Below are 57,671 nucleotides of genomic sequence, written 5' to 3'. Positions count from 1 at the left end.
TTCATTAAAACAAACCAAAGCATTGATGAAACATGATTTAAATCAAATTATTGAATGTATTGACCATGAAGCTGAAATCTTTATGCAACGCGTTCAATCTCCAGAAATGCTAGAAGCTGTACAAGCATTTATGCAGAAACGTAAACCAGATTTTTCGCAGTTTAATTAAAAATCAATTTCTATGATTTGAATAAACTCAAAGGCAGGCTCTTCATAAGGATGGCTTGCCTTTAATGCTTTTGCTACAGCCTTTGCATTTGCTTCAATTACAATTGTTTCAACGCGCCACTCATCAACTTGTTCAAGTTCACCCAGCTCTCCGATATAAGGATCTGCACCTTTGACTGGTTTAAATTGCCCTATTCCTTTCACTTGCCATGCGCAGTGTTCGTAATTACCGATACCCCCCGCACCAGCAGAAAAAATAGCTTGTTTAGTCGACTCAAGATGTGAATCTGGTACGTAATAAATCAGCTTTAACATAAGTAGAATGACTCAAAACTAGTGAACTTGCTTTAAATCATACCGTTAAAAAAGCTTCTAAATCAAAGTCAGCTCATCATTACCAAATAATTTGCTCCAATAAAGAGGATTTGAATGGCAAGCGCCAAGCCAAACAAGCGCCAGCCCTTATCTTTGGTATACATTGTTCTTATGTGATACTTATTTTTCATCATTTTGATCTCCGATTTTTATCGTTGTTACAGAGAAAGCAAAAATTGATCCAATTTTAAACAAACTATAAAGTGTTAAATAGCCGAATGTCTATAGGCTTATAATTTTTCTAAAATGCTTAAAAGAGCTACACTCATTTTTATGTAGCTCTTATTCTGAACAAAATTTTAAATTTCAGTGTGCTAGCTGCATCTTTATAATTTTAAGCATTCGATTTCTTTAAATATCTGTTCTCATATATTGTCATCATAAATGCTAAACCACATAAAATGACGAAGCCGCCAGTCATTGGTATTAATGTACCGTCATATAATTGCCCAATAATAGATGCAAGAATAAGTGACAAAACAGAAGAAGCTGCACCAATAATGGCCGATGCCATACCAGCAACATGTCCCATCGGTTCCATTGCAATTGCGTTTAAATTTCCAAATAAAGTTCCAAATAATAAAAATAAAATGCAGGCATAAAGCATAAACATCCAAAATGAAACAGCCACACCTAAAAGTTGAATTCCTAAGAAAACTAAAGAAATTAGGCACAAACCTAGAAAGCCGTAAATACAGATTGGACGCATACCAAACTTCATAACAATTTTAGAATTTGTAAATGAAGCGATTCCCATCACACCTGCAAGCACAGCAAAATAAGCACTAAACTCTTGCCCTGTTTTACCAAACTGCTGCATAAAAATTTGCTGAGAAGTACCTAAGTAACCAATGAATCCACCAAAGCAAAAACCTGCACATAGCAAATAACTCATGGTGGTTTTATTACTTACGACTTCTTTAAAGCCCTCTTGAAATGCTTGTAGGCGCATAGGTAAACGATTTTCGGGAAGCAACGTCTCTTCCAAACGTAAAGCCACCCATGCCCCCACAACTGTGGCATAGGCCATATATAAAACAAAGATCTCACGCCAACCAAAGAAATGGATAATGAGCTGTCCCAAACTTGGTGCAATTGCTGGGGCAACCATAAACACCATCATAATTAAAGACATGATGCGGGCCATTTGAGCCCCACTGTATTTATCCCTAACAATTGAAATAGAAGCCACGTAAGGACCTGATACGCCAACCCCTTGAATAAAACGTCCAACTAAAAACCATTCAAAACTTTGTGTGGTAAAACACAACAAACTTCCCAGAAAGTAAATAACAATTCCTGTGAATAAAATACGTTTACGGCCAATCGCATCGGATAGAGGGCCAGCAATCAGTTGACCAATCGTCATACCGGAAAAAATACCAATAATGACCCACTGTGACTGGTTATTATTTTTTAATTCAAAAATACGTCCAATCTCGCCTAAAGCAGGCAAAACTGCATCTATCGAAAAAGAAACAATCGACATGAGCAATGCCATGAGCAATGCAAATTCACGGAAATGGATTTTTGATTTCATTTTTCTTGTCCATTTTTAAATAGTATTTTTAAAAATTTCTCTTTCATTAATCTACTCTACAATAATCTGCCTGTAATATATTTTTTATCTTTCTCAAACGTTGAATCTCTTTCATAAAAACGAGCTTGTTTAGTTTCAGATGCAACCAACCATTTTAAGTACTCTAAGAGTGTACAACCGACATCTATAAAATCACGATCTGTTTTTCCATCATCAAATGCCCAAACATTATCATCCTGTCTAGCAGTCACCAAATAAGTAAAATAACATCCTTCATTTTCCATCGTTAAGGAAAAGAATTTATTTTGAATTGCATCAATCATACCCTTTGTCGGATCACTCAACTCATCCTCCATTATCTTTTCTTGTTGAAATTTATAGTCTTCAACCTTCCATGTATGGTGATACATTGAAACTGTATGTCCCCACAACAACCCGCCAGAACATCTTCCCATCTGTAATAAAAATTCTCTAAATTGTCCATGGATGTCTAAATTATAAATTTCTGCAATTTGATCTACCTCTTCTTCGGTATATCCCCTGATATGTTCAGGATAAAATGGAAGGTTAGTATCTTTATGCCGACAACTTGCTAACTCAAAAACAAAATCAATCATATTCACCTTTTAAATTAATTTATTTCATAAAAAATGCCACTCGAGAGTGGCATTTTCAATAATTTCAATTTTTCTATTAACCAATAAACTTACGTGCGTTACGGAACATACGTAACCATGCACCATCTTCAGTCCACTCTTCTGGACTCCAAGAGTGTTGAATTGCACGGAAAGTACGCTCTGGATGCGGCATCATAATCGTTGCACGACCATCTTTAGAAGTAACACCAGTAATCGCTTCAGGTGAGCCATTCGGGTTCAATGGATAATGTTGAGTCGGGTTACCGTGGCTATCAACATAACGCAATGCAATTTGGTTAGCTGCGTTCAAGCTTGCAATGTTAGCTTCACTTGCAACAGCACGACCTTCACCATGTGCTACAGCAATCGGTAAGATTGAACCTTCCATACCATCAAGTAATACAGAAACAGATTTTTCAACACGAACGTTTACGCTACGTGCTTCAAAGACTTCTGACATATTGCGGTGGAAACGTGGCCAGTGTTCAGCACCTGGAATAAGTGGCGCTAATTGTGACAACATTTGGCAACCATTACAGATACCTAAGCTAAACGTGTCTTCACGATGGAAGAACTGTTCAAACTGATCACGTAATTTCGCATTGAACAATACAGATTTTGCCCAACCACCGCCAGCACCCATTACGTCACCGTAAGAGAAACCGCCACAAGTCACTAAACCTTCAAAATCACTTAGGCTAACGCGACCAGCAAGTAAATCACTCATGTGCACGTCAACGGTATTGAAACCAACCTTATCAAAGGCTGCTGCCATCTCAATATGACCATTTACACCTTGCTCACGCAAGATCGCCATATTAGGACGACGTGTGTTAATGAACGGTGCTTCGATAGGTTCATTCAAGTCAAATGTTGGTTTAGCAATTAAACCTTGATGTGATTTATCAGTAATTAAAGCAAATTCTTGGTCAGCAGTTTCAACGTTATCACGTAAACGTTGGATCTGATGAGATACTTCAGACCAAGCTTGTTGCAATTCTGCACGCTCTAAAGTCAAACCATTTACAGATAATTGATCTGTGTTGTTTACACGACCAACTACAGCAATTGCATCATTTAAGCTAGATGCAGCAACTTCTGCTTGTAAAGCGTCCCAATCAGTTGCCTTAATTTGAAGAACTGCACCAATTTCTTCAGCAAATAAACTTGCTGGAGTTTGGTCTTCTAATGCAACACCTAAACGTGCAGCGAACATCATTTCAGCAACAGTTGCGAGTAAACCACCATCACCGATGTCATGGTAAGCTTGAATCAAGCCACGGTTGTTCCAATCTTGAATTAAAGCAAAGAACGCTTTGAAATCATCAAAACTATCAACGTCTGGAGTGATGGAACCGATTGCTTTATATACTTGCGCAAGAATCGAACCACCTAAACGGAACTGGCCTTTAGATAAATCAATACGTACAAGTACTGAATCTTCTAAATTCTTAAGTTCAGGTGTTAAAGTCTTACGAACATCAGCTACTGGAGCAAATGCAGTAATTACACCAGTCATTGGAGATGTTACAGCTTTATCTTCACCATTATCATTCCAAGTGGTACGCATTGAAAGCGAGTCTTTACCTACAGGAATCGCAATTCCTAAAGCAGGACACATTTCCATACCAATCGCTTTCACACCTTCAAACAATGCTTGGTCTTCACCTTTTTGACCAGCAGCAGCCATCCAGTTTGCAGAAAGTTTGATATCGCTAATTTGTTCAATGTTTGCACATGCAATATTAGTAATTGCTTCAGCAACTGCCAAGCGAGCAGACGCTGCTGGATTTAACAATGCAACTGGTGGACGTTCACCCATAGCCATTGCTTCACCAGTGAAGCCTTGTAAACTTGTCGTCGTCACTGCTGCATCTGCAACAGGAATCTGCCAACGACCAACCATTTGGTCACGTGCAACCATACCTGTAATTGAGCGGTCACCAATGGTGATCAAGAATGATTTAGAAGCAACAGTAGGATTTTTCAATACACGGAAAATCGCATCTTTCAAATCAACTTTTGAAGCGTCAAACTCGTTACCTTTACGCTCAATTGTTTCATAAGAACGTTGCATGCGCGGTGTACCACCAAGCATTACTTGCATTGGGATATCAACTGCATTGTTCTGGAACAATGGATCTTCAACAGTTAAATGACGAGCTTCAGTTGCTTCACCTAACACGGCAAATGGACAACGTTCACGAGCACAGATTGATTCGAACTGTTCTAAAGACTCTGGACGAATTGCAAGAACATAACGCTCTTGTGCTTCATTTGACCAGATTTCCATTGGGCTCATGCCCGGTTCTAATGAAGGAATCTTACGAAGGTTAAGAACTGCACCCAACTCATGGTCATTCACAAGTTCAGGCATAGCATTTGATAGACCACCCGCACCAACGTCATGTACAGAAACGATTGGGTTGAAGTCTTCTAAGCGCCAGCATGTATCGATTACTTCTTGGCAACGGCGTTCCATTTCTGGATTTTCACGTTGTACAGAAGCGAAATCAAGGCTTTCACCCATTGTACCGCTATCTACAGAAGATGCTGCACCACCACCAAGACCGATTAACATTGCAGGGCCACCCAATACAATGAGCAAGTCACCAGGTTGAATCGCATCTTTTTCTACATGGTCAGGACGAATGTTACCGTAACCACCAGCGATCATGATTGGCTTATGGAAGCCCTTCACTTCACCATTTACATTTTGTTCGAAAGTACGGAAATAACCATTTAATGCAGGACGACCGAATTCGTTGTTAAATGCCGCGCCACCTAATGGACCTTCAATCATGATTTGTAATGGCGATGCCATACGTGAAGGTTTACCGTAGTTTTCTTCCCAAGGTTGTTCAAAACCAGGAATATTTAAGTTAGAAACTGTAAAGCCTGTTAAACCAGCTTTTGGTTTACCACCACGACCAGTTGCACCTTCATCACGGATTTCACCGCCTGAACCAGTAGCAGCACCAGCAAATGGAGAAATTGCTGTTGGGTGGTTATGAGTTTCAACCTTCATTAAAATATGAGCTGCTTGGCTCTTATATTTATAAACAAAGTGACCATTTTCATCCGCTTTTGGATAAAAACGCATCGTGTCATAACCAACAATTACAGACGCGTTATCTTTATATGCAGATAAAACATCAGTTGGAGATTCTTTATAAGTGTTTTTAATCATCTGGAACAATGATAATGGTTGTTTTTCACCATCAATTGTCCATTCAGAACCGAAGATTTTATGACGACAGTGTTCAGAGTTCGCCTGTGCAAACATCATCAATTCGATATCATTTGGATTACGACCAAGCTTACCGAATGCTTCTGTTAAATAATCAATTTCTTGTTCAGATAACGCAAAACCGAACTCATTGTTAGCTTTAACCAAAGCTTCTTTGCCTTGGCCCAAGATATCAATTGAATTTAATGGTTTTGGAGCTGTTTCTGAAAATAATGCTTTTGCATCTTCAATTTGGGCAAAAACTGTTTCTGTCATACGGTCATGAAGTACTTGTTTAACTTCATTGGTAATTTCAGTAACGCCTTTTAACGTGAATAAAAGACCACGTTCTAGACGGTGTACTGGTGTATTACAGTTTTTGAAAATATCAGTTGCTTTAGAAGACCAAGGTGAAATAGTACCCACACGTGGTGTAACTAAAATCTGAATCTCATCACTTGCAGATTGACGAAGTTCAAAAGACTCACCGTCATTCAATAATTGCAAAGCAGATTGATGTTGCTGCTCGTTGAGCGCTTGATCAAACAAATAGACCCATTGGCTGTCAAAAGATTGAACAGAACTAATTGACGATAAACGTGTTAATAGTTGAGCTTTCTTAAAAGAAGAATGTGCTGCTGCACCGGCCACGATAAACATGTTGATTTTGGCTCCACGGGCAGGTCTTGTGAACCTTACCGCAATGTGACTTTAGAGAGAGCGCATATTCTACTGCTTCTTGGTAAAATCAGCTAGATGTAGAATCAGTATTCTGTAACCTAATTCTGCAAGAAGTGATTTGTTTTTTGTTCAAAATCATTTTTTTAGTCATTCTTGCTAAAAATAAATTGTTGCATGTTTATTCAATAACATAATAAAACCCGAACTAAGACAAACTATGTCGCACCAAGCTAGTGCTTTTAAGTTTTTTTTGGCATGATCAGGTTTTATAGTTTTGAATAATGATAAATGGAACAAATGCGTTGGTTAGAGCTGCTTTCCGCAGTTCGTTTAGGTAGCAAAAAAAGTAGTACAGAACTGGCTCGTAGCCCATTCCATAAAGATTATGACCGCATTATATTTTCTCAAAGTTTTCGTCAGTTAAACCGTAAGACGCAAGTTCACCCTTTGGCACAACACGATGGTATTCATACCCGCTTAACACACTCCCTTGAAGTTTCCTGCATTGGTCGCTCAATGGGTATGCTTGCCGCAGAAAAAATAAAAGATGAATTACCCGTTTGGATTTCACCTGCCGATGTCGGGGCAATTATTCAGGCAGCTTGTCTGGCCCACGATATTGGTAATCCCCCTTTCGGGCATGCGGGTGAATATGCAATTCGCGAATGGTTCGATGATGCCTCGCATGATGATTTTTTGAAAAAACTAAGCCCCGAAGAAGAAGCTGATGTTCGTCAGTTTGAAGGTAATGCTCAAGGATTACGTCTATTAAGTCGCATTGACTATCATCCAAATGATGGCGGTATGCGCTTAACTTATGCAACTTTAGGTGCTTATCTAAAATATCCATGGCTTTCAAAAACAATTGCTTCGCAGGGTGACCGCCCTTCGCATCAAAGAGCAAAGTTTGGTTGTTATCAATCTGAAAAAGAAATTTTAAAACAGATTGCGGAACAGCTCGGGCTGATTCAACTCGGGGAATATCATTATTGCCGTCATCCACTCACCTATTTGTTAGAAGCCGCTGATGACATTTGTTATGCCCTCATCGATTTAGAAGATGGCATTGTCTTAAATATGCTGAGTTACCAAGAAGTTGAACCGATATTCTTAAATCTTATTGCCGACTATGGTCAGCCTGAAGAGTTATCTCATCCAAATAGTACATGGCAACAAAAGATCTCAGCATTACGTGGCCGAGTCATGAAACGTCTTGTTGATGAAGTCACTACGGCTTTTGCCAAAAATCACTATGAAATCATTACAGGTCAGCTTAAAGGCAATCTTTTGCAATATTGTTCGCCAGATATTGCAATTGGTATCGAAACTGCCAAGAATCTGGCACGTGATAAAATTTTTGAGCACCCACAAAAATCTGGTTTAGAAATTATTGCACATCAAAGCTTACAAACGATTCTGGATGCATTTGTACCACTCACAACACCACATAAGTCTTTAAGCTTTAAAGAACAACGTTTAATGTCTATCCTTAATCTATATGGTGCTAGCTTTAGCAATAATCACTACAGCAATATCATGCAAGTCCTCGATATTATCAGTAAGTTCTCAGATCATCAGGCTTATAGCTTGGCGCAAGAGTTGCAAGGTAATAAAATTGGCTTGTTTTAAGCTGGCTTGATATAGAAAGAAATAAAACCAGTGTCGTTTTCAATTCATTTTAGAACGACCAGATTTACAGTTATGAATAAGTGAAATTACGCTATGATCGGATGTTTAATTGGCGAAGTGTTTGCCTTAGAAGCCCCTACTGTCTTACTGAATGTAAATGGTGTGGGCTATGAAATTGATACGCCACTTTCAACATTTTGCCAATTACAAAAGGGCCAGAAAGTTACGTTATGGACGCATTTAGTTGTTCGTGAAGATGCTCAACAACTCTACGGTTTTAGCGATGCTCAAGAAAAAACAATTTTCCGTACCTTATTAAAAGTAAACGGTGTTGGTCCGAAAATGGCATTGGGTATTTTATCGACACTAAGCGTTGAATTATTGGTTCACACCATTGAACATGATGATATAAATACGCTGGTCAAAGTTCCAGGGGTTGGCAAAAAAACAGCTGAACGTTTAATGATTGAACTCCGTGACCGTTTCAAAACATTGGCTCAAGGCACTTCAACTGTGGCGACCATGCCTCAAATTCAATTTGCTGCAAACTCTCCTGTTGCAGAGGCAGAAGCTGCTTTGCAATCTTTAGGTTATAAGCCACTTGAAGCACAAAAAGCTGTTGCTGCGGTTAAAGCCGATTACACAGAATCAGCCGATATTATTCGTGCTGCTCTTAAATCCATGATGAAGTAAAACACTTATGCAAGACCGTCTAATCAGTGGAACAGAAAAACCAGAGGATCATTTTGATCGGGCTATTCGACCAACTTCTCTTGCCGACTATATTGGACAACCAGTCGTACGCGAGCAAATGGAAATTTTCATTGGCGCTGCTCGTGGCCGTGGCGAAGCACTCGACCATACGCTGATTTTTGGTCCGCCGGGTTTAGGTAAAACCACACTTGCTAATATTATTGCCCGAGAAATGGGCGGTAACCTCAAATCTACTTCAGGGCCGGTATTAGAACGTGCGGGTGATTTAGCAGCAATGCTAACTAACCTTGAAGAAGGCGATGTTTTGTTTATTGATGAGATTCATCGTCTTTCTCCAGTGATTGAAGAAATTCTGTATCCGGCTATGGAAGATTACCAATTAGATATCATGATTGGTGAAGGCCCTGCTGCTCGTTCAATTAAACTCGATTTACCACCTTTTACACTTGTTGCTGCGACCACACGTGCGGGCTTACTGACCTCACCACTACGTGACCGCTTCGGTATTGTGCAACGTCTTGAGTTTTACTCTGTAGAAGACTTGACTCACATTGTGTCGCGCTCTGCAAACTTAATGGATGTACCCATTACAGTTGAAGGCGCAGAAGAAGTAGCTCGTCGATCACGTGGAACACCTCGTATCGCTAACCGTTTATTACGACGTGTTCGTGACTATGCTCAAGTGAAAGGCACAGGTGAAGTGACCCATGAAATGGCGCAGCGCGCACTAGATATGCTCAATGTTGATAAAGCTGGCCTAGATACCCTCGACAGACGTTATTTGAGCATGCTACTCGAGCGTTTTGATGGCGGTCCTGCTGGAGTTGAAGCGCTTGCAGCAGCGATGGCTGAAGACAGCGGTACGCTTGAAGATGTGATTGAACCTTATTTAATTCAACAAGGTTATGTCATGCGTACTGCACGAGGTCGGATTGCAACCAACCAATCTTATTTACAGTTTGGAATGACACCACCTGAGCCTAAAAACTAATCAAAGGAAGAGAATTTTCTCTTCCTTTTTTAATTTAATCTCTCTATCCAATAAAATAATAATTGTCTTATCAATAAATTAGACACTCCATACCTTTTAAGTCTATTTTTATACCTTATTGATTTTTTAATATTTTTAAAAACTGCATTATAAGAAATGTAGATATCAAATCTTATGAACAATAATATTTTTAGGATAAGGACATGTACAAAAAAGCCGCTTTAATTTTTCCACTTGCTCTAATGAGTCAGCTGAGCCTAGCAGATTGGGTAAAAGATGCTGCACAACAAAATGAAAATCAGGTGATTCAATTAAGACAACATATTCACGAGCATCCTGAACTCGGCAACATGGAATTTAAAACATCAGCACTGGTTCAAAAAGAATTGAAGTCTTATGGCATTCAAGTCAAAACAGGTTATGCAAAAACAGGGGTTATTGGCATTTTAAAAGGTAATAAACCCGGTCCTATTATCGCGCTTAGAGCAGATATGGATGCGCTACCTATGGAAGAAAAAAGCGGAGTTCCCTTTTCTAGTAAACAAAAAGCAATTTATCAAGGTAAAGAAACTTATGTGATGCATGCCTGTGGACATGATGCACACACAGCAATGCTATTAGGTGCAGCAAAAATTCTAGCTGCCAATAAAGATAAAATATCGGGTACCGTTGTCTTTGTTTTTCAACCCGCTGAAGAAGGTGGAGCAGATATAGACAACTTTAAGCAGGGTGATCAAATCGGCTCAAGAAAAATGATCACAGACGGTGCATTTAAAGATTATAAACCCGAAGCTATTTTTGGAATACATGTCATATCTGGTATGCAAAGTGGGCACCTTTATTATAAAGATGGTGCCATTTTAAATAGCGCAGATCACTTGCGTATTCAGGTTAACGGTAAGCAGGTTCACGGCTCGACCCCATGGTTAGGCAGAGATCCAATTTATGCATCTGCACAAATGATTAATAATTTACAGAGTCTTATTAGCCGAAGAACCGACCTCACCCAAGGCATGGGCGTAGTCACTATCGGTAATATTCAAGGTGGTACGGCAGGAAATGTAATTCCGGAACAAGTCAATATGATCGGAACCATTCGCTCTAACAACGAACAGATACGAGCAAATATCTTAAAAAGTTTACCCACCATGATAGAGCATAACGCTCAAGCCAACGACGTGACTGCCAAAGTTGAAATTGCTCCTTATGCTCCAGTAACCATGAACGACAAAGCGCTTACCCAATTGATTCAACCTACATTAGCCAAAGTTGTTGGAGATTCAAAACTCCATGTTTTAGATCATAATGCAAGCGCAAGTGAAGATTTTGCCTATTATGGCAAGTTAATGCCGTCATTCTTTGTTTTCTTGGGTGCAACACCAGAAAATCAAGACTTAACTCAGGCGGCACCAAATCATAGCCCTTATTTTATTGTAGATAACAAGGCTTTAAAAACTGGGACCGAGCTACATGTAAGATTCGTATTAGATTATCCGAATATATCAAAACAAGTTCAAACTTCATGGAAGCCCTCTTAACTTAAAAAGCTTGCTAGCCATAAGATGTAGCGTTTTTAGATTAGAAATACAGCAACCGCAATTGAAAGGTTGTGCCATAGGACTTAGTATGCAATCTGCTAAACTGCCCCGTATTTAAAAGCAGATGTATGGCTGTTGAATAGAGCTGATGTTTTATTCAAATCCATATTTTAAATATAAAGCTCTATAGTGAACTAAAAACGGAATACTCTCATGGCGAATCATTTTGAATTCAACATTCGTGTTTATATTGAAGATACGGACGCAGGTGGTATTGTTTACCATGCCAACCATATTCGCTATATGGAACGTACCCGTACTGAATGGCTCCGTGCTTCTGGCGTTGATCATTACTGGCATCAAAAAGACTACAACTTTGTCGTACACAAAATTGACGTAAAATACATGCGTCCTATTTTAATGGATGATTTAATTACTGTTACAGCACGTGTAGTTTCATGTAAAGCTGCGTCATTTGTGTTGCAACAAAATATTTATCGTGGTGAAATCTTGCTTGCTTCTGGCGAGGTTGAGTTGGCATGTTTAAGTAAAGAACTTGTAGCTCGTCGTCTTCCAGAAGAAATACGTGATCTTATTCGTAAAGAATTGGAACAAGACTAAAAAAACAACCGGCATATGTAACCTATGGCAACAAACATTGAATCAACCCTGCATATTTCTGACCTTATTTTACAAGCAAGTCCAGTCGTTCAGTTGGTCATGCTAATTTTATTGTTAGCATCGATCTTTAGTTGGTATCTGATTGCCAAGTTACATATGAGTTATAAAAAAGCACATCAAGACGATGAACATTTCCAAAAAATGTTCTGGTCTGGTGCCGAACTCAATACGCTTTATAACAATGCTCAACTCAACTCAAAGCGCTCTGGGCTTGAAGATATTTTTTATCAAGGGTTGAGCGAATTTTTTAAACTTAAAAAGCGTCAGGCTCCTGTTTCACAAACAATTGAAGGCACTGAACGTATTTTGCGTGTAGGTTTGAGTCGTGATCAGAGCCATTTAGAATACGGCTTAGGTACTTTAGCAAGTATCGGTTCTGTAGCACCGTACATCGGTCTATTCGGTACTGTTTGGGGTATTATGAATGCCTTTATCGGTTTAGCTGCGGTTGATCAGGTAACTCTAGCAACTGTTGCACCGGGTATTGCCGAAGCACTTATTGCAACTGCAATTGGTTTGTTTGCCGCAATTCCTGCTGTATTAGCTTTTAACCATTTCACTGCTAAAAGTGAAAGTGTTTATTCTGATCGCGCTTTATTTGCTGAAGAGATGATTGCTTTATTGCAACGTCAATCTGTGGGTTCATCACAGGAAGATGCATAATGGCAATTCAGCGTTCAGGGCGCTTTGAGCGCATAAAAAAACCATTAAAAAGTGATATGAACGTCGTACCTTATATTGACGTTATGCTCGTGCTTTTGGTTATTTTTATGGTAACTGCTCCTATGATTACCAGTGGTATCAAGGTAGATTTACCTCAAGCAAACAACCACCCAATCGAATCAAAAGATATGCCTGCCATGGTAACAATTGGCAAAGATGGCAATATTTATCTTCAATATGAAGATTACAAAGATAATGAACCATTATCTCGTGAAAAACTCGAAGCAGTTTTAAGCGATGCTCAAAAAAAAGCTGAACAAGAAAACAAACAACTCACAGTTTTAGTCAATGGTGATAAGTCTCGTCCTTATGGAGAAGTCGTATCATTGATGGCGAGTTTACAAGAAGCAGGTTTAACTCAAGTTGGCCTTCTGACAGAGCCTTTAAAATAAGCTATGAACAAAGATCAAAAGCCGCCCTTTAAACAAAATGCGATTGCATTAAGCTTTACACTCGGAGTTCATGCAATTGCCATTGTTGGCTTGCTTTTTTTAGGCTTGAGTAAACCACCTGAACAGCCAAAAAAGCTAACGACTATTTTAGTTAAGCCAGAAGATTTACCCCCTCCTTTAGCCAAAGAAATTGAACAAGAGACTACAGCTACGAATGAAGCAAAAGAGGTATTAGCCCCTATTGTGGATGAAAAATTACCTCAAAATCTTCCAGTTGTACCTCCTCCTCCAACAGCTCAACAACTTGCTGCTCAAAAGCAAAAGGCCGAACAGGCTCAGCAAGCCAAGTTAGCTGAGCAAAAGCGTAAAGCTGAAGAAGCTGCGAAAGCGAAACAAGCAGCAGAACAGCAACGCATAGAGGAAACTCAAAAACAGCAGGCTGAAGCTAAACGCCAAGCTGAAGCTAAAGCAAAATCAGAAGCTGAACAAAAACGTAAGGCTGAACAAAGTGCAAAAGCTGATGCTGAAGCTAAAGCCAGCCAAAAAGCTGCTGAAGACGCTAAACGTAAAGCTGAGGCTGATGCGAAATTAAAACGTGAAGCTCAAAAGGCCGAAAACGCTAAGCTTCAAGCACAACAAGAAGCTAAGCGAAAAGCCGAAGCTGATGCTAAGGCTAAGCAACAAAAAGCTGCCGATGACGCTAAACGAAAAGCTGAAGCTGCTGCTAAAGCTAAACAGCAAAAAGCTAATGACGATGCTAAACGTAAAGCTGAAGCAGATACTAAAGCTAAACAGCAAAAAGCTGATGATGCTAAACGCAAAGCTGAGGCCGATGCAAAAGCTAAGCAACAAAAAGCCAATGACGAGGCTAAACGTAAAGCTGATGCCGATGCAAAAGCTAAACAGCAAAAAGCTGACGACGCTAAACGTAAAGCAGAGGCCGATGCGAAAGCTAAGCAACAAAAAGCTGACGATGCTAAACGCAAAGCTGAGGCTGATGCTAAAGCCAAGCAAAAAGCTGCTGACGATGCTAAGCGTAAAGCTGAAGCAGAGGCCGAAGCCAAAGCTGCATCTGCTCAAAAAGCACAAGAAGAAGCAGCTCAAAAGAAAGCTGAAGCTAAAAAAGTTGCTTCTTCAGCTAGACGCGATTTTGAACAAAAAATTCGACGCTCTTGGGATGTTCCAACTGGTAGTAGCGGTAAAACAGTTGGTGTTCGCTTTACCCTCTCCGATTCGGGAAGCGTTAACTCTATTGTGATCACACGTTCAAGTGGTGATGATGCCTTAGACGCAAGTATTAAAGCTGCAATTCAAGCCGCAGCGCCCTATCCTATGCCATCAGATCCAGATGCAAGACGTGAAGCAAGAAGTGTTAGCTCTACATTTAGAGCGCAATAATTTTGAAAGAGTTACATGCTTTAAATAGTTTAAGGCATGTAACTATGCTACAAAATCAACAGTCACAAAAATACCTGCTATGACTTTAAACTTATGAATACGAGCCGCAAACACCTGCTATCTTTAGCACTGATCACAGCCTTAAGCCCTATTGCTTCTACCACTGCTTTTGCCCAGTTATATCTGGAAATTGCCAAAGCACCAGATCAGGCACCCAAAATTGCTATTGTCCCGTTTACCAATGACAATGGGCTCTATCCTATTGTTGAAACAGACTTAAACCGTTCTGGGCGCTTTACAAGCTCATCTAAAAATTTACCTGCCAATGCTGCTATCAATCAGATTCAAGCTTCTGACTGGCAAACTGCTGGTATTCCATATGTAGTTACTGGACAAATTAAACAAACAGCGACAGGTTTTGAAGTTCACTACCAACTTTATGATGTACAAAAGCAACAATACATTTTAAATGAACTTTTAAATGTACCTGCTTCACGCATACGTCAAGCTGGCCATATGGTAAGTGATGCTATTTATCAAGCCCTTACTGGCATTCCAGGTGACTTTAGCGGCCGTATTGCATATGTACTAAGAAACCCTGCAACACCTGCCGAGCGTTATACACTACAAATTGCAGATACGGATGGTGAACAACCAAAGACTGTTTTATCGTCTCGTGATCCAATTCTTTCTCCGGCATGGACACCGGATGCTAAAAAAATTGCTTATGTTTCTTTTGAAACTAAACGTCCAGCAATTTATTTACAGGATTTATCAACTGGAACACGTGAAGTTCTTACTAGTTTCAGAGGCCTAAACGGCGCACCAAGTTTCTCACCAGATGGCCAATCAATGCTGTTTACAGCATCTATGAATGGCAACCCTGAAATCTATCAAATGGATTTATCAACTCGCCAAGTCAAACGCATGACAAATGATTCGGCAATTGATACAGAAGCACGTTATACACCAGATGGAAAATCCTTTATTTTCACTTCTGACCGTGGTGGTTCTGCCCAAATTTATCGTTATACCTTTGCTGATGGCTCAGTAAAGCGTTTAACATTTAAAGGGTCATTTAATGCACGTGGAACTCTGAGTGCAGATGGCAAAAAGATTGCACTTGTTCATCGCCCAAGTGGCAGCAGTTATAAAGTTGCAATTCAAGACATTAATACTGGCATCACCAATATTCTTACCCCAACTAGTTTAGATGAATCACCAAGTTTCTCACCAAATGGGCAAATGGTGGTCTACGCAACTCGTGAAGGCAACCGTGGCTTGTTGTCTATTATGTCTACTGATGGACGTTTCCGTATGAATTTACCAAGCGAACAAGGTGAAGTACGTGAACCAGCCTGGGCACCAAAATAACTTTTAATTCCATTGACGGAGATGATCATGAAATCAATCAAATATTTAGCTCTACCCTTTCTTAGCGTAGCACTTGTGATGACGGGCTGTGCTAGCCGTAAACCTGCAGCGACTACCACGACTGGTACAAATCCAAGCACGGTAAACACTTCTGGTTTAAGTGAAGATGCTGCATTAAATGCTCAAAATTTGGCAGGTGCTTCATCTAAAGGGGTAACTGAAGCAAATAAAGCGGCTTTGGCTAAACGCGTTGTTCACTTTGATTATGACAGCAGCGATTTATCTACTGAAGACTACCAAACACTTCAAGCTCATGCTCAGTTCCTTATCGCAAATGCAAATTCAAAAGTTGCATTAACAGGCCATACAGATGAACGTGGTACACGTGAATACAACATGGCTTTAGGTGAGCGTCGTGCTAAAGCTGTACAAAGCTATTTAATTACCAATGGTGTAAACCCGCAGCAACTTGAAGCTGTAAGTTATGGTAAAGAAGCTCCTGTTAATGCGGGACATGATGAATCAGCGTGGAAAGAAAATCGCCGCGTTGAGATTAATTACGAAGCAGTCCCTCCTTTATTAAAATAAGGGATATGCATAAAAAAACGCTCATAATAATATGAGCGTTTTTTTATTACTTAAGAAGATTTCTTTTCTTCTTCAGGATGTTGCATGGACTCAATCAAATCATGCTTATTAAAATCTTTATATTCAGGTTTTGCCTCATAATCTTTCCAAGCTTCCTGAACATTTTCTTTCGAAATTTCATCTAGATTGATTGGTTCACCTGCCGTGGGGGTCGCATCAAACTTCTTTGTTGTCATTTCGATTCTCCTAAAAATATACAATCCTTTGTAATGCAATCAACATACCATTTTAATTGGGGCTTGTAAGCATAAATCCAACACAAATAAAGTAAGATAATTTTTATTTTGTGACATTCTCATCTAGAATATGCCACGTATTTATCTGACTCATTTTGATGCTTGAAGCACAGGAGCGTTTTTTTATGTCCAACCTCACTTTGTCCCAATTTTTACAACAACAAAAAGGGAATCTAACACCTGAGTTGGCTCAAGTCATCGATACTATTGCCACGACCTGTAAAACAATCGACCAAGCATTACAAAAAGGTGCTCTGGCTGGTATTTTAGGTAGTGCTGGCAATGAAAATGTTCAGGGTGAAACACAGAAAAAACTGGATGTGATTTCGAATGACTACTTAATTGATGCTTTAAAAGTACACCCGCACGTAGGCGGTCTCGCTTCTGAAGAGCTTGATGAGTTCACACCTGCACAAGAAAATGGTAAATACCTCGTTTTATTTGATCCATTAGATGGCTCAAGCAATATTGATATCAATATGTGTGTAGGTACGATTTTCTCTATTTTGCCTGCAAAAAATGCAGTAACACAAGCAAACGATTTCATGCAAGCTGGTACACAGCAAGTTGCTGCTGGTTATGTGCTTTATGGTCCATCAACTATGATGGCTTTAACTGTAGGTAATGGCGTAGCATTCTTTACTTTAGATCCAGAAACTCAAACCTTCTTGCTTACTAATGAGAATGTACAAGTTCCAGCAGATACTCAAGAATTCGCTATTAATGCATCTAACCAGCGTCATTGGGAACAACCAGTAAAACAATATATTGATGAATTACTCGCAGGCAAGACATCTGTTCGTGAAAAAGATTTCAATATGCGCTGGGTAGCATGTATGGTGGGTGATATTCACCGTATTTTATGTCGTAGTGGTATTTTCCTTTACCCATACGACTTAAAAGATCCGAAAAAAGCAGGTCGTTTACGTTTAATGTATGAAGCGAACCCAATGAGTATGCTCATTGAACAAGCAGGTGGTGCATCAACTACTGGCCGTGTACGCATTCTAGAGATTGAACCTACAGAACTTCACCAACGTGTACCTGTAATCATTGGTTCTAAAAATGAAGTTGAACGCGTAACAAGCTACCACTAATAATTTTAATTACTTAGGGCATCATAGTATGATGGTGCCCTTTTGTTGGATATTTTCTTATGGCGGTTATTTTTTTAGAATCAAAAGACAATGCAAAAATTAAACATTTGCGTGGATTAATCGAACTCAGTAACGCCCGAAAAAAGCACCAACAAACCGTTCTTGAAGGCACACATCTTTGTTTGGCGTGGTTACAACAGCAAAAGAAGATTTTTTCTTTATTCACGACAGAACAAGCATTAGAACACGAAGATTTAAAGAAAATAACAGAGCTACATCAAGGCCATATCTTTGTTATTAGTGAAGTTTTATATAGAGATTTGAGCACATTAGGTACAAGCTTACCTTGCTTAGCGATTATTGATTTACCTAAAACTGCATCAACTATCGACTACAATGTAGACACCTTAATTCTAGAAAATATTCAAGATCCGGGTAATGTAGGTACTTTGCTACGTTCAGCAGCAGCAGCAAATATTAAACAAATCATTTGCACACAAGGCTCTGCATCACTTTGGTCACCGCGAGTTTTAAGAGCAGGTATGGGCGCTCATTTTAGCTTACATTGTTTTGAAAACTTCCAGCTGACAGATATCCTTCCAAAATTCCAAATCCCGGTTTTTGTTACTAGCTCTCATCGCTCAACCAGTCTTTACTCAAAAGACCTTTCTAAACCGTGTGTGTGGATTTTAGGAAATGAAGGTCAAGGTGTAAGCGATTACGCGTTAGATTACGCACAATCAGTGACTATTCCTCAACCGGGTGGACAAGAGTCATTAAACGTGGCAATTGCAGGATCTATTTGTTTTTTTGAGATGGTTCGCCAACGCCAATAAAACGTTAATTTATTTTACATTGCACATATTTGTGAAAAAAATCAATTACACTAGTAAAAAATAACCGATTGTTGTCAACCTCCCACCTCTTTTCAACGTTATATAAGAGATATATTGAAGATAAGGTGGGTATGTCCAATGACAGGATTTTCCATCTCCATGGATTTAGCACCGAAAAAGTCTCGATCGGAAACATCTAGTGCTCATGCCAGCACGGCTGAGCAACGCCTGAAAGTTTTTATGCAAGATGTTACTGGTCGTGCTTTGGTGATGATGGAGAGTGCTACCCAAGGTCAACAAGGTATTGCGATGGATTTGGTACAAGAAGCATTTATTGCTTTACACAAATCTTATGCCGATAAAAGTACTGAAGAATGGTATCCCCTGTTTTACACTATTTTGAATAACAAACTTCAGGATTGGCGCCGCAAAGAAGCTCGTAGAGCAAACCCATTTTCATTCTTCAAAAAAGTTAGTCTGGATAATGACGACGACGAAGTTATCGATGTAGTTGATGAAAAAGCCATTAACCCTGCAGATTTTCTCGATCAAGCGGTAACGATAGAGGAAATTCGGGAAGCGATTGAAAAACTACCTGTTCGTCAACAACAGGCATTTATGTTACGTGCGTGGGAAGGGTTTGACACCCATACAACAGCTCAGATCATGAACTGTACCGAAGGTAGTGTGAAAACCCATTATCACCGAGCAATTCAGGGACTTAGAGAATACTTGGCACATTTAAATCCCTTGGGAGGTTCTGATGAATCATGATGATTTCACTAAAAAGGTGACATGCAAACTTGATAGTTTGGCAGATCACCATAAAAATAAAACAGTGGTCATGAATCATGTGCTTGACCATATTCAACAAAAACCAGCCTCTTATTATAGTGTCTGGAAAATGACTGGTTTCGCACTTGCCGCAGCAATTACAGGTTTTGTAATTCTGCCTAACTCAGTCGAGATTGTGGATAAGCCACAAAATCAAGTGATCGTAAATCCTAAATTATCTCCACAAATGGTGGAAGATTTAGAGATGTTAATGGTGTTGGGTGAGGATAAAGTACAACATGGCAGCTAAAAAATTAGCGCTTATCCTGTGTTCATTAAGTTTCTTGCAGACAAGTTTTGCAGGTTTTGAACGCTTTTGGATTTTTTCTAAAGATGCCAATGCACAAGTCGATGACACATGGGATGCCCTTTCCGAAGAAGAGCAACGTGCAGTCATTAAACGTTACCAGAGTTTAAAAGAGCTACCAGCAAATCAAAGCACCAACTTACAGCAACGTATGGACTGGTTTACTCAACTTCCTGAAGCTGAAAAACAAAAAATGCGTGAAGCATGGCAAAAAATGAGTACGCAAGAGCGTAATGATTTACGCCAGCGGATGCTTAAAGCGAATGGCGAAGAAAGAACAGCAATTCGTGAAGAATACATGAATAAGTATTTAGAACACTAACCTCTTATTCAGTTATCAAAGATAAGACATCTATTCACTTAATTATTTGATCTTATTTCTTATAAAAAAGCCTCCGATTGGAGGCCTTTTTATTCTTTAAGTTTATTTACGGTAGCGTCTATAAACTGCTAAACTAAGTAAAGAGGCTAAAGATAAAATCCCGAAGCTACCACCGCCGCCACCACGTGTATCATCTGTAGTCGTAGCAGTACTTACCAAATTAATAGTACCTTCATTTGATTTTTCACCATCAGCATCATATACGTAGTAAGTTAATCTATCGTTAAAAGTATTAAAAACATTTTTTGCTTGGATATAAACGTTACCACCATAGCATGTATTCTTACTATCATTTCCAGGGCATGGACCTTCACGATCTGCTTTCACTACTGTGAAAATACCATCTTCTGATACTTTGCTTGGTAAATAAATAGGTAAGTCTGCAAATTGAGGTTTAGTAGGCTTTGTAATAAGTGTATTAGTAGGCCCATCTCCATCGTCATTCGCATATTTAAGTAAATTTAAAGGAATTATTTCATTCGCCAAATACTTAAATGTTATTGTGCCGTTCCCTGAAACAGGGGCTATATTAATGAGTGAAGCTTTAACCATACCTGTTGCAGTAATACTTCTATTTGCTTTTAGAGTGAGTGTATATTGACAAAACTCGAAATCATCTCCGGAAGGAGCATCATCTGTACGATATAAAAGGATTTGTTGAAGAGATGAATTCCACTCACATTTTAAGCTTTTAATATTATCTTCTTTCGCTGTCTCAGGTGTTTGCCCCTTACCGATAACTTTAACATCAATATCATAATCATCAGGTTTAAACGGAACAAATACATGATTACTATTTTCATAAGGTATAATATTAATTTCTCTCAGATTACCATTTTTAAACGTAGAATAATAGTTTTTAAGGTTTATATAAATTCCTCTATACTTTAAATTAGCTTTAGTCTGATTAACTAAGTTTTCAAAAGTTGCCAAATCAATCTTTAAAGCAGCTTCCTTATATGACAAAATAGGATTTGCCAAATCTGCTTTTGTTTGATCTACATTATATTGATAAATAGCTAATAAATCGGTAAGTGAACTATTAACATAACCCGTATCAACTGCTGTAGTTTTTACTGCTAATCTTGCTTGCTCAACAGAACCAATATCACATTTATTATCAGAACTAAGAACCGTTTGATCACCAGTACTTGTAGTAGTAACTCTTTCTAATCCTCTTTGATCTAATGAAAGACAGCCTCCTTCATTTTTTAAATCTACGTCGACTAAATCATCAGATTGCTGATTATTTTTTGGATAATAAATGGGTAAGAAATCTGTAGTTTCATCACTAGGTTCTTTGGACGGCTCTAATAACTGGCTTAATATTTTTGAGGACACATCTATATTAGTATGACCAGCTGGTAAAGTTTCAGTTGGCATGTCACATTTTTCATTACTACCACTTAACTTTAACGCATTAAATTTTAATAAAATTCTAGCATCTTTTTGATCAGTAGCAGAACCTAATAAATAACGACATGCAAAAGAACCTGAATTAAAAGCTAGTACATTAAAACTTAAATCTTTTTTTCCTAACTTGTCATATAAAAAAATGGTATGAGCAGAGTTCTCAACAATTGTATTATTTATTAATGTCAAGCTACTTGTCGAACTGAGGTTTGTTGTTTGATTTTGAGTTGGAACTGCATCACCAGAAAATTTAAGAACGGTACCATTAGTCGGGCTAGCAATATTTTGAGTAATTGTGTTGTTATTAAATTTGATTGTTGGTGTACCACAAAACTCAAAGGCACTTAAAGAAGCAGTAGATCCATTTTTAATGATAGTGTTTGAGTCAAATGAAATAGTACGTATTGCATAAGAACCATTAAACATACAGCTCATTGCAACCACACTTCCTCTACTAGCGTTTGTTCCATTACCTTGAATCAATGAGTGAAATATTGATAAGCCAGCAACTCCTCCCCCTAAATAAATTGCACCACCCTGAGCTGCTTGTGAATTTAAAATCTGTGTATTTTGTAAAGCTACATCTGCACCAGCGTAAATTGCGCCTCCCACATCAGAAGCTTTACCATTCTCTAAAATAATATTATTTAATGCCAAAGGCTGTTTACTAACAGCTGTATTAAAAATACGAGATTTTCCTCCAGCATTTATACGAGTTTGTATAGCTGTGGGTGCTGGATAACTACCACTTAATAAACCTTTCTTGCTCCAATCAACCGGCTCAGGCCCTTGAATAGTCAGATTATTTTTAGGTACCAACTCTTCATCTAAATTATATGTCCCCTTTTCAAGCTGAATCACATATTTCGTATTAATTGCAGGTAAGATACAACCATGATATGAAGTACTTCTTTCAGCGGCAATAATAGCTTCTTTTAATGAACACAAATTATTATCGAGGTCTTCATCTACAAATGTATTAACTTTAATAATGGTATCGTTTTCTGCTGCCATTAAAGGAATCGCAGCAATAATAGTAATGATGCCTAATGCTTTTTGATATTTTTTCATAGTCGTCATCCTTGATTATGACTTGAGACGGCGTAATGCAATTAATCCCAATAACCCCAACAAAATCCCGCCTCCCACACTACCTCCACCACCTGCACTGACAGATTTATCTTCAATACCTGATAAAGGAGCTTGGGAAATTGTCGTTGGAATAGAGATATATTGAAAATCTACGCCTTCATTAAAACGAGTTACACTCGTCACAACCTGAATACTAAAAATATCTGCCCCATGCCAATTTCCATTTGGCGTGTAAATCACATTACCATTCTGATCCAGAGTTAAAGTACCTTTTGAAACTGGGGTATCTTTATTTTGCACAATTTTCAAGCACCCGGGTTGCCACTCTTTTCCATCTGGACGCTCACCAAACAAACGCTTACACGTAGCTGGAGTCACTAAATCGGCTTCACTGAGAGAACCCAAAATACTGAATTTTGCAACTTGACCATATCTAATATCCTGACCAACAGGTGCAATTTCACTATCTAAGATGTATTCAATTGCACCTAGATCACACAGCTCATCATAACCAGTACGTCTTTTTCCTCTTTGATCTAATCTCTCACAACTTGCTAAACCAATTGAGGAAGCATCACTGTATAAGCGGCCTTTATTAATAATCAGGGAATCTGCTAAAGTGGTGTAGCTCTCAAGCAATCGAGGCTTAAAAAAACCTAAGAAACTATCTTTAGGCGTGCTAAACGGACAAAACAATCCGTCTTTTGATGTCACATCACATATTCCCTCATCAGTATTACCTGCTATTAATCTTTCATTACTAGGGTAAAGAATATTAGGAAGTTTTGATGAGGCATTTCGATTACATTCTGCTGTCACCAAATTACTTTGTATAATTGTTTTATCAGTTGCACTAGCTTGACAATTGACTGCATTACCAACTAAAACACTATTTGAAATAGAAGCATTACCTTGCGGAGCATCAAGAAATAGGCCTTTATCATTTTTTATCATGGTGATGTTATTAACAAACATACCATCGTAAATATTGGCAATAAAACCAACTTTATTGTGAAAAATCGTACTATTACTTAATCCAATAGCTCGACGACTTAAATATTGCCCAGTACTTTCGTCATTAAATTTATTTGCACTGAAGAAAAGTGATCCGCTTGCTAAACTAACTTCATTATCACGTATTACTGATTGAGTAATAAAATACAAAGGCTGTTCACTATAAATCACCCCGCCCTGATTTGCTTTATTATTTTGAATAAGGCTATTTATAATACGAACTGATCCAGCAGTTTGATCTGTTTGAGTCAATAATCCCTGATTATAAATAGCTCCGCCTTCATTAGCATATCCATCAGTTAATCGAGAGTTTTGAATAGTTAAGCTTTCGTGATTTAGAATTAAACCGCCGATAGTAACATTTGATTTCGACCCAGCACCCTGTAAGTTAAGATCATTGAAATAAACGGAAAATGATGGCTTTTCTGTACTACCATCATCTATGTGAAATAGCCTGTTAGTGCTTGCTATTTTAATAGTAGCGTTATGGGAGCCTGGTTGATCAGTGTCTTCAAAAGGGGAATCATTTTCAGTTATTGAGATAGTAAGAGGCGCTGCAATCGTTATACTTGTATTTAATAAATATTCTTTATCACGTTGCAAAATAATATTTGATGAAGCGTCTTTATTACCACAACCATTGTAACCATTTGCATATTTTTCAACATCAGCAGCATTGGAAGAGGCTCGATAATTTAGAAATTTTACAGCCTCGCGTAATGAACAGACCGTGTTATCGACGTCTTCATCAGTTGTAGTTGTGACTTGAATATCGGCAGAATAAGCGTGTCCAGCAGCAGCCAATAAAGCAAAAGCAATGCTCCGTTTGAGCATACCCATCTCCTTACATCTTTTTTCATTTTTCTTTGTCAATATTGCAAAATTTCCGCTTTTGCAATCGCATCCTTTGTGCGTACTTTGTCACAGGAAGTAGAATTTCTCAAGACATTTTGGTCGGTCTGTAGAGTCATTTTTGAGCTAGATTACAAAAAGCTTCGTAGATCTAGAAAAGTTTTTTAAATACAAAAAAGTGGCGTATTAAAAAATTAAAAGAAAATTTAGAAGATATAAATATAACTATTCTGAAATAAAAAACTTATGTAGGGAAAGCCATTTTTTAATTGTATGAGTTTAATTTAAGCAAAACAGCAAACTTAAGTTAGAAAGTCTACTGTTGATATTCATCAATCAAAGCGTAAATTTGTCTTAAAGTCGCATTAGAAAGTTTTGTTTTTTCACCTTTGAGCAGTTTTTCTAACTGAGCAACAGTTTGCAGTAAAAGAGACGCTTGATGAGGACCATGTAATAATAAGTAGTCAACAATTTGTTGATCAAAGTGGATACCCCTTCTAGCCATTACAGATGTCACTAAGGCATAGCGATCTGCATATAAACTTCCACTTGGTACTTTTACACTAACAGCTTGTGTAAGTCGTGATTGTAAGTCTGGTAATTCCAGCTTTAATTCAATCGGTGCTACACGCGAAGAAAATACCAGTTGTCCTTCATGATTATTCATTAAATGAAAAACAGCTTTTTGCCAATGAGGCACACCACTAATCGATTCAATATCATCCAAAGCAACAAGATCATAATGTTCTAAAGAGGTAATTGCCTCAATAGGTGCATCAAGAAGTTCGAGCAAAGATACTTTAATAGCAGATTTGCCTATTTCTAAATAAGAATCACAAATTGCAGAAAGTAAATGACTCTTCCCCGTCCCCGCTCCACCGTAAATATAGAACCTACTCACCAGACCAGCATGTAGTTGACGCACGGCATCGACTACATGCCCCCAACCCGGTCCCGAAAAATCACTGATTCGAGCATCAAGTTGAGGTTCTATATCCAGTTGGAGTTGACGCATATATTGAATTAACCTTGAAATTATTTCTGGTTAGGAGATTTTAGTTCATCTGTATCTTGCTGTGTTTTAACTTCAAGATCAAGCTTAGTGCTTTCGGTTTGTACATGAATTTGCTCAATATCGCCATGTTGGATCACTAATGTAGATGGTGGAGCATAAAGTGAGCTTCTTTCGTAATTCTCTCTTAAATGCTTCAACAACACTACAATAACCGCAGCAACAGGCAATGCAATTAACATTCCCAAGAAGCCTGCAAGTTGTGCACCTGCCAATACTGCAAAAACAACTGCTACAGGAGATAAGCCAATTTTATCACCCAGTAGGAATGGCTGTAAGATATAGCCTTCTACCGCTTGACCAATCATAAAGACGATACCAACCAGTAATAGATGCATCCAATCCAAGCCAAACTGGAACAGGCTGGCAATAACAGCGGCAATAATACCTACGGCAAAACCTAAATAAGGAATAATACTAGCAAGCCCTGCCACCATACCAATAATCAGGCCAACTTCCAAACCGATGAGCTGTAAACCAACTGCATACACTACGCCAAGCAATAGCATGACAAGAAACTGACCTTTAACAAATGCCCCTAAAACGCTATGGCATTCACCAACGATCTGTAAAGTAGTTGCTTCATATGGACGCGGAATGAGACGACGTAAGTTTTGTAACATACGTTCCCAATCAAGCAAGAAATAGAAAGCAATAATTGGAATTAAAACAACTGTTCCACCAATCTGAATAAAATTCAAACCAGATTGAGCCAGTTTTAATAACACTGCCTGAATGCTGTCTGCGCTATAGTTTGTTTGGACATATTCCATGACAGCTTTAGACAACTGCTCTGTGTCAATTTCCATTTGCTGGACATTAAATGTCGAAGACACCCAAGGTAAAAAGGTAGCGTTAATCCAGTGAATACCTGCTGGAATACTATCTCGGGCATAAACTAATTGTTTCCAAATCAGTGGAACTAAATACCAGAGTGCAATAGTTAAGGTTACACCTATTCCAACAAATACCACGCTAATTGCTAACCAGCGAGGCAATTTCATTTTTACCAGCACATCAACAAGTGGACTGAATAAATAAGCCAGGAAAAAAGCACCGATAAAAGGAATGACTACAGGCTTGAGTAAGTACAACACCCATACCAGCAATACAATACCTGCGAGTAAAAAAATACGGCGCAGTATACGATCTTGCATAAAATCTAGCCTTTTTTGATTTAATCGTTATAAATGAAAAAATATTTTTATTAAAGATAGCATTTTCGAGCATAAATAACATAAGAGTTTCGTATATTCAGGTTATAATCTGCCGCCAATGCGGAGACTTCATTTATGAGCAACTCAACTTCTACCCCAAATACCGGTTTAAGCTACAAAGATGCGGGTGTCGACATTGAAGCGGGCGACGCACTGGTCGATCGTATCAAGTCAGTCGCTAAACGTACAAGTCGTCCTGAAGTAATGGGCGGTCTTGGTGGCTTTGGTGCACTATGCAAAATTCCTAAAGGTTATGAAGAACCTGTTTTAGTTTCTGGAACCGATGGTGTAGGAACTAAATTACGTTTGGCACTTAATCTCAATCGTCATGACACAATCGGCCAAGACCTTGTGGCTATGTGTGTAAATGATCTTTTAGTTTGTGGTGCAGAACCATTATTCTTCCTAGATTACTATGCGACTGGTCACTTAAATGTTGACGTTGCTGCAAATGTTGTCACTGGTATTGGTAAAGGTTGTGAGCTTGCAGGTTGCGCACTTGTAGGCGGTGAAACCGCAGAAATGCCAGGCATGTACGAAGGTGAAGATTACGATCTTGCTGGTTTTGCTGTTGGTGTTGTTGAGCAAAGCAAAATTATTGATGGCTCTAAAGTAAAGTCTGGTGACGTACTTATTGGTGTTGCATCAAGTGGTGCTCACTCTAATGGTTACTCATTACTACGTAAAATTTTAGACGTTAAAAACGTTGATTTAACTCAAACAATTGATGGTCGTCCTCTTGCTGATGTCGCAATGGAACCAACTCGTATTTATGTAAAACCAGTTCTTGAACTCTGCAAACAAGTTGATGTTCATGCTATGGCCCACATCACTGGTGGTGGTTTACCAGGTAACTTACCTCGTGTGTTACCAAATGGTGCTCAAGCGGTTATTGATGAATCTTCTTGGGAATGGCCTGAATTGTTCCAACTTCTACAACGCGAAGGCAATGTAGAACGCTTTGAAATGTACCGTACTTTTAACTGTGGCGTAGGTATGGTTATTGCTGTTGATGCAAATGATGCTGAAAAAGCAATTGAAGTGCTTAATGCTCAAGGCGAAAAAGCTTGGAAAATTGGACAAATCCAAGAAAATGCCGAGTCAGTGGAAGGTGCAGACGAAAAAATCCGTGTGATCTTTGCATGATAAAAATTGCTGTTCTAGTCTCTGGGAACGGCAGTAATTTACAAGCCTTGATAGATGCAAATCTATCAGGGCAAATTGTAGGTGTACTGTCTAATAAAGCAGATGCTTATGCCTTAGAGCGTGCTGAAAAAGCTAATATTGCTACCGCTGTTATCTCCCATAAAGACTTTCCAACTCGTGAAGTGTTTGATGAAGCAATGCATCAGCAACTCTTAGCTTGGGAAGTAGATGTGGTTATTTTAGCTGGCTTCATGCGCATTTTAACTCCCTCCTTTGTCAACAAATGGCAAGGGAAAATGCTAAACATACATCCCTCGCTTCTGCCTGCTTACAAAGGTGTGAATACTCATCAACGTGTTTTAAACACAGGTGACCGTTTACATGGTTGTACCGTGCACTTTGTAACTGCTGAACTGGATTCTGGTCAATCTATTGCCCAGTCAGCTATTTCAGTTAAAGAACATGATACTGTCGACTCATTGGCAGATCGAGTACACACACTTGAGCACTTTATCTACCCACAAGTTGCAGAGTGGCTGTGTAACGGTCAACTTACATGGAAAGATGGACAAGCCTACTTCCGTAATCAAGTTCTAAAAGACCCTATTCGTTTTGCAAGCTGGTAAAATATTTTACTAACAAACAAAAAATAAAAAAGGACATGCTAGCATGTCCTTTTTTATTCACTTAAAAATCAATTTAGTTAGTGGCTGATCAATTTCTTTATAGAATTTACTGTATCAGTAGGATGTTCTAGAGGAAACATATGTCCCCCCTCAACTACAGTAAATGGAATTCCCATTTTTCGCTTTGCCATTTGAGGAAAGCCTCTTTTTAAGAAATCACTCTCTTTCCCTACAACTAAATGCACAGGCATCTTAGGTTTTGGCATAGGTAGCCACCACCAAGAAGGATTCTTACGGAAAATTGCAACTTCATCTTCACGAGAAATCGTTAAAGTTACTCCACCACGAACTGGATCTTCTTTCAAAGCATAATCAATATAAGCTTGGAAACAATCTTCATCAAAATTTTTATAGAATCCCTTAGGACGCAGTAATTCAGCCGCTTGCTCTCTCGATTCCCAATGTTCACGACGACGTGCAGATAAACCTGCTGGTGTCATCGCATCAACCAATTTAGGGCGAAATAATTTTGCCATATGAAAAGCAAACGAATATCGCCCTAAAATCAGAGGCGGATCTAACATAATCACTTGAGAGAAAAGTTCAGGACGTCGAAAAGATGCCATCAATGTTAGAACGGAACCAAGAGAATGACCTAGCCCAATAACTTTACGTCCTTTCGCTTGACGCACAATACTATCAATAACCTGATCAACCAAAGCAGGCCAATGATTCGTCACAGGATAGCGCTTATCAGGACCAATCAAGGGAACATAAATAACGTCATATTCCCCTTTCAATTGGTCAAACAATTTTTGATACACTTTTGATGGTACGCCATTGGCATGAGCAAAGTGTATAACTGGTTTTGTTGACATACCGCTATCCTAAACAGATTTATTGTAATTTTGCGCTTTGACGAGTCTGCACTTCTTGAGCAATAGATTCACTTACCCCTTGCCCGATTTGTGCACCCATACGACCTAAAATAGATTCTAGTGGGTTACGCTCAATTGTGTAGTCAACTTTATTATCAAGGTTTAGTTCGCGCATCAAGCTCGTAATATTACCTGAACGGTCAGCAACACCTAATTGAATTGCTTGATCGCCAGTCCAGAATAAACCAGAAAAAATAGCTGGATCATTCGATTTCAAGCGCTTGCCACGCCCTTCTTTAACTGCAGTGATAAAGTGAGTATGAACATTATCAAGAACAGATTGAATATGCTGCTTCTGAGCTGGATCAATCGGTTTTGTCATACTTAAAATGTCTTTATTCGTTCCTGCTGTTAAAGTGCGGTCTTCAATACCGAGCTTTTGAGCTAAACCAGTAATCCCATAGTTAGGCATGATGACACCAATTGAACCCACTAAACTTGATGGATTGACAATAATCTCATCTGCAGCAGAAGCAATATAGTACGCACCCGATGCACCCATATCACCAATAACGGCATAGACTTTCTTATCAGGATATTGTTTTTTCAAATATCGAATTTCCTGCCAGATTTCATCAGACTGAACTGGAGAACCGCCAGGTGAGTTAATATTTAGTGCAACAGCTTTACTATTTGAGGCCTCAAAAGCGCGTTTGAGTGCTTTATTCGTATCTTCACTATTCACAGCTTGATTGCTTGAAGCATCAATCGTTCCAACAATATCCACCACTGCTAAATGGGCACTACTGCTACTTACTGCTGATCCATCTTTGCTGGTTGAACAGCCTTTACCCATTAATACAATAATGAACAGTAAATAAATAAAAGTTAATGTTTTAAAGAAGATACCCCAACGGCGACTACGGCGTTGCTCTTCTACTGAAGCAAGTACAGCCTTCTCGAGAATTTGCCATTCTGGTCCATTTTGTTTAGGGATTATAGGTTCATTTTGTGGTTTTGGTGGCCAATCGGACATAAAATTCCAATCCAAATCAATCTAAAATGATGTCATTATATACGTTGATTTGATAAAAACTGTCTAAATAATATGATTTCATTTATAATATTTTTATCTTTTTTTACTTGTTGCCTCCTTTTTACCGCGATAGATGACCAAACTAGATGTAAAAAGCATGAACTATTATTTACTCAAAACTTTTAGCCGCCAACCAATTCAATTTGGACGTTTTATTGCCCGCATGTTGGCAGGATTAGTCAATACTTTAAAAATTACTAGAACCTCAAAGAGTATTGAACTTAACTTACAAATCGCACTTCCTCATTTAACGCCACAACAACGCATAGACATTACACAACAAGCTATTCGTAACGAGTTAACCTCATATTTTGAATTTTTAAGTATCTGGGGCTCATCAAATAGTAAGAATATTTCAAGAATTCATCATATTGAAGGTGAACATTACTTTCATGAAGCACTAGCGGCAAAAAAAGGTGTGGTTTTAATTGTTCCACATTTTGGCACATGGGAAATCATGAATGCATGGTGTGCCCAGTTCACCTCAATGACAATTTTATATAAACCTGTAAAAAATGTAGATGCAGACCGTTTTGTTCGAGAAGCACGTAGTCGTGAACAAGCTAACTTGGTTCCTACCGATGAAACTGGTGTTCGACAAATTTTTAAAGCATTAAAACAAGGTGAAACCACTGTAATTTTACCTGACCATACACCAAATGTTGGTGGTGATATGATTAATTATTTTGGTGTACCACTTGCCTCAAGTAATTTAAGTGCCAAGCTTATCCAGAAAACAAAAGCTAAAGCTTTATTCCTTTATGCGATTCGTAATGAAAATGATGGTTTTACGATGCATATCGAGCCTATGGATGAGAGGATTTATGAAGGTACAGCAGATGACGGAACGTATGTCATCCATCAAGCAATTGAACAACTAATTCATCAATATCCTGAGCACTACCACTGGAGTTATAAACGTTTTAAAGCAAATCCTGCTTTAGATAATATTTACAATATTGATCCGACTGAAGCACTGCAAATTGTAGATAAGCTTAAAGCAGAAGCTTCACAAATTCCTGTGAAGCCAAGTACGTTCGAAACGTCGAGTATATAAAATTATCTCATGATTGCGAGATACAAAGCTTAATGTTCCTTGTTCAACTGTACTTTTAAACGGAATATTAAGTGCTTGTACTCTCGCTAAAACTTCTTTACTTGGATGACCGTATCGATTATTAAAGCCAGCAGAGGCAACAACAAGCTTTGGTTTTAGAGTCGCTAAAAAGTCATAAGCCGAACTATGTTTACTCCCATGATGACCTAATACCAGAACATCTACCTTTAAATCAGGATATTCTTTCATGAGTTGATATTCTGCTTCCCACCCTGCATCGCCCATGATTAAATAATTTTGATAGCCATTTATCTGTTTTAAATGAATATAAACCACACAAGAATATTGATTTTGATTAGAAAGAACTAAGTTTAAATCATTTTCTTTAGGCCAAAGGATTTCAATATCTAACTGTGGATATTGCCATTTTTGCCCTTGATGACAATAAGTAAATGGCTCTTTAATTTGCTCTGTCCATCGTTCATTTGATATGACTTGTTTAATAGGAAAAGCCTGAGCGATAGGAGGAAATGCTCCGCTATGATCTTGATCGAGATGAGACAGTACGACGTGATCCAGTTGTTTAATTCCCTTTTGACGTAAATATGGAATCACGACATTTTGACCAATACTAAAGGCTTTCTCATCATAAGACCCACCCGTATCGATGAGCCATGTCTGCTGCGGGTGTTGCAAGAAAATAGCTTGTCCCTGTCCCACATCTATAATATTTAATTGAATTTGCTGGGATGACTTATCTGGAATGATCAAGGGTAAACAGCATATTAGTCCCCAAGATTTTGGTAAAACTCCACGCGGTAAAAATAAGATAATAATAACGAAGCTAAGGCAAACTAAATCAAGTGATGTCAGACTAAAGCCTTGTAATGGTAGAGATAATTTCTCTAAAAGATTAAAACACGTCAGTACTATACTAATCAGGACATCATTAATTTGAAAAAGTAAATTTCCGAATGGGTTAAAAATAAGCCATACACAAGCAGCAAAAATGTTTAAAGGAACAATCACACCTCCGAGTAAAGGAACTGCAATAATATTTGTAAAAGGGGCAACCCATGAAATCTGTTGGAAGAAAATCAGCATTAAAGGACATAAAGCAATAAATATTTTGCCATGAGATTCAATTAAAATTTTACTGAAAAGAATGATTCTAGATAACAGATTAGTTAAAACAAGATTTGGAGCCTGCTCTATAGTTTGATAAATCCGTAATAAAATAAAGCAAGAACCATAAGAGAGCCAAAATCCTGCCGATAAAACACTAAAAGGATCGCAAAATAAAAGCAGACTTGCACTGTAAACCAAGAGTGAAAATGGCTTAACAGGCAGTTTAATTAATAACAAAGAAGCAAATAAAAATACTGAAAGTAAAGTTCGTAAGGCGGGAATTTCAAAACCAACAAATGCCGTATAAATCAAAACACCGAAACATAATGGAATCATCGCCCAAATTTGTTTAGGTTGATGCAAATAAAGCTGCGGATAATATCGTCGTACTAATTGATGTAATCCCCAAGAGAACATGATGGCAAAAATGAGTACATGAGGCCCTGAAATGGCCAACAAATGAGAGATTCCTAATTTCTTAAATTGATTTTTAATCTCATCATTTAAAAGACTTTCGTCCCCTGTTAATAAAGCTAATAACAGTCCTTTATTTTGTAAAGGAGATTGTTTTAATATTAATCTAAATGTCAGACGCAATTTTTCTATATTTAATTTTTGTCTGTTAAAGAATTTTTGTTGCTCTTTTAAATGCTGTTGATAACCCAACTGATAAACTTCATCAGAGCTTAAAGGCTCAATATGCTGAACACTAAAACCAGACATTATATTTCGTTGAATGAACCATTGTTCTTGGTCGAAAACACCGGCCACTGCGTAACTATGAGCAGGTTTGGTTTTGCCAGAAATTCGATAATAATGGCCTAATTGTAATTTTGATTCATCTAACGCTGAGTTTACTTTTTGATTTTTTAAATATAAAAGCCAATTGACGGGATGTAAGGACTGCCCTAGTACCTGAACGGGTTGCTGCGTCTTATCTTCTTTTTCTTCACTTATACGATCTACATACACAACAATATCTAAAGATTTAGGCTGCATTTGTCGCAGTTGTAATCTTTCATTTAAGGTATGCTGAGCATATTGATGTCCTATAGTAAAAAAACTAATAGCACAGACTAGACAGTAAATGGCTTTTAATATGGGGCGATTTAAGAAAATATTTCTCTTAAAAATATAAAAAATAAAGCCCATAACAAGCAAGACTTTACCTACCCACCCATATTGCATTATTAAAGGGATATCTCTCCCCATAAATGCAATACCCCCAATCCACCCCATTAAAATAAGTTTTAACATTTAAAGTCATATCATTATCTTTTTAGGGGCAAAATTAAAGCCCAACTCAGTGGGCTTTAACAATGTGATTTAATGACAATTTTTTAAGAACTACTCACCCAGAGTCCATCTTGCATGTGCAAAATAGAATCAGCAGCCTGAGCTAAATGCTCATCATGGGTCACAATTAACATTGCCATGTTAAGTTCTTTCTTAAGATCGGTCAGTAATTCAAAAATACCTAGAGCTGTTTTACGGTCTAAATTACCTGTAGGTTCATCAGCCAGAACAACCGCAGGTTTAGTGACTAAAGCACGCGCTAACGCCACACGTTGGCGCTCACCACCAGAAAGCTCACCTGGCTTATGATCCATACGATGAGATAACCCAACTCGATCAAGTAAATATTCAGCTTGCGCTTTTACCGATTTAAATTGGCTATCTGCACGAAGCATTAAAGGCATCGCGACATTTTCAAGAGCAGAAAACTCAGGTAATAAATGGTGAAATTGATAAACAAAACCGAGGTATTGGTTACGCTGAAAACCACGTTCAGCTTCACCTAAATTATCAAAACGCTGACCATTTAAAAATACTTGCCCTTGAGTTGGCTGCTCTAAACCACCTAGCACATGAAGCAAAGTACTTTTACCTGAACCACTCGCACCGACAATAGAAACAAACTGCCCTGCTTCAACTTGTAAAGAAAGACCTTTAATGACTTCAACTTTAGATTTACCGTCATCAAAATGTTTATATATTTCTTTCGCTTCTAGAACAATTTTACTCATAGCGCAGTGCCTCAGCAGGTTGAACTTTGGCAGCACGAAGTGCCGGATAAATAGTCGCCAAGAAGCTTAAAAGTAAAGAAACAATCACAATAATCGTGACATCTTGCCATCTTAAATAAGAAGGAAGGTAATGTACAAAGTAAGCATCAAATAGATTTAAGCCCAACACATTGTTAAACCATGAAATGATATCGCTAATGGTTAAAGCTAAAATTACACCTAAAACCGTACCTGCAACTGTACCAATTACCCCAATCACGGTGCCTTGCACCATAAATATTTTAGTAATCATGGATGGCGAAGCGCCTAATGTACGCAAAATTGCGATATCAGATTTTTTATCAGTCACCACCATGACCAATGATGAAACAATATTAAATGCTGCAACCACAATAATAAGGACAAGCAATAAACCGACTAGAGTTTTTTCCATTTGAATGGCATTAAATAAATTACCATGCGTATAGGTCCAGTTCGTCGCGTAGAAATTGCTTGGTAAACTTTTGACTAAGTCGTCAGCAACTTGCGGCGCTGCAAAAATATCATCTAGTTTTAAACGGACACCTTGGGCACCATCTGGTAAGCGTAATAAGGTTGAAGCATCGTATAGGGCGATATAACCCACCATAGAGTCGACTTCAGCGCCTACACTAAAAATACCAACCACTTTAAAACGCTTGAAACGAGGTACAACACCTGCTGGAGATGGTGTTGCTTCAGGTAAAACCAATGTCACACTATCATTTAGACGTAAGCCCAATGAATCAGCCATATCTTTACCAAGCACAATACCAAATTCACCTTTTTTAAGTGAATCTAAACTCCCGGCAACAATATGATTTTGAATAATAGAGACATTCTTTTCATATTTTGGGTCAATACCCGTCACCATAATACCAGCGACTTGCCCTTGCGCAGTCAACATACCTTGCAATTGCGTAAAAGGTGCAACCCCTGTTACATGTGGATGATGTTCAACTCGCTTCACGAGTTCAGGCCAATCCGTGAGGATTTGTGTAGATGAAACTGTTGCTTGCGGCACCATTCCTAACACACGGTTTTTCAATTCGCGATCGAAACCGTTCATGACAGAAAGTACTGTAATCAGCACAGCGACACCTAGTGTCAAACCGACCATCGAAACCAATGCAATAAAAGAAATAAAATGATTACTGCGTCTTGCGCGAGTATATCTCAACCCTATATACAGTGAGATTGGTTTAAACATACCTTCTAAATCCAAGGTCATTGATGGAAAATATAAGATGTTGATGGCAACTTGCACCCACATCTACTATTTGGCCATACCGTTAGATGCTGTATTAAGGTTTAAAAATCAGTAAGTTCTGACTTATCCTTAACAATCCTAATATTATATTGCTGCGCTATTTTCTACTAGTTAAGTTGGGAGATCAATTTGATCGTGCATTTCGCTACGAATTAGAACAATTTAATGAATAAGCTCAACAAATTACCCAAATCTTCTCCTATTTAGACTTCATATGTTGAGCAAAGTTCCGATTTGCCTGAATGTCTTTATAGAAATATAAAAAAAGTCCAGACAAGATAATGAAAGCACCTACAAAAACCATAATTGAAAGTTGTTCATGGTTTAAAGCAGCTCCAATGATCATCGCTAACATTGGTGTAATTACTGTCGTTAAAGATAAAGTCGTTGCCTGAATATTTTGTATAAGTTTGAAGTAGCAGAACATGGCAACGAGTGATGCCATAAGTACCGTATAAATTAGGGCAAATAAAGATTTAGCTTCTGGCAAATGTGTTGGTGCATATTGCCAAATAAATGGAATAAAACAACTAGCAAAAATAGAAGACACTAAAATAGAGCCTGTTGCCTGAGCCATCGGCTGGATCTGTGCATTAACTTTCTTAACCCAGAAAATTGAAAACGAATAAACAAATACACTGATTAGCATCAGGACAATACCAAACGGATGCACATGCTGATTCGCACCGCTCAGACAAATAATAGCTAACCCACAGACCGCAATTGCCATACCCAACCATTGCAGCTTATAAAGTTGTTGGCCAAATGCAAATCGACCAATAAGCCCTGCCATTATCGGCGCCAAACCAAACATAAGTGCAATCATGCCTGAACTTAAATATTGGGTCGCGGCATAGGTGAAAATTTGAGAACCAATTAAGCTAAAAGATCCGGCAATGTAGCTATGAACTGCTTGTCGATGCGTCGGAAAAGGTGTTCTCAAAATTAACAATATGATGACAGCCAAAGGCAATGCAATAAAAAAGCGTAATAACAATGCCCACATCAGATGTAGATCAGACACACTCCAGACAATTGCCAAAGGAGTGGTTGCCCAGATAAACACTAACAAGGCATAGGTTAGAGCCAAATTGGTTTGCGATGGCATGCGACGCTCACTTAGCTGTTTTACGTTTTTGCTTTAAAATCGTTTGATCTAATGAACTTGAAAATTCACGTTTATCTCGCTCGGAAATAGGAGGCGGTCCACCAGTTTGCACACCTGCACCACGGAGTGTATCCATGAAATCACGCAGATGTAAACGTGCTTTAACATTCGCAGTTGTATAAACTTCACCACGGGGATGAATAGCAACTCCACCTTTCGCGATCACCTGAGCTGCCAAAGGAATATCCTGCGTAATGACAATGTCATTTTCAACCATACGATCAACTATTTCTTTATCTGCTTGGTCGGCACCACTTAAAACTTGTATTGATTTAATGCGTACTGAAGGGGTGATACCAACATTCTGATTAGCAACAAAAATGACTTCTAATTGATAACGATCTGATGCACGTAAAATCACTTCACGTAGAATTTTCGGTAAGGCGTCTGCGTCTACCCATAGCTTAAATGGCAGCACGTTATTCTCTATTTCCACTAAAAATATTAGTCTAACAGATGCTTTTCAAAGGTGAGTAAAAATAACGATTAAACTGATTTTTAATTTCAACATTTAAATTTTTTATAAGTTAAACGTACTTTTAACTTATAAATAGAAACCGCACTTCCCTTTAAATGACTAAATACGCGCTTTTACAAGAGAATTTACATATGGTGACTTGAAAAATAGCAAACACCCTCGATTTAATATAACAAGTAATATGAACCCAACAGCATCGTGCTTATGAAAAATCAAAACAGTCCAGAAGTTATTAAAGTAAATGACCAAAATTTTGGTAGTCATGGAGAACATTGGAATCTATTGACGTCCCATCCCGAAACAGATGTACCAAAATGGTTAGGACTAGCACTTGATGCACCTGTAATGCCAATGGGTTTGTGTGAACATGAAGAAGACATGGACCAATCTTTTTGGCTCATTCAAGGTCCACAAGACCAAAAAGTTACCATCAATCAAATTATTGCTGTTGAAAACCAAAAACCTCGTGCGCTTAAAACAGCCTTCCCAAGTTTTGAAAGTCCGTACCAATATAATGCAAAAATTGAACGCATCATTACTTGCGACTCTGCTACACAAGCCGTGTTAAGTTTAAGACTAAATAAAAATACAACTGTTTATGCATTTGATAGTTTATTTAGTGTTAACTACTGTCAATATGACAAAAATCAAAACTATCAAGTCCAATTTAATGCATGGGCTTATGAATTAGAACCTGTTCCAGCAGGTGAAAAAATTATTGTTGATGACCCAGCTTCTATTAAACATCACCGTGCATTAAATGCAATTTTAACTGAACATAATGGTGTTGCTCCTGAAAACTTACAGGAACTCATTAATGAATGGCAACCAAAAACTCCAGAAGATCAAGAACCTGTAACCGTTGATTTTTCTAAAATGGTCGCTTATTTATATGGCGAAAATCTTGGTCAAGAAGATGAAGCCTGGTTCCAAGGTAATATTGTTGGCAAAACCTCTATGACATTTATGGGGGCAGAATATACCCTTTATGATGTTACTTTGGTTTTAGAAGATGATCTTCCTGCCATATTAGTGCGCATTGCAACCAAAAACGATTTGTATAAAAACTTTAATATTGGCGAATATATTCGCGGTAATATCTGGATTCAGGCGACTATTTGTGCTAAAAAGGGTGAAACTAATTGAATTTCACTAATATTTTAATGATTAGGTTATTGAATGAAGATTATACCCGAACAAACTACCAGCCTCATTCAATCCAGTAGCCTGCGCGTAAAGGTCGATACTGGTGCGTTTTGCTTTTTTGTCTTGGGTATGTTCTTAGCTGCCATATTCATGCACCAGTTTGGTTTAGTGCCTTTTTAATTTATAACTTATTTAATAAATAAAGCCCTCATTTGAGGGCTTTATTTATTTGATTTGCTTAACCATTGCGCTTTGCAAAATCATCCATAAATTTGATTAAAGCCTGTACGCCTTCTAATGGTACGGCATTATAAATACTTGCACGCATACCACCTACAGAACGGTGTCCAGCTAAATTCAACAAGTGATTAGCTTCCGCTTCTTTTAAGAATTGCTTTTCCAAAGCTTCATCTGCCAAGGTAAACGGTACATTCATAATTGAACGGTTTGGAATTGCGATCGGGTTATTGTAGAAATCGCTTGAGTCGATATAACCATATAACAACTGAGCTTTTTCAAGGTTCACTTTATGGATCGCCTCTACCCCACCCTGCTCTAGCAACCACTCAAATACCAAACCAGACAAGTACCAAGCGTAAGTCGATGGCGTATTTACCATAGAACCATTTTTGGCTTGGTCACCATATTTTAAAATACTTGGAATTTCTGGTTTAGCTTGATCAAGTAAGTCATCACGAATAATGACAATTGTTAAACCAGCAGGACCAATATTTTTTTGTGCGCCAGCATAGATTAAACCAAACTTGGTCACATCTAATGGAGCAGATAAAATACTTGATGAATAGTCACAAACAAGTGGAGCTTTTACATCAGGAATTCCCGCGAACTGTAAGCCGCCAATCGTTTCATTATCCGCATAATGTACATATGCTGCATCATCAGATAGATTCCATTCGCTTTGTTCAGAAATTGCGAACTTGCCATCTACTTTAATGCCAGCTTCTACAACATTAATATCGCCATAACGTTTTGCTTCTTTTAACGCTTTTTCAGACCAGATGCCGGTGTGAATATAATCGGCTTTACTGTTCTTACCTAAAAGGTTTAAAGGAATAGCCGAAAATTGTAATGACGCACCGCCTTGTAAAAACAGTACTTTATAGTTTTCTGGAATGTTCATTAACTTGCGTAAATCTGCTTCAGCTTTTTCAGCCACAGCAACATAGTCAGCACTACGGTGACTCATTTCCATGATGGATAGACCTTTACCCTGCCAATCCAACAATTCTTGTTGAGCTTTTTCTAAAACGGCAGTAGGTAATGCAGCAGGACCAGCACAGAAATTGTACGCGCGCATGATTTTTCCCTTGTATAAAGTCAAACACAATAAAAATGGCATTTAACCACAGATTGCTTAAGCTTGCAGCAGCTTCTCAAGTAAATATTTCAATGCTGTACTGTATTTAGCTTTATTTTTTCAATTATTGTTGTCGTTATTTCTTTAGTTTTAATAATCTGCTTCCTCATTTAAAAAAATTTTTAAGCAAAAAGATCAACTTGACTTGTGATTATAATTTCACATACCTTGATAGCTATTACAAAAATATTGGCTTAGTAAATTCAATAATTAAAGGAGCTAAAAACCACCATGTTTTTATACAAATGTATAATAAACAAGACGATAATTGAATTTAATAACAAGAAATTTAAACTATAAGGGATGCCAAAAATTGTTATTTAAAATGCCAACACATCGATATAGACAGTCTATTTTTCCCTTTTCATTTAAACCAAAACATCTTGCTTTGGCTTTAGGCTTTTTTTTCACTAATCATTTATACGCTGGAAGCTTGAGTTATGCTGAAGCAGAACAACAAGCTTTGAAAAGTTCATATAGTACTCAAGCCAACCAAGCATTACAGCAAGCATCTCAATTAGAAGCTGAAGCAGTAAAGGGCCTCGGATTACCTAGAGTTGATTTGAATGTCAGAGCCTACGCTTTTCATAGTGAAACAGATGTTCCCCTCGGTTCTTTTAAACAAAAACTTGAGAATGATTTAAGCCAAGGGCTAAATGATAAACTTTCACAGTGGAACAATGTCATTCCATCAGATGTGCTGGGTCAAGTTCAAGAAGGTGCAAACCAAACCATACATGATGGTATAAATCGCTTTCCTGATTACGCAAACCTGACTATCGAAGATCAGGTGGTACGCCCTTCTATTTCAGTCGTAATGCCACTCTATACAGGCGGCTTAACCAGCAGTGCTAAAAAAATAGCAAATATACAAGCACAGCGTTCTGAACTTTCAAGCCAACAACAGCAAGATATACAGCGATTTGAAGTAGTACAAAGTTATTTTAATGTGCAATTACAGCAGCAGCTGGTCGCAAGTAGCTTATTTAACTTTAATGCGATGCAAAAACATTACAGCAATGCCCTAAAGCTCGAACAACAAGGATTTATTAGTAAAGGGCAACGCATGCAGTTTGAAGTCGCTCGTAATAATGCAGAACGTACTTTACAAAATGCTCAAGCTAACTTAAACGCCAGCCGCTTTAGCCTTAATAATCTTTTACATCAACAAAATAATGTCGATTTAAGTACACCATTATTTGTAAACAACACTCCCAGCCAGTCTCTAGAATCACTTTTAACCAGTTATTCACAAAAGTCTAGCCTTGTACAAAAGATGCAGATGGATACTCAACTGGCTAACGTAAATATTCAAGCTCAACAAGCAGCAAAAAAACCAAGTCTATTTGCATTTGGTGAATATGCGCTTGATGAAAATGAAAACTGGATTGTCGGTGTAATGGCAAAATACAACCTATTTTCTGGGGTAGATAAAAATAAGAATATTCATGCCGCTGAATTAAAGCGCTACGCTTCTGAACTCATGACTGAACGAACTAAACAAGAGATTGAAGCTCTTTTGAATAAATCATATAACGAACTCAACTCTGCTCAACAAAGTCATCAGCTTTTACAAAGAAACGTAAATGCTGCTCAAGAAAACCTACGTATCCAAGAACTTTCTTTCCGCGAAGGAATGGGTACAGCAACCCAAGTGATTGATGCTCAAAATGCATTAAGTGCGTTAAAAACTGAAATGGCTTTAAATGCTTATAAATATGTCATGTCACTCGCAACGCTATTACAAAGCCATGGTTCTATGGACCAGTTTAAAGCTTATGTCAATCAACCACATACCGACTATATTCGTTAATGGGAGTATAAAATGAATCAAGACTCAGCTCATTCAGAACAAGATTCTCCTGTTGCGGATACGGCAGAAACCACCCAAGTTCAAAAAGATGATCAAGTTAGTGACCATCAAGAATCAAACACAAATAAAGATGATTCAAAACCACCTAAAAACTCTAAAATTAAACTGATTATTGGTGTAATTATTATTGCCCTATTAGGTTTAATTATTTTTGGTTTGTGGAAAAGCTATCAGCCGAAACCTATTGAACTTCAAGGCCGAGTTGAAGCTGAAACTATTCACGTAAGTACAAAAGTTCCAAGTCGTATTGAAGAAATTTATGTACAAGAAGGCCAGAAAATTTCCAAAGGCCAGCCCCTTGTTCGTTTGGTTAGCCCTGAAATAGAAGCTAAAAAGCAACAAGCTTTGGCTACCTTACAATCGGCTTTAGCATTTCAATCTACGATAGATCGAGGTTCTCAACAAGAAAATATCGATACTCTTTATGCCAACTGGCAAAGTACGAAAGCACAAGCAAACCTTGCCAAAACTACTTACCAACGTGGCGAGAATTTATATAGACAAGGCGTCATTTCACGTCAAAGAAGAGATGAAATGCTTGCTGCACAAACTTCTGCTCAAGAATTAAGTGAAGCCTCTTATCAGCAATATGCCCGTGCAAAACGTGGCAGTACCAGCCAACAAAAATCTACAGCAGATGCACAGGTTGAAATTGCAAAAGCTGCAGTAGCTGAAGCAAAAGCTTTAGAGGAAGAGACACGTTTACTCTCACCTATTTCAGGCACAGTTTCAAAAACTTATGGTAAACCTTCCGAATTAGTCGCTATGGGCGTGCCTGTTGTTAGCATTTTAGAAGATGATGATTTATGGGTAAGTTTAAACGTCGGTGAAAATCAATATGCATCCGTTTATAAAAATAAAACCCTTGAAGGATTCATACCTGCTCTTAATCAGAAGGTGAATTTTAAAATTAAGAATATTGATGCTGAAGGTGAATTCGCCACCATTAAAACGACTCGCCAAACTGGAGGCTATGATATTCGTAGCTTCAAATTACATCTGGTGCCTGAAAGTCCTGTCAAAGATTTAAAGGTTGGCATGAGTGTTCTATTTAAAATTAAAGAAGAAAAATAAAGCATGTTTGCCAGTATATTACGGGAACTAAACTATCTAAAAAGCAATAAATGGGATTTGTGTATGGTGACACTTATCCCTGCTTTTATCATTTTTATATTTAGCAGCATGTTTTACGCAGGTAAAGCTGAACATTTACCGATCGCAATTATTGATCAGGACCAAAGTGAACTCAGCCGTAATATTGAAAAGTATCTTTCGTTGAATCATACAGTAGACATTAAAACAATTACGGTAAGCTCTGCGGAGGCTGAACAACTACTCAATGAAACCAAAATATGGGGTTATGTTTTCATTCCAGACGGTGCTGAAAAACGCTTCGTGAAAGCACAAGATGCTCAAATCAGCATTGCATTTAACCAGTCTTTTTTTAGTGTCGGGAACACGATTTCCTCCGCAATGTTGGTCAGTACCCTCAATGCTTTAGCAGACTATGCTGGTCAAAGTTATCTTGCAAATAGTATTCCCTATTTAGATGTTCCCACCGCTCATGTCAAAATCTCAACGCTTTATAACCCAAGCATGAGCTATGAGTTTTATTTAGAACCTTTCATGGTTCCTGCTGTATTGCACTTATTGTTATGTTGCTGTGTTGCCTTTGCTATTGGACAAGAACTTAAACGTGGCACATTAACAGCCTGGGTAAACCGAGAAAGTTTTATACAAGGCTTATTGGCTAAAAATTTGCTTTATAGCCTTATATTTTGTTTATGGACATGGTTATGGATGTTTTGGCTAGTCGAAATCCGTGGCTGGTTTGTAGCGGGTTCTCTTAGTTTATTGCTATGCGCACAGTTCCTACTTTATTTTGCCTACGCTTTGATTAGCAGCACAGTTATTTTAGCAACCAAAAATTTAAGCAAAACTTTTGGCTTTATTGCGGTATATGGCGGCTCTTCTTTAAGTTTCGCAGGCGTTACTCTGCCTTTGAATAATGCCCCTATTTTTACCAAGTTTTGGTCACTTATTATTCCCTATACCCCTTATGCCAAGCTTCAAACCGAGCAATGGGTGATCGGCAGTCCAGTTTTCATTTCAATGATCCCTTTTTTAATACTTATGGGTTATTGCCTGATTTACTTCTTTTTAAGTTGTCTATTGCTTAAAAAATTAGTTCGAGGGGCAACACAATGAATGAATTCTTTAAGGCTTATGGGCAAACATTTAAAGACATTGTAAGTAATAGCTCAGTTTTCACAACGCTAATTTTATCGGTCCTTCTTTATAGCTTTTTTTATCCTACCGCCTATAAAGCTGAACGAGCAGAATCTATTCCTATTGTGATTGTTGATGAAGAACAAAGCCTCTTAACTTCTCAATTAATCGGCCAGAGTGCAAATAGCCCCCATGTTCATATCGTTACCGTTACCAGCAATTTTTTACAAGCTGAACAAATGGTACGTGAGCAAAAAGCCGATGGTATTTTACTTTTACCAAATAACTTAACCCAAAGCTTACGCAGAGGAGAAACAGGTGGAATTGGCTTATACTTAAGCACAGCCAACTTTTTAAAAACTAAAGAAATTGGTTTAGGTCTAGCAACCTCAATAGAAGCTACATTAAAAGAATATATTGAAAAATTTGGACAGCGCACACATTTCCAGCCAGCGCTTTCTATTCATCAAGTGCCGTTATTTAACCCTCTTTCAGGATATGGAAGTTATATTTTTCCAGCTGTTGCATCTTTGATTATTCATCAAACGATTGTGCTAGGTTTGGCAATGTTAATAGCTAGCTATCGGGAGCAACATGAAAAAATTACAGCTGTTCGTTTTGCTGGAATCTTCGCAAGTATATTTACCATTGGCTGTTTAGGATGTTTTTATCTTTTCGGTTTTACCTTGTGGTTCAATGACTACCCACATGGTGGAAACTTCACTGGTTTACTAGTTGCTGTTCCAATTTTTATTAGTTGTGTGATTGGACTCGGCATGTTGATCGGTTCACTTTTGGATATGCCGGAACGTGCCGGACATATTATTGTGTTTAGCTCAGTACCTTTATTCTTACTAACTGGAGCTGCTTGGCCTCATCAAGCAATGCCTGAATGGCTACAATGGTTTGCGTGGTGTTTACCCTCAACACATGCGGTACAAATGTTTGTGCAACTTAATCAGATGGGTGTTCCATTAGCCACGGTTGTACCAAAACTGATTTTTCTTGGAACCCTTGGATTAATATTGGTGGGTTTATCTTATTATCGGCTTGTTAAAAAATCTTCTTCATAAAATAAAAAAGGAAGCTTATGCTTCCTTTTTTATTTAAGTTTTACTTAGTCTTCAGAAGCATCTTCATTATTTGATACAGCTTCTTCGCTATCAGTTTCAGTAGTATCTACTTCGCCTTCGAGAAACTCTTCTTCATCTTCGACAGCCTCAATAGAAACAACGCCTACTAGAGTTTCTTCTTCGCTTAAGCGAATTAGACGTACACCTTGTGCATTACGACCAGTCATTGCAACTTCTGCTGCACGGGTACGAACTAATGTACCGCCATCAGAAATAAGTAACAATTCTTTGGTTTCGTCAATAGACACTGCACCAACAAGCTCACCGTTACGTTCGCTTGTCTTAATCGCAATTACACCCTTACCGCCACGCTTCTTGGTCGGGAAGTCATTTACTGGAGTACGCTTACCGTAACCATTGGCACTTGCACACAGTACTTCACCTGTTTCAGGTACAACTACAAGCGATACGATACGGCTTACTAAATTTGAATCTGCTGAATCGTCATTGTCATCTGATTCATCATTTTCAACATCTGCATCTTCTTCACTTAAAGTGCTGCTTGCAAAGCTCACGCGCATACCACGAACACCTTTCGCAGTACGACCCATTGAGCGTACGTCAGTCTCAGCAAAACGGATTGCCTTACCTTCGTTCGAGAACAACATGATTTGCTGATTACCATCAGTAATCGCAACACCAATTAAGGTATCTTCTTCATTGAGCTCAATTGCGCGTAAACCATTTGAACGGATGTTAGCGAATTGCTCTAAATCAACACGTTTAACCGTACCTGATGCTGTCGCCATAAATACGTAATGGTTTTCTGGGAACTCAGTCAAAGGCAAGATAGCTGTTACTGTTTCATTCGCATCTAAAGGTAACAAGTTCACAATCGGACGGCCTTTTGCACCACGTGATGCTTGAGGCACTTCAAACACACGAAGGCGATATACTTTACCTACGTTGGTAAAGCACAGCACAGTCGCATGGTTTGAAGCTACAATGAGATGTTGAATAAAGTCATCATCTTTCATTGAAGTTGCAGACTTACCACGTCCACCACGGCGCTGAGCCTGATAATCTGAAAGTGGTTGAGTTTTTGCATAACCTGTTTGTGAAACCGTTAATACAACTTGCTCTTCAGGAATTAAATCTTCACGGCTAAAATCAATACGTGATTCAATAATTTCAGTGCGACGTCCATCACCATACTGTTGTAGTACTAGTGCCAACTCTTCGCGAATTACAGCCATCAATAAATTGAAATCATTCAAAATCGCAGTAAGTTCAGCGATTTGACCTAAGATCTCAGTATATTCTGCATGTAATTTGTCTTGTTCAAGACCAGTTAAACGATGTAAACGTAATTCTAAAATTGCGCCTACTTGTGTTGGTGATAAACGGTAAATTGAATCGGTTAGACCAAATGGACGATTTGGATCTTCACCTTCGATTTCATCTGGACGAACAGAAATTGCGCCAGCTTTTTCAAGTAATGAAACGACACCACCACCTGCCCACTCACCTGCAAGTAAACGCTCACGCGCTTCAGCAGGGTTAGCAGAAGTTTTAATCGTCTCGATAATTTCATCGATATTGGCTAAAGCAACGGTTAAGCCTTCTAAGATATGACCACGTTCACGTGCTTTACGCAGTTCGAACATGGTACGGCGTGTCACAACTTCTTGGCGGTGACGGATAAATGCCGCAATAATATCTTTCAGATTCATCAATTTTGGTTGTCCATTGTCTAGACAAACCATGTTGATGCTGAATGAGTTTTCAAGTTGAGTATTTAAGAATAAGTTATTTACAACGACTTCAGCGTTTTCACCACGCTTTAAGTCAATTGCAATACGCATACCTTCTTTGTCAGACTCATCACGAAGTTCTGAAATACCTTCAAGTTTTTTCTCTTTCACTAACTCGGCAATACGTTCAATAACTCTTGCTTTGTTTACTTGATATGGAATTTCAGTAAAGACGATGGTTGTACGGCCTGTCTTTTCATCTTCTTCGAAATGGTACTTACCACGAATATGTAAGCGGCCTTTACCTGTACGGTAGGCATCAACAATACCTGATTTACCGTAAATAATACCGCCTGTAGGGAAGTCAGGACCCGTAATGTATTCCATCAATCCTTCAATCGAGATGTTCGGATTGTCAGCATAGGCTAAGCACGCATTCACAACTTCTGTCATGTTATGCGGTGCCATGTTGGTTGCCATACCTACGGCAATACCAGCAGCGCCATTAATTAACAAGTTAGGAACACGTGTCGGAAGTACTTCTGGAATACGCTCAGATCCGTCGTAGTTATCTTCCCAGTCAACCGTGTCTTTTTCTAGATCTGCAAGAAGCTCGTGTGCAAGCTTGGTCATACGGACTTCGGTATAACGCATCGCAGCTGCGCTATCACCATCAATCGAACCGAAGTTACCCTGACCATCTACCAATAAATAACGTAAGCTAAAGTCCTGAGCCATACGTACAATGGTTTCATAAACAGCTGAGTCACCATGAGGGTGATATTTACCGATTACGTCCCCAACAACACGCGCAGATTTCTTGTAGGCTTTGTTATAGTCATTGCCCAATTCGTGCATGGCATAAAGCACACGACGGTGAACAGGTTTCAGACCGTCTCTCACATCCGGCAATGCACGAGATACGATTACACTCATCGCGTAATCTAAATATGAATGCTTGAGTTCGTCCTCAATGGCAATCGGTCGGATTTCCGATACGCTCATGCATACTCCTTCTTACAGATAGAAATTTCCATCTGCTTATATGTCTTGATCTTGCAAAAAATTTAGTTCCGGAAACTGAACTAAAATCGAAAAAAATATAGCTGTATACTATAGCATAAAAGCACTTTGTAATGTGCGGAATCTACACTGCTAATCTGGTGATATTTGTATAATTTAATTGCATATTATTCTTATCATATCGCTATAACGAGCATGTTCTATTCTTAATAAAACTATGTGATTTTTATTCTATAAAAATCAAACCTCAAATAAAATAAAAGTCTCAGTTATACATTTCAGGACACTATCCATAATAAAAAAACCCCTAGTAAAAACTAAGGGTTTTTTAGCTTTAATCAGTAAAGATTAAAGTTTAGATACCAATTCTGGTACTACAGTGTTCAAATCACCAACTAACCAGTAGTCAGCAACACTGTTGATTGGCGCTTCTTCGTCTTTGTTGATTGCAACAATAACTTTAGAATCTTTCATACCAGCTAAATGCTGGATCGCACCAGAAATACCTACAGCAACATAAAGCTCAGGCGCAACGATTTTACCAGTTTGACCAACTTGGAAATCGTTAGGTACAAAGCCCGCATCAACTGCTGCACGTGAAGCACCTTGTGCTGCACCGAGCTTGTCAGCTAATGGATCAAGTACTTTATGGTAGTTCTCACCAGAACCTACACCACGACCACCAGAAACTACGATGCGAGCTGCAGTTAATTCTGGACGATCAAGCTTAACGATTTCTTCAGATACGAAGTGAGAAATACCCGCATCTTTTACTTCGCCAACTGTTTCAACAGCAGCTGAACCGCCTTCTGCAGCAACTGGATCAAATGCTGTACCACGAACGGTACCAACAATGATTGCTTCGTCAGATTGAACAGTTGCAATCGCGTTACCAGCGTAGATAGGACGCTTGAATGTGTTCGCAGATTCAACAGAAATAATATCTGTGATCATGCTTACATCAAGAAGAGCAGCAACACGTGGAAGAATGTTCTTACCAGTCGTTGTAGAAGCAGCTAAAACGTATTTGTAACCTTTAGCCAAGTCAGCAACTAAGCCAGCTACGTTTTCAGCTAATTGGTTTGCATAAGCAGCGTTGTCAGCAAGTAAAACTTTGCTTACACCAGCAACTTTAGCAGCAGCATCAGCAACTGCTTGAGCACCAGAACCAGCAACTAATACAGTAATATCACCACCGATTTTTTGTGCTGCAGCAACAACGTTTAAAGTAGCACCGTTAAGTACTTGGTTGTTGTGGTCAGCGATAACTAAAATACTCATGATTTTATCCTTCCGTATTAGATCACTTTCGCTTCATTTTTCAATTTTTCAACAAGCTCATCTACAGATTTCACTTGTACGCCAGCTTTACGTTCTGCTGGAGCTTCAACTTTAACAGTTTTAAGCTTAGTACCAGCTGTAACGCCATAATCCGCAGGAGATTTTGTATCAAGTGGCTTCTTACGAGCTTTCATGATGTTAGGCAATGCTGCATAACGTGGCTCGTTCAAACGCAAATCAGTCGTGATGATTGCAGGAAGTGTAAGTTCAACAGTTTGTAAACCACCGTCAACTTCACGAGTCACTTGTACTTTACCGCCATCAACTTTCACTTCAGAAGCGAATGTACCTTGACCAGCACCTAATAATGCACCAAGCATTTGACCTACTTGGTTAGAGTCATCATCAATTGCTTGTTTACCAAGAAGGATAAGTTCTGGTTTTTCAGCTTCAACAACACCTTTTAAAATTTTAGCAACTTCTAAAGCGCCAATTTCATCAGTAGTTTCAACCAAAATACCACGGTCTGCGCCTAGAGCCATTGCAGAACGGATTTGTTCTTGAGCTTCTTTAGGACCTACAGAAACAACAACGATTTCTGATACTGTTCCTTTTTCTTTTAAGCGAACCGCTTCTTCCACTGCGATTTCACAAAATGGGTTAATTGACATTTTTACGTTGGTAAGGTCAACCCCACTATTGTCCGGCTTAACACGAACTTTAACGTTGGCATCAACCACGCGTTTTACAGCAACAAGAGCCTTCATGTAATCCTCGGCTGTTCTAGCAAAAGTAAATGTTGAGAAAAGTATATTAACTCTTCAATTAAAATTTTTTAGGTACCCTATCTTGCAATGTGTTTGGCATTTCGGTCAAGTCACAATTTCCGCTACTGCTATAAAAAAGATGAAATGCTCAGTTCATAAAAAAATTTTAAACTGCTATGAGGATCTATTTTATTCTTTTTAAACTCTATTTTATATATTGATTTTTATTATCTTTTTATCTTATTTAGCATATTAGCTAGAAACATAAGATTACTTTTTAAAGCCTTCAATTCAAGGTTTTTTAGACCCAGTCGTCCACAAAATACTCAAAGATCAAAATTGTCAATTGGGTAGTTTCCCTTATTTCTCTTAAACAAATTTGTAAAAAAATACAAATGATCTCTACATTCACCTAAAACATCTCAATTTAATTATCTTTGATTGAGTCTATTTTTTAACTTTTAGCTTTTATGTGCCCTTGGATGAGCTTGATCATACACTTGAGCCAAATGATCGAAATCAATATGGGTATAAATTTGTGTTGTAGATAAATTACTATGGCCTAGCATTTCTTGTACTGAACGCAAGTCACCGCTACTCGATAGCATATGGCTAGCAAAACAATGTCTGAGTAAATGTGGGTGTAAATCAACATTTACACCTGCTCTTTGTGCCTGAAGCTTCACTCGTTTTTCAATTTGCCTTGGAGTGAGCGCCCCTCCTCGTAAGGAAATAAAAACAAAATCATTTTGATCAAAATATCCTTTCCAAATTGTATAAACTTTCAACCAGTTCAATAGGCTTTCTTTTGCTTTTTTCCCAAATGGTACTATACGTGTTTTATTTCCTTTACCTGTAATACGAACAAGTTGGCGATTAAAATCTACATCCTTAACTGTTAAACCCTGCAATTCAGCCAAACGTAAACCACTTGAGTAAAGTAACTCGAGCATCGCTTTATCTCTTAACCACAATTGCTGATCAACCGGTTTTTCTGGCATAGGTTGATCCAAAATTTGATTAACCGTTTCTATGTCGATCATGCCTGGTAAAGGTCTAGGTTGGCGTTTTAACTTAAAATCGTCAGTAGGATTAATTTCTAGATATTTGCCTTGTTCAGCCCACTTCATAAACTGGCGAATTGAAGTGAGATGGCGTTGCATACTACTTGAACTTAACTGGTCCTGTTCGACACGCTGCGCTAGGTACTCTCTTAAATCTGAAGCTTCAATATTTCTCAAATCTAGTTGTTTGTGCTCGCAGAATTCAAGAAAGCTTTTAACATCTCTTTCATAAGCCGTAATTGTATGCTCAGATTGATTCTGTATTTTTCTTTCTTTTAACCACATTGAGAGCAGCTGTAATGCAAAATCCAAATTGCTCTCCATTTATTTGCTCATTTTTTTGAGTGTACCAAAAACTATGTGATCATGAAAATTTGATACCGCACAATCTAATGCTGATCTAATTTATATATTACAATTTAAACCAAGTATTCATTGGACCATGCCGCCATGACCACCATACTCATTCCTTATTTAATTGCGATTACCTTACTTACACTGACCCCGGGTTTAGATACGACTTTAATTATTCGTACAGCAACACTTGAAGGTAAATCGAAAGCGTTTCAAGCAGCGGTCGGCATTAGCCTTGGCTGTATTGTATGGGGAATTATGGTTGCCTGTGGTCTAGGTGCTTTGCTCATGGCATCTGATCTCGCTTTTAATATTCTAAAATGGATGGGAGCAGCTTATCTAGCATGGTTAGGTTTAAATATGATTTTAAAACCACGTAGCCAACTTGCAGATATTCAAGAGAATAGTTCAAATACCTCTCCTTCACAAAATTGGTTTATTAAAGGCTTTTTGGGTAATTTACTTAATCCCAAAGTTGGTATTTTTTATATTTCATTTCTTCCACAGTTTATTCCACCACAAGCATCGGCAGTTACTTGGGTGATGGGACTGGTAATGATTCATGTCCTCATTGGAATGTTATGGTCAACTTTATTAATTTTGGCTATGCAACCACTGTCACGTTATTTAAAACAGCCTAAATTTGTGAAATATATGGACCGAATTACTGGCAGTATTTTTGTGTTGTTTGCTTTGAAATTAGCTTTGAGTAAAAGATAAATTTTAAAAAGCGTGCTAACACAGCACGCTTCCGTTTTTAAAAACTTACTTCATCTTTTTTAAATAATCTTTAATTTGTGTGGCCACTTCATCAGCATGTTTTTCTGCCAACTGATGATCTCCACCTTTAACAATATGCAGCCTTGAATTTTTAAATATCTGATTTAAGTATGTTCCCACTTCAACTGGGCTTACTGGATCTTGATCACCCCAGATTAATAAGATTTCGACATTTATGTCTGACAGAAACTCTTCATAGTTGGCATTCGTCGTAATAAACCAATCTGGATATTTTAAAAATGCTTGGCGATATGCTTCACGCCAGTCTTGCACATTAAATCGCTTAAGGTTAATTCCACCAGAAGTTGCAATCAAAACCAGCCCTTTCACCAGTTGAGGTTTTTGCAACGCTGCGGCAACGGCAAAAATCCCCCCCCATTGATTGAGCAACAATTATAGATTCTTCATTAATTTGATCGACCACATAATTTGTTAGGTCTTCAAAACTCTTCACTTCAAGGGATTCTGGTGTATCGCCAAAACCGGGGTAACCAATAATTTTTGTACGATACTGCTGAGGTAATTTTTCAATTAAGGGATGCCAAAATGTCGTACTGCCTGATGCGCCGGGTAAGAAAATTAAATTCATATCATACTTCTTCTAATTGGGTTAATAATGGTTTTAGTATTTCTTTCCCTCTTAACTGCTGTAACCATATTTGTGGTATCCCTTCATATCCAAACACAATTCCTGCCAATCCTCCTGCAACACATGCGGTTGTATCGGTATCTTGTCCTAAGGCAATAGCTGTTTTAATGACATCTTCATAATTATCTTGTTGCAGAGCGAAACGAGCTGAATGTAAACAATCCACTACGTAACCGCTGCCCGATATTTTTTTCTCATGTGTTGAATCAATAATATGATTGAGTTCTTGTTGTTCATTAAAACTATTTTTATAAAGTTGCATCAATATGGAAATACTAGATTTCCAAGCATCATTAACTGATTGTCCTTTCAATAAATACTTTGCCCATAAGCAATATAAAGCACAGCAAATTTTTGATCGAAGATGAGCATGGGTCAAATGAGACTGCTGATAGGCTAACTCAACTAATTGCTGATCAGATCCCCTATACCATAATGCCAAAGGTAATGTGCGCATCAACGCTCCATTACCATTCGAATGTTCATCTGTATTAGCCATCTCTTCTACAGACACCCCAGCTTCATAACGTTGTAACGCCTGAGCAGTTTGCACTCCAATATCAAACACTTGATAATCAACCGCCATATAACCATAACGGTACCAATTGCGAAGACGGTTAGCAAAATCGATGCTATCGAGTTTTTGACAATGTAATAGTGATGCCAATAAGCATAGAGCCTGAGCTCCATCATCTGACCATGTTCCAATTGGAATATCTGGATAAGTTCGCCTAAAATCTTTAGGTGGAATCATATCAATATGTGAGTAAAGTGGAAGCTGCAAAGCTGAATGAAATTCATATGGTACACCGACTGCATCACCAATCAGCAGACCATAAATTGCTCCTCTAATTTTATTTTGCATTTTTCTCTCAATATTTATTCTTGTAAAAATAAAGGGGAAAGACCTTATTTTAAGATCTTTCCCCTGAGACAAATCTTACTTAGCCTTGAAAATAACGTAAATCCAAACGCCCATCATATACATGAGTTGTTGGACCAGTCATCCAGACCACATCGCCTTCTTGCCATTCAATTTGTAACTTACCACCAGCAAGTTCAACTTCAACTGAATTCGCAAGTAAGCCACGGCGCATACCACTTACTGCAGCAGCACATGCTCCTGTACCACATGCTAGTGTTTCACCTACACCACGTTCAAATACACGTAAGCGCACATGTTTTTCATCAATTACTTGCATAAAGCCAGCATTAACACGTTCAGGGAACCGTTTATGTGACTCGACTTGTGGGCCAATGCCAGCAACATCTGCAGTTAATACATCTGGAACAATAGTGACAGCGTGAGGATTGCCCATATTAACCACATCAATATTAATGTTCTGGTCGTTAGCTAACTCAAGTGTATATAAAGCTTCAGGTTGTTCTGCAATGAATGGAATTTCATTCGGCAAGAACTTCGGGTAGCCCATATTGACGCGAACCCAGCCATTTTGTCCCAACTCAGGTTTTACAATACCTGCTTTGGTTTGGACAGTAATACTCGTTTTGGTTGTTAAATGACGCTCATGTACAAAGCGAGCAAAACAGCGTACACCGTTACCGCATTGTTCAACTTCAGAACCATCAGCATTAAAAATACGATATTTAAAATCTGCTTCCGGTAAATCTGGTGGTTCAACAATTAAAAGCTGATCAAAACCGATGCCAAAATGACGATCGGCTAAGCGTTGAATTGTTTCTGTATCTAAATAAGCACGTTGGCTGATTAGATCAACCACCATAAAGTCATTGCCTAGGCCATGCATTTTAGTAAATTCTAACAACATTTCATTTACTCCTCAGGCAACAAGCGTTCATTTTCCCAAAGGGATTCAACCGTTTCACGCTCACGAATCAAATGGGCTTTATCGCCTGATACCATCACTTCTGCAGCACGGCCACGTGTATTGTAATTTGAACTCATTACAAAACCATAAGCGCCAGCGCCAAGAACAGCTAACAAGTCATTTTCTTTTAAAGCCAATGAACGATCTTTACCAATGAAATCACCCGTCTCACAGATTGCACCCACAAGATCCCAAGTTTTTTCTTCAGTATCTGAACTTGGCACTACAGGTTGGATATCCATCCACGCTTCATATAAAGCAGGGCGAATTAAATCATTCATTGCTGCATCAATAATGGCAAAGTTACGGTGGCTCGTTGGCTTGAGCAAATCAACTTTGGTTAAAAGCACACCTGCATTTGCACTAATGCTACGACCCGGTTCCATATAAACCTTGAGACCTAACTTTTCTAAAGCAGGTTTCATTGAGTTGGCATATTCTTCAACACTTGGCGGCGTTTCATCTTTATAACAAACACCTAAACCACCACCGATATCGATGTGTTTAAGAGTAATACCAAGTTTTTTTAGTTCTTCGATCATCAACATGACACGATCTAAAGCATCAACGAATGGTTTAGTCTCGGTTAATTGCGAACCGATGTGACAGTCAATGCCTATGATTTCAAGGTTTGGTAAAGATGCAGCATATTGATAAGTTTCATAAACGGTATCACTTGGAATACCAAATTTATTTTCTTTTAAGCCTGTTGAAATATAAGGATGAGTTTTTGCATCTACGTCTGGATTTACACGTAAAGAAATTGGCGCTTTTTTGCCTAGACGAGCTGCAACTTTTTGAAGACGGTCTAGTTCTGCATAAGACTCTACGTTAAAGCAAGCAATGCCTACATTTAACGATGTTTCGATATCGGCTTCAGTTTTACCTAACCCAGAAAAAACAACTTTAGATGCATCTCCACCCGCTTTTAAAACGCGTGCAAGTTCACCACCTGACACAATATCAAAACCAGCACCAAGTTTTGCCAACACATTAAGAACAGCTATATTTGAGTTAGATTTCACCGCAAAACAGATTTGATGATCAATAAAATCAAAAGCACGGTCCATATCTAAGTAATGTTTTTCAAAAGCTGCTTTTGAATAAACATACAAAGGTGTGCCAAATTGCTGCGCAAGCTGCTCCATAGAACATTGCTCTGCGTGCAATACTCCATTAATGCGAGTGAAACTCATGAATGTGTCCTTATTTCAAAGCTTAAGGTGAAGTTGTTTGGGTTGGGGCTGATGCTTCAACTGACTGTTCAGCTTGTTCATCCTGTTGCACAACTTGTTTCTGTTCTTTATTACGATAGAGCAAGTATTTCGCACGTTTGTCATAATTCGGATCAGAAGGTAGCTGTAATGCTCCTGACTGACCACAAGCGCTAAGCAAAATACTGCTGCTCAATAAACTGATGAGGCAAATGACACGACGCATCTGAGCACCTGATTTAAACAATTCGATGCAGTATACCGTGATCATGCAAGCGGCTAAAGAGTAAACTTAAAGAGAAAAACAATATGCATAAAAAACGCCAGCTTTTCAGCCAGCGTTTGATCATAAGCAAATAAATTTAATTACTTTTTATGACGTGGTTTATAGAAGAAGAAATAACCAATGATCAAGATAACAAACCAAATTGGGCTGACTTTAAGCGCTTTGAACGTATCTGGTTCTAAAGACAGCACATAAATCATGCCAATAAAGAAAATAATCGTGATCCAACATGTAAATAAGCCGCCCGGTAATTTAAACGTTGATTTTGCATGCAGCTCAGGACGCGTAGTGTAGTAACGGATATAACTCCAGATAATGAGTAGCCACACGCAAATGAACAGAATCGTTGAAAGTGTTGTTGCAAGCGTAAATGCCTCAACTGTATTTGGAACAAAATACTGTAATGCCGCACCTAACAATAAACACGCAGCAGAGAAATACAATGCATTTGCCGGTACCGCACGTCTGTTCAATTTACCAAAAGCTTTTGGTCCCTGATCTTCACGAGATAGACCAAACAACATACGGCTTGTTGAAAACACACCACTGTTCATTGATGACATCACTGATGACAATACCACCAAGTTCATCAAGATCGCTGCTGCTGCAACACCAGCTTGGCTAAACAAGTTTACAAATGGACTGATCGCAGGATCAATTTTATTCCAAGGTGTTACAGACATTACGATCAACAATGCCAATACATAGAAAATAATGATACGGATTGGAATTGAGTTAATTGCTTTTGGTAAGTTACGTGCTGGGTCTTTCGTTTCCGCAGCCGTTGTTCCCACAAGTTCTACACCAACGAAGGCAAAAATTGCGATTTGGAAGCCTGCCAAGAAACCATGTACACCTGTTGGGAAAAAGCCACCGTTAGCCCAAAGATGAGTAAATGATGCAACTTCACCTGTACTTGAGGTAAAGCCTGTAAAGATCATCCATAGACCCACAGCGATTAAAATAATAATCGCAAGAATCTTAATG

The 57,671-nt window shown here is 38.3% G+C and carries 52 protein-coding genes and 2 pseudogenes (2 of these 54 only partly in view); 26 read left to right on the top strand and 28 right to left on the bottom strand.

The annotated features are described in order from the left end of the window. Positions 1 to 169, top strand: the final stretch of a protein-coding gene (locus ACYU0V_RS04700) for an enoyl-CoA hydratase-related protein (RefSeq protein ID WP_199983573.1). Its footprint begins 632 nt before the window's first position; 169 of the gene's 801 nt are visible here — the last part of the coding sequence; its start codon lies beyond the left edge, outside the window; the stop codon is at positions 167 to 169. Here ACYU0V_RS04700 and ACYU0V_RS04695 read toward each other — a convergent pair. The 5 genes from ACYU0V_RS04695 to purL all read right to left on the bottom strand — a co-directional run bounded on the left by ACYU0V_RS04695 (position 166) and on the right by purL (position 6,610). Beyond that, positions 166 to 483 (bottom strand): YqfO family protein, encoded by a 318-nt coding sequence (locus tag ACYU0V_RS04695; protein ID WP_002118807.1) that lies wholly within the window; start codon positions 481 to 483, stop codon positions 166 to 168. The genes ACYU0V_RS04700 and ACYU0V_RS04695 overlap by 4 nt on opposite strands. 68 nt (positions 484 to 551) lie before the next feature. Continuing rightward, complete coding sequence (locus ACYU0V_RS04690) at positions 552 to 677, bottom strand: KGW motif small protein (RefSeq protein ID WP_002118600.1); 126 nt, start codon at positions 675 to 677, stop codon at positions 552 to 554. A 200-nt stretch (positions 678 to 877) separates the two neighbouring features. Beyond that, complete coding sequence (locus tag ACYU0V_RS04685) at positions 878 to 2,083, bottom strand: multidrug effflux MFS transporter (protein ID WP_262739420.1); 1,206 nt, start codon at positions 2,081 to 2,083, stop codon at positions 878 to 880. A gap of 56 nt (positions 2,084 to 2,139) precedes the next feature. Further along, positions 2,140 to 2,700: an SMI1/KNR4 family protein gene (locus ACYU0V_RS04680; RefSeq protein ID WP_151282785.1), complete on the bottom strand. Its 561-nt coding sequence runs from the start codon at positions 2,698 to 2,700 to the stop codon at positions 2,140 to 2,142. A gap of 76 nt (positions 2,701 to 2,776) precedes the next feature. Then, a complete protein-coding gene (purL, locus tag ACYU0V_RS04675) occupies positions 2,777 to 6,610 on the bottom strand; it encodes a phosphoribosylformylglycinamidine synthase (protein ID WP_461849242.1) in 3,834 nt (1,277 codons plus the stop codon). Positions 6,611 to 6,919: 309 nt separating this feature from the next. Between purL and ACYU0V_RS04670 the strand changes: the two genes are divergently transcribed. The 10 genes from ACYU0V_RS04670 (at position 6,920) to pal (ending at position 16,659) form a co-directional block, all read left to right on the top strand. Then, entirely contained in the window at positions 6,920 to 8,260 is a 1,341-nt protein-coding gene (locus ACYU0V_RS04670; RefSeq protein WP_014207388.1) for a deoxyguanosinetriphosphate triphosphohydrolase, read from the top strand. Positions 8,261 to 8,353: 93 nt separating this feature from the next. After that, positions 8,354 to 8,953 carry a Holliday junction branch migration protein RuvA gene (gene ruvA / locus ACYU0V_RS04665; protein WP_002118762.1) on the top strand — a complete coding sequence of 200 codons (600 nt, stop codon included), beginning with the start codon at positions 8,354 to 8,356 and terminating at the stop codon, positions 8,951 to 8,953. Between the two features lie 7 nt (positions 8,954 to 8,960). After that, positions 8,961 to 9,965, top strand: coding sequence for a Holliday junction branch migration DNA helicase RuvB (ruvB, locus tag ACYU0V_RS04660; protein ID WP_002052424.1), 1,005 nt, complete (start codon positions 8,961 to 8,963; stop codon positions 9,963 to 9,965). A gap of 203 nt (positions 9,966 to 10,168) precedes the next feature. Beyond that, positions 10,169 to 11,503: a M20 family metallopeptidase gene (locus ACYU0V_RS04655; RefSeq protein WP_461849240.1), complete on the top strand. Its 1,335-nt coding sequence runs from the start codon at positions 10,169 to 10,171 to the stop codon at positions 11,501 to 11,503. A 213-nt stretch (positions 11,504 to 11,716) separates the two neighbouring features. After that, a complete protein-coding gene (gene ybgC / locus ACYU0V_RS04650; RefSeq protein WP_004699892.1) occupies positions 11,717 to 12,124 on the top strand; it encodes a tol-pal system-associated acyl-CoA thioesterase in 408 nt (135 codons plus the stop codon). 24 nt (positions 12,125 to 12,148) lie between these two features. After that, the gene (gene tolQ / locus ACYU0V_RS04645) at positions 12,149 to 12,847 is read left to right on the top strand and encodes a protein TolQ (RefSeq protein WP_016140259.1); all 699 of its coding nucleotides are present in this window, start codon (positions 12,149 to 12,151) and stop codon (positions 12,845 to 12,847) included. Next, entirely contained in the window at positions 12,847 to 13,299 is a 453-nt protein-coding gene (tolR, locus tag ACYU0V_RS04640; RefSeq protein WP_033847893.1) for a protein TolR, read from the top strand. The genes tolQ and tolR overlap by 1 nt, the downstream gene beginning before the upstream one ends. A gap of 3 nt (positions 13,300 to 13,302) precedes the next feature. After that, on the top strand, positions 13,303 to 14,697 hold the full coding sequence (gene tolA, locus ACYU0V_RS04635) for a cell envelope integrity protein TolA (protein WP_068614804.1): 1,395 nt from the start codon (positions 13,303 to 13,305) through the stop codon (positions 14,695 to 14,697). 93 nt (positions 14,698 to 14,790) lie between these two features. Further along, positions 14,791 to 16,071 carry a Tol-Pal system beta propeller repeat protein TolB gene (gene tolB / locus ACYU0V_RS04630; protein WP_016140256.1) on the top strand — a complete coding sequence of 427 codons (1,281 nt, stop codon included), beginning with the start codon at positions 14,791 to 14,793 and terminating at the stop codon, positions 16,069 to 16,071. 27 nt (positions 16,072 to 16,098) lie between these two features. Beyond that, positions 16,099 to 16,659 (top strand): peptidoglycan-associated lipoprotein Pal, encoded by a 561-nt coding sequence (gene pal, locus ACYU0V_RS04625; RefSeq protein WP_002118513.1) that lies wholly within the window; start codon positions 16,099 to 16,101, stop codon positions 16,657 to 16,659. A 50-nt stretch (positions 16,660 to 16,709) separates the two neighbouring features. Here pal and ACYU0V_RS04620 read toward each other — a convergent pair whose 3' ends face one another. Further along, entirely contained in the window at positions 16,710 to 16,895 is a 186-nt protein-coding gene (locus tag ACYU0V_RS04620) for an NF038105 family protein (protein ID WP_002118730.1), read from the bottom strand. A gap of 185 nt (positions 16,896 to 17,080) precedes the next feature. Between ACYU0V_RS04620 and ACYU0V_RS04615 the strand changes: the two genes are divergently transcribed. The 5 genes from ACYU0V_RS04615 (at position 17,081) to ACYU0V_RS04595 (ending at position 20,351) form a co-directional block, all read left to right on the top strand. Then, positions 17,081 to 18,052, top strand: coding sequence for a class 1 fructose-bisphosphatase (locus tag ACYU0V_RS04615; protein ID WP_002118934.1), 972 nt, complete (start codon positions 17,081 to 17,083; stop codon positions 18,050 to 18,052). Positions 18,053 to 18,111: 59 nt separating this feature from the next. Beyond that, positions 18,112 to 18,888 (top strand): TrmH family RNA methyltransferase, encoded by a 777-nt coding sequence (locus ACYU0V_RS04610; RefSeq protein ID WP_342063701.1) that lies wholly within the window; start codon positions 18,112 to 18,114, stop codon positions 18,886 to 18,888. Positions 18,889 to 19,047: 159 nt separating this feature from the next. Further along, the gene (locus tag ACYU0V_RS04605) at positions 19,048 to 19,662 is read left to right on the top strand and encodes an RNA polymerase sigma factor (RefSeq protein WP_002118814.1); all 615 of its coding nucleotides are present in this window, start codon (positions 19,048 to 19,050) and stop codon (positions 19,660 to 19,662) included. After that, positions 19,652 to 19,972, top strand: coding sequence for a hypothetical protein (locus ACYU0V_RS04600; RefSeq protein WP_068565547.1), 321 nt, complete (start codon positions 19,652 to 19,654; stop codon positions 19,970 to 19,972). The genes ACYU0V_RS04605 and ACYU0V_RS04600 overlap by 11 nt, the downstream gene beginning before the upstream one ends. Next, positions 19,962 to 20,351 carry a DUF3106 domain-containing protein gene (locus tag ACYU0V_RS04595; protein ID WP_317807236.1) on the top strand — a complete coding sequence of 130 codons (390 nt, stop codon included), beginning with the start codon at positions 19,962 to 19,964 and terminating at the stop codon, positions 20,349 to 20,351. The genes ACYU0V_RS04600 and ACYU0V_RS04595 overlap by 11 nt, the downstream gene beginning before the upstream one ends. A gap of 102 nt (positions 20,352 to 20,453) precedes the next feature. Here the strand turns inward: ACYU0V_RS04595 and ACYU0V_RS04590 are convergent, their stop codons facing one another. From ACYU0V_RS04590 to cxpE, 4 genes are all read right to left on the bottom strand, one after another. Beyond that, on the bottom strand, positions 20,454 to 22,895 hold the full coding sequence (locus ACYU0V_RS04590) for a CSLREA domain-containing protein (protein WP_461849233.1): 2,442 nt from the start codon (positions 22,893 to 22,895) through the stop codon (positions 20,454 to 20,456). 15 nt (positions 22,896 to 22,910) lie between these two features. Further along, entirely contained in the window at positions 22,911 to 24,764 is a 1,854-nt protein-coding gene (gene rbtA / locus ACYU0V_RS04585) for a rhombotarget A (protein WP_461849231.1), read from the bottom strand. Positions 24,765 to 25,098: 334 nt separating this feature from the next. After that, complete coding sequence (hda, locus tag ACYU0V_RS04580; RefSeq protein WP_002118656.1) at positions 25,099 to 25,797, bottom strand: DnaA regulatory inactivator Hda; 699 nt, start codon at positions 25,795 to 25,797, stop codon at positions 25,099 to 25,101. A gap of 20 nt (positions 25,798 to 25,817) precedes the next feature. Beyond that, on the bottom strand, positions 25,818 to 27,011 hold the full coding sequence (gene cxpE / locus ACYU0V_RS04575; protein WP_002118385.1) for a chloramphenicol efflux transporter CxpE: 1,194 nt from the start codon (positions 27,009 to 27,011) through the stop codon (positions 25,818 to 25,820). Between the two features lie 135 nt (positions 27,012 to 27,146). Here cxpE and purM point away from each other — a divergent pair, with 135 nt between their 5' ends. Further along, complete coding sequence (gene purM, locus ACYU0V_RS04570; RefSeq protein ID WP_170249546.1) at positions 27,147 to 28,217, top strand: phosphoribosylformylglycinamidine cyclo-ligase; 1,071 nt, start codon at positions 27,147 to 27,149, stop codon at positions 28,215 to 28,217. Beyond that, complete coding sequence (purN, locus tag ACYU0V_RS04565; protein ID WP_086265474.1) at positions 28,214 to 28,843, top strand: phosphoribosylglycinamide formyltransferase; 630 nt, start codon at positions 28,214 to 28,216, stop codon at positions 28,841 to 28,843. Before purM ends, purN begins: the two co-directional genes overlap by 4 nt. A gap of 77 nt (positions 28,844 to 28,920) precedes the next feature. Here purN and ACYU0V_RS04560 read toward each other — a convergent pair whose 3' ends face one another. Then, positions 28,921 to 29,721 carry an alpha/beta fold hydrolase gene (locus tag ACYU0V_RS04560; protein WP_086265475.1) on the bottom strand — a complete coding sequence of 267 codons (801 nt, stop codon included), beginning with the start codon at positions 29,719 to 29,721 and terminating at the stop codon, positions 28,921 to 28,923. 19 nt (positions 29,722 to 29,740) lie between these two features. Next, the gene (gene sppA, locus ACYU0V_RS04555; protein WP_461849227.1) at positions 29,741 to 30,757 is read right to left on the bottom strand and encodes a signal peptide peptidase SppA; all 1,017 of its coding nucleotides are present in this window, start codon (positions 30,755 to 30,757) and stop codon (positions 29,741 to 29,743) included. Positions 30,758 to 30,890: 133 nt separating this feature from the next. Between sppA and ACYU0V_RS04550 the strand changes: the two genes are divergently transcribed. Further along, positions 30,891 to 31,874 carry a lysophospholipid acyltransferase family protein gene (locus tag ACYU0V_RS04550; protein WP_461849225.1) on the top strand — a complete coding sequence of 328 codons (984 nt, stop codon included), beginning with the start codon at positions 30,891 to 30,893 and terminating at the stop codon, positions 31,872 to 31,874. On the opposite strand, the gene ACYU0V_RS04545 is transcribed toward ACYU0V_RS04550, so the two are convergent. The 3 genes from ACYU0V_RS04545 to ACYU0V_RS04535 all read right to left on the bottom strand — a co-directional run bounded on the left by ACYU0V_RS04545 (position 31,827) and on the right by ACYU0V_RS04535 (position 36,257). Continuing rightward, positions 31,827 to 34,259, bottom strand: a complete 2,433-nt coding sequence (locus ACYU0V_RS04545) for a DNA internalization-related competence protein ComEC/Rec2 (RefSeq protein WP_461849223.1) — start codon at positions 34,257 to 34,259, stop codon at positions 31,827 to 31,829. The genes ACYU0V_RS04550 and ACYU0V_RS04545 overlap by 48 nt on opposite strands. Positions 34,260 to 34,342: 83 nt before the next feature. Continuing rightward, entirely contained in the window at positions 34,343 to 35,029 is a 687-nt protein-coding gene (gene lolD / locus ACYU0V_RS04540) for a lipoprotein-releasing ABC transporter ATP-binding protein LolD (RefSeq protein WP_086265479.1), read from the bottom strand. After that, positions 35,022 to 36,257 (bottom strand): lipoprotein-releasing ABC transporter permease subunit, encoded by a 1,236-nt coding sequence (locus tag ACYU0V_RS04535; protein WP_004790618.1) that lies wholly within the window; start codon positions 36,255 to 36,257, stop codon positions 35,022 to 35,024. Before ACYU0V_RS04535 ends, lolD begins: the two co-directional genes overlap by 8 nt. A 128-nt stretch (positions 36,258 to 36,385) precedes the next feature. Here ACYU0V_RS04535 and ACYU0V_RS04530 point away from each other — a divergent pair. Then, positions 36,386 to 36,487 (top strand): annotated as a pseudogene (locus tag ACYU0V_RS04530) (PilZ domain-containing protein); the annotation flags it as partial. Positions 36,488 to 36,516: 29 nt separating this feature from the next. Here ACYU0V_RS04530 and ACYU0V_RS04525 read toward each other — a convergent pair. Together ACYU0V_RS04525 and ACYU0V_RS04520 are read right to left on the bottom strand one after the other, a co-directional pair. Continuing rightward, positions 36,517 to 37,425 carry a DMT family transporter gene (locus ACYU0V_RS04525; protein WP_005067734.1) on the bottom strand — a complete coding sequence of 303 codons (909 nt, stop codon included), beginning with the start codon at positions 37,423 to 37,425 and terminating at the stop codon, positions 36,517 to 36,519. A 7-nt stretch (positions 37,426 to 37,432) separates the two neighbouring features. Further along, positions 37,433 to 37,921 carry a YaiI/YqxD family protein gene (locus ACYU0V_RS04520; protein ID WP_461849221.1) on the bottom strand — a complete coding sequence of 163 codons (489 nt, stop codon included), beginning with the start codon at positions 37,919 to 37,921 and terminating at the stop codon, positions 37,433 to 37,435. A gap of 246 nt (positions 37,922 to 38,167) precedes the next feature. On the opposite strand from ACYU0V_RS04520, the gene ACYU0V_RS04515 reads away from it, so the two are divergent. Further along, positions 38,168 to 39,109, top strand: a complete 942-nt coding sequence (locus tag ACYU0V_RS04515) for a hypothetical protein (protein WP_130120330.1) — start codon at positions 38,168 to 38,170, stop codon at positions 39,107 to 39,109. A gap of 238 nt (positions 39,110 to 39,347) precedes the next feature. Here ACYU0V_RS04515 and serC read toward each other — a convergent pair whose 3' ends face one another. Continuing rightward, positions 39,348 to 40,427: a 3-phosphoserine/phosphohydroxythreonine transaminase gene (gene serC / locus ACYU0V_RS04510; protein ID WP_032007064.1), complete on the bottom strand. Its 1,080-nt coding sequence runs from the start codon at positions 40,425 to 40,427 to the stop codon at positions 39,348 to 39,350. Positions 40,428 to 40,812: 385 nt separating this feature from the next. Here serC and ACYU0V_RS04505 point away from each other — a divergent pair, with 385 nt between their 5' ends. From ACYU0V_RS04505 to ACYU0V_RS04490, 4 genes are read left to right on the top strand one after another with little or no spacing between them, the layout of a single operon-like run. Continuing rightward, a complete protein-coding gene (locus tag ACYU0V_RS04505; protein WP_170249320.1) occupies positions 40,813 to 42,300 on the top strand; it encodes a TolC family protein in 1,488 nt (495 codons plus the stop codon). A 12-nt stretch (positions 42,301 to 42,312) separates the two neighbouring features. After that, on the top strand, positions 42,313 to 43,434 hold the full coding sequence (locus ACYU0V_RS04500; protein ID WP_461849218.1) for an HlyD family secretion protein: 1,122 nt from the start codon (positions 42,313 to 42,315) through the stop codon (positions 43,432 to 43,434). Positions 43,435 to 43,437: 3 nt separating this feature from the next. Continuing rightward, a complete protein-coding gene (locus ACYU0V_RS04495; RefSeq protein WP_461849216.1) occupies positions 43,438 to 44,568 on the top strand; it encodes an ABC transporter permease in 1,131 nt (376 codons plus the stop codon). After that, positions 44,565 to 45,662 (top strand): A1S_2622 family ABC transporter permease subunit, encoded by a 1,098-nt coding sequence (locus tag ACYU0V_RS04490; protein WP_461849214.1) that lies wholly within the window; start codon positions 44,565 to 44,567, stop codon positions 45,660 to 45,662. Before ACYU0V_RS04495 ends, ACYU0V_RS04490 begins: the two co-directional genes overlap by 4 nt. Before the next feature lie 44 nt (positions 45,663 to 45,706). Here the strand turns inward: ACYU0V_RS04490 and gyrA are convergent, their stop codons facing one another. From gyrA to xerA, 4 genes are all read right to left on the bottom strand, one after another. Next, complete coding sequence (gene gyrA / locus ACYU0V_RS04485; RefSeq protein ID WP_017480538.1) at positions 45,707 to 48,421, bottom strand: DNA gyrase subunit A; 2,715 nt, start codon at positions 48,419 to 48,421, stop codon at positions 45,707 to 45,709. 366 nt (positions 48,422 to 48,787) lie between these two features. Next, positions 48,788 to 49,720 (bottom strand): electron transfer flavoprotein subunit alpha/FixB family protein, encoded by a 933-nt coding sequence (locus tag ACYU0V_RS04480; RefSeq protein WP_002118921.1) that lies wholly within the window; start codon positions 49,718 to 49,720, stop codon positions 48,788 to 48,790. A 17-nt stretch (positions 49,721 to 49,737) separates the two neighbouring features. Beyond that, positions 49,738 to 50,487: an electron transfer flavoprotein subunit beta/FixA family protein gene (locus tag ACYU0V_RS04475; RefSeq protein ID WP_002118903.1), complete on the bottom strand. Its 750-nt coding sequence runs from the start codon at positions 50,485 to 50,487 to the stop codon at positions 49,738 to 49,740. 461 nt (positions 50,488 to 50,948) lie between these two features. Next, positions 50,949 to 51,836, bottom strand: coding sequence for a site-specific tyrosine recombinase/integron integrase (xerA, locus tag ACYU0V_RS04470; protein WP_461849905.1), 888 nt, complete (start codon positions 51,834 to 51,836; stop codon positions 50,949 to 50,951). A gap of 165 nt (positions 51,837 to 52,001) precedes the next feature. Here xerA and ACYU0V_RS04465 point away from each other — a divergent pair, with 165 nt between their 5' ends. Further along, the gene (locus ACYU0V_RS04465) at positions 52,002 to 52,625 is read left to right on the top strand and encodes a LysE family translocator (protein ID WP_461849211.1); all 624 of its coding nucleotides are present in this window, start codon (positions 52,002 to 52,004) and stop codon (positions 52,623 to 52,625) included. A 45-nt stretch (positions 52,626 to 52,670) separates the two neighbouring features. Here the strand turns inward: ACYU0V_RS04465 and ACYU0V_RS04460 are convergent. From ACYU0V_RS04460 to ACYU0V_RS04435, 6 genes and pseudogenes are all read right to left on the bottom strand, one after another. Further along, a pseudogene (locus ACYU0V_RS04460) lies at positions 52,671 to 53,274 on the bottom strand (alpha/beta fold hydrolase). Position 53,275: 1 nt separating this feature from the next. Then, positions 53,276 to 54,199 (bottom strand): ADP-ribosylglycohydrolase family protein, encoded by a 924-nt coding sequence (locus ACYU0V_RS04455; RefSeq protein ID WP_461849209.1) that lies wholly within the window; start codon positions 54,197 to 54,199, stop codon positions 53,276 to 53,278. A gap of 79 nt (positions 54,200 to 54,278) precedes the next feature. Then, positions 54,279 to 55,124, bottom strand: coding sequence for a diaminopimelate epimerase (gene dapF, locus ACYU0V_RS04450; protein WP_002118553.1), 846 nt, complete (start codon positions 55,122 to 55,124; stop codon positions 54,279 to 54,281). A gap of 5 nt (positions 55,125 to 55,129) precedes the next feature. After that, entirely contained in the window at positions 55,130 to 56,380 is a 1,251-nt protein-coding gene (lysA, locus tag ACYU0V_RS04445) for a diaminopimelate decarboxylase (protein ID WP_005067709.1), read from the bottom strand. A gap of 22 nt (positions 56,381 to 56,402) precedes the next feature. Continuing rightward, positions 56,403 to 56,624: an LPS translocon maturation chaperone LptM gene (gene lptM, locus ACYU0V_RS04440; protein ID WP_016140224.1), complete on the bottom strand. Its 222-nt coding sequence runs from the start codon at positions 56,622 to 56,624 to the stop codon at positions 56,403 to 56,405. Positions 56,625 to 56,764: 140 nt separating this feature from the next. Further along, positions 56,765 to 57,671, bottom strand: the 3' portion of a protein-coding gene (locus ACYU0V_RS04435; RefSeq protein WP_014207418.1) for an amino acid permease. Its footprint extends 500 nt past the window's final position; the window shows 907 of its 1,407 coding nt (coding positions 501-1,407); its start codon lies beyond the right edge, outside the window — the gene reads right to left on this strand; its stop codon occupies positions 56,765 to 56,767.

It is taken from the genome of Acinetobacter sp. X9 (genome assembly GCF_054889255.1).
The sequence above is the reverse complement of the archived record's forward strand: the minus strand, read 5'-3'. Positions and strand labels throughout refer to the sequence as shown.

Bases quoted from the DNA above. Each gene is read 5' to 3' on its own strand.
- ACYU0V_RS04695 (WP_002118807.1), bottom strand. From the start codon at position 483: ATGTTAAAGCTGATTTATTACGTACCAGATTCACATCTTGAGTCGACT.
- ACYU0V_RS04690 (WP_002118600.1), bottom strand. From the start codon at position 677: ATGATGAAAAATAAGTATCACATAAGAACAATGTATACCAAAGATAAG.
- ACYU0V_RS04685 (WP_262739420.1), bottom strand. From the start codon at position 2,083: ATGAAATCAAAAATCCATTTCCGTGAATTTGCATTGCTCATGGCATTG.
- ACYU0V_RS04680 (WP_151282785.1), bottom strand. From the start codon at position 2,700: ATGATTGATTTTGTTTTTGAGTTAGCAAGTTGTCGGCATAAAGATACT.
- purL (WP_461849242.1), bottom strand. From the start codon at position 6,610: ATGTTTATCGTGGCCGGTGCAGCAGCACATTCTTCTTTTAAGAAAGCT.
- ACYU0V_RS04670 (WP_014207388.1), top strand. From the start codon at position 6,920: ATGGAACAAATGCGTTGGTTAGAGCTGCTTTCCGCAGTTCGTTTAGGT.
- ruvA (WP_002118762.1), top strand. From the start codon at position 8,354: ATGATCGGATGTTTAATTGGCGAAGTGTTTGCCTTAGAAGCCCCTACT.
- ruvB (WP_002052424.1), top strand. From the start codon at position 8,961: ATGCAAGACCGTCTAATCAGTGGAACAGAAAAACCAGAGGATCATTTT.
- ACYU0V_RS04655 (WP_461849240.1), top strand. From the start codon at position 10,169: ATGTACAAAAAAGCCGCTTTAATTTTTCCACTTGCTCTAATGAGTCAG.
- ybgC (WP_004699892.1), top strand. From the start codon at position 11,717: ATGGCGAATCATTTTGAATTCAACATTCGTGTTTATATTGAAGATACG.
- tolQ (WP_016140259.1), top strand. From the start codon at position 12,149: ATGGCAACAAACATTGAATCAACCCTGCATATTTCTGACCTTATTTTA.
- tolR (WP_033847893.1), top strand. From the start codon at position 12,847: ATGGCAATTCAGCGTTCAGGGCGCTTTGAGCGCATAAAAAAACCATTA.
- tolA (WP_068614804.1), top strand. From the start codon at position 13,303: ATGAACAAAGATCAAAAGCCGCCCTTTAAACAAAATGCGATTGCATTA.
- tolB (WP_016140256.1), top strand. From the start codon at position 14,791: ATGAATACGAGCCGCAAACACCTGCTATCTTTAGCACTGATCACAGCC.
- pal (WP_002118513.1), top strand. From the start codon at position 16,099: ATGAAATCAATCAAATATTTAGCTCTACCCTTTCTTAGCGTAGCACTT.
- ACYU0V_RS04620 (WP_002118730.1), bottom strand. From the start codon at position 16,895: ATGACAACAAAGAAGTTTGATGCGACCCCCACGGCAGGTGAACCAATC.
- ACYU0V_RS04615 (WP_002118934.1), top strand. From the start codon at position 17,081: ATGTCCAACCTCACTTTGTCCCAATTTTTACAACAACAAAAAGGGAAT.
- ACYU0V_RS04610 (WP_342063701.1), top strand. From the start codon at position 18,112: ATGGCGGTTATTTTTTTAGAATCAAAAGACAATGCAAAAATTAAACAT.
- ACYU0V_RS04605 (WP_002118814.1), top strand. From the start codon at position 19,048: ATGGATTTAGCACCGAAAAAGTCTCGATCGGAAACATCTAGTGCTCAT.
- ACYU0V_RS04600 (WP_068565547.1), top strand. From the start codon at position 19,652: ATGAATCATGATGATTTCACTAAAAAGGTGACATGCAAACTTGATAGT.
- ACYU0V_RS04595 (WP_317807236.1), top strand. From the start codon at position 19,962: ATGGCAGCTAAAAAATTAGCGCTTATCCTGTGTTCATTAAGTTTCTTG.
- ACYU0V_RS04590 (WP_461849233.1), bottom strand. From the start codon at position 22,895: ATGAAAAAATATCAAAAAGCATTAGGCATCATTACTATTATTGCTGCG.
- rbtA (WP_461849231.1), bottom strand. From the start codon at position 24,764: ATGCTCAAACGGAGCATTGCTTTTGCTTTATTGGCTGCTGCTGGACAC.
- hda (WP_002118656.1), bottom strand. From the start codon at position 25,797: ATGCGTCAACTCCAACTGGATATAGAACCTCAACTTGATGCTCGAATC.
- cxpE (WP_002118385.1), bottom strand. From the start codon at position 27,011: ATGCAAGATCGTATACTGCGCCGTATTTTTTTACTCGCAGGTATTGTA.
- purM (WP_170249546.1), top strand. From the start codon at position 27,147: ATGAGCAACTCAACTTCTACCCCAAATACCGGTTTAAGCTACAAAGAT.
- purN (WP_086265474.1), top strand. From the start codon at position 28,214: ATGATAAAAATTGCTGTTCTAGTCTCTGGGAACGGCAGTAATTTACAA.
- ACYU0V_RS04560 (WP_086265475.1), bottom strand. From the start codon at position 29,721: ATGTCAACAAAACCAGTTATACACTTTGCTCATGCCAATGGCGTACCA.
- sppA (WP_461849227.1), bottom strand. From the start codon at position 30,757: ATGTCCGATTGGCCACCAAAACCACAAAATGAACCTATAATCCCTAAA.
- ACYU0V_RS04550 (WP_461849225.1), top strand. From the start codon at position 30,891: ATGACCAAACTAGATGTAAAAAGCATGAACTATTATTTACTCAAAACT.
- ACYU0V_RS04545 (WP_461849223.1), bottom strand. From the start codon at position 34,259: ATGTTAAAACTTATTTTAATGGGGTGGATTGGGGGTATTGCATTTATG.
- lolD (WP_086265479.1), bottom strand. From the start codon at position 35,029: ATGAGTAAAATTGTTCTAGAAGCGAAAGAAATATATAAACATTTTGAT.
- ACYU0V_RS04535 (WP_004790618.1), bottom strand. From the start codon at position 36,257: ATGTTTAAACCAATCTCACTGTATATAGGGTTGAGATATACTCGCGCA.
- ACYU0V_RS04525 (WP_005067734.1), bottom strand. From the start codon at position 37,425: ATGCCATCGCAAACCAATTTGGCTCTAACCTATGCCTTGTTAGTGTTT.
- ACYU0V_RS04515 (WP_130120330.1), top strand. From the start codon at position 38,168: ATGAAAAATCAAAACAGTCCAGAAGTTATTAAAGTAAATGACCAAAAT.
- serC (WP_032007064.1), bottom strand. From the start codon at position 40,427: ATGCGCGCGTACAATTTCTGTGCTGGTCCTGCTGCATTACCTACTGCC.
- ACYU0V_RS04505 (WP_170249320.1), top strand. From the start codon at position 40,813: ATGCCAACACATCGATATAGACAGTCTATTTTTCCCTTTTCATTTAAA.
- ACYU0V_RS04500 (WP_461849218.1), top strand. From the start codon at position 42,313: ATGAATCAAGACTCAGCTCATTCAGAACAAGATTCTCCTGTTGCGGAT.
- ACYU0V_RS04495 (WP_461849216.1), top strand. From the start codon at position 43,438: ATGTTTGCCAGTATATTACGGGAACTAAACTATCTAAAAAGCAATAAA.
- ACYU0V_RS04490 (WP_461849214.1), top strand. From the start codon at position 44,565: ATGAATGAATTCTTTAAGGCTTATGGGCAAACATTTAAAGACATTGTA.
- gyrA (WP_017480538.1), bottom strand. From the start codon at position 48,421: ATGAGCGTATCGGAAATCCGACCGATTGCCATTGAGGACGAACTCAAG.
- ACYU0V_RS04480 (WP_002118921.1), bottom strand. From the start codon at position 49,720: ATGAGTATTTTAGTTATCGCTGACCACAACAACCAAGTACTTAACGGT.
- ACYU0V_RS04475 (WP_002118903.1), bottom strand. From the start codon at position 50,487: ATGAAGGCTCTTGTTGCTGTAAAACGCGTGGTTGATGCCAACGTTAAA.
- xerA (WP_461849905.1), bottom strand. From the start codon at position 51,836: ATGTGGTTAAAAGAAAGAAAAATACAGAATCAATCTGAGCATACAATT.
- ACYU0V_RS04465 (WP_461849211.1), top strand. From the start codon at position 52,002: ATGACCACCATACTCATTCCTTATTTAATTGCGATTACCTTACTTACA.
- ACYU0V_RS04455 (WP_461849209.1), bottom strand. From the start codon at position 54,199: ATGCAAAATAAAATTAGAGGAGCAATTTATGGTCTGCTGATTGGTGAT.
- dapF (WP_002118553.1), bottom strand. From the start codon at position 55,124: ATGTTGTTAGAATTTACTAAAATGCATGGCCTAGGCAATGACTTTATG.
- lysA (WP_005067709.1), bottom strand. From the start codon at position 56,380: ATGAGTTTCACTCGCATTAATGGAGTATTGCACGCAGAGCAATGTTCT.
- lptM (WP_016140224.1), bottom strand. From the start codon at position 56,624: ATGCGTCGTGTCATTTGCCTCATCAGTTTATTGAGCAGCAGTATTTTG.